Origin of the sequence: Salinivibrio proteolyticus, assembly GCF_001996165.1 — a bacterium.
In the GTDB taxonomy this organism is placed as follows: Bacteria; Pseudomonadota; Gammaproteobacteria; order Enterobacterales; family Vibrionaceae; genus Salinivibrio; species Salinivibrio proteolyticus.
The window spans coordinates 230,687-288,357 of record NZ_MUFP01000005.1; the positions used below are offsets into that span (position 1 = coordinate 230,687).

53 protein-coding genes and 3 tRNA genes (2 of these 56 running past the window's edge) are annotated in these 57,671 nt (G+C 48.5%); 22 read left to right on the top strand and 34 right to left on the bottom strand.

The features are described from left to right. Window positions 1-899 carry the 5' portion of a LysR family transcriptional regulator gene (locus tag BZJ19_RS05235; protein WP_077674845.1) on the bottom strand. The gene continues 4 nt to the left of window position 1, outside the view, so only the first 899 of its 903 coding nucleotides appear in the window; its start codon is at window positions 897-899; its stop codon lies beyond the left edge, outside the window. A 195-nt stretch (window positions 900-1,094) separates the two neighbouring features. On the opposite strand from BZJ19_RS05235, the gene BZJ19_RS05240 reads away from it, so the two are divergent. Both BZJ19_RS05240 and dld read left to right on the top strand, forming a co-directional pair. Then, complete coding sequence (locus tag BZJ19_RS05240; RefSeq protein WP_077674846.1) at window positions 1,095-2,786, top strand: L-lactate permease; 1,692 nt, start codon at window positions 1,095-1,097, stop codon at window positions 2,784-2,786. Window positions 2,787-2,895: 109 nt separating this feature from the next. Beyond that, on the top strand, window positions 2,896-4,686 hold the full coding sequence (gene dld / locus BZJ19_RS05245; RefSeq protein WP_077674847.1) for a D-lactate dehydrogenase: 1,791 nt from the start codon (window positions 2,896-2,898) through the stop codon (window positions 4,684-4,686). A gap of 39 nt (window positions 4,687-4,725) precedes the next feature. Here the strand turns inward: dld and BZJ19_RS05250 are convergent, their stop codons facing one another. From BZJ19_RS05250 to hrpA, 3 genes are all read right to left on the bottom strand, one after another. Further along, the gene (locus BZJ19_RS05250) at window positions 4,726-5,583 is read right to left on the bottom strand and encodes a DNA ligase (RefSeq protein ID WP_077674848.1); all 858 of its coding nucleotides are present in this window, start codon (window positions 5,581-5,583) and stop codon (window positions 4,726-4,728) included. 172 nt (window positions 5,584-5,755) lie between these two features. Continuing rightward, on the bottom strand, window positions 5,756-6,391 hold the full coding sequence (locus tag BZJ19_RS05255; RefSeq protein ID WP_077674849.1) for a murein L,D-transpeptidase catalytic domain family protein: 636 nt from the start codon (window positions 6,389-6,391) through the stop codon (window positions 5,756-5,758). A gap of 183 nt (window positions 6,392-6,574) precedes the next feature. Next, window positions 6,575-10,468 (bottom strand): ATP-dependent RNA helicase HrpA, encoded by a 3,894-nt coding sequence (gene hrpA / locus BZJ19_RS05260; protein ID WP_077674850.1) that lies wholly within the window; start codon window positions 10,466-10,468, stop codon window positions 6,575-6,577. Window positions 10,469-10,693: 225 nt separating this feature from the next. Here hrpA and BZJ19_RS05265 point away from each other — a divergent pair, with 225 nt between their 5' ends. Continuing rightward, complete coding sequence (locus BZJ19_RS05265; RefSeq protein ID WP_077674851.1) at window positions 10,694-11,146, top strand: tellurite resistance TerB family protein; 453 nt, start codon at window positions 10,694-10,696, stop codon at window positions 11,144-11,146. On the opposite strand, the gene btuD is transcribed toward BZJ19_RS05265, so the two are convergent. The 6 genes from btuD to pheS form a co-directional block, all read right to left on the bottom strand. Further along, complete coding sequence (btuD, locus tag BZJ19_RS05270) at window positions 11,130-11,918, bottom strand: vitamin B12 ABC transporter ATP-binding protein BtuD (protein ID WP_077674852.1); 789 nt, start codon at window positions 11,916-11,918, stop codon at window positions 11,130-11,132. The two genes, BZJ19_RS05265 and btuD, sit on opposite strands and share 17 nt — an antisense overlap. Beyond that, window positions 11,918-12,901 carry a vitamin B12 ABC transporter permease BtuC gene (btuC, locus tag BZJ19_RS05275; protein ID WP_077674853.1) on the bottom strand — a complete coding sequence of 328 codons (984 nt, stop codon included), beginning with the start codon at window positions 12,899-12,901 and terminating at the stop codon, window positions 11,918-11,920. Before btuC ends, btuD begins: the two co-directional genes overlap by 1 nt. Window positions 12,902-12,963: 62 nt before the next feature. Next, on the bottom strand, window positions 12,964-14,004 hold the full coding sequence (locus BZJ19_RS05280) for a succinylglutamate desuccinylase (RefSeq protein WP_077674854.1): 1,041 nt from the start codon (window positions 14,002-14,004) through the stop codon (window positions 12,964-12,966). Between the two features lie 174 nt (window positions 14,005-14,178). Further along, the gene (gene ihfA, locus BZJ19_RS05285) at window positions 14,179-14,475 is read right to left on the bottom strand and encodes an integration host factor subunit alpha (RefSeq protein WP_069587653.1); all 297 of its coding nucleotides are present in this window, start codon (window positions 14,473-14,475) and stop codon (window positions 14,179-14,181) included. 407 nt (window positions 14,476-14,882) lie between these two features. Beyond that, complete coding sequence (pheT, locus tag BZJ19_RS05290; protein ID WP_077674855.1) at window positions 14,883-17,285, bottom strand: phenylalanine--tRNA ligase subunit beta; 2,403 nt, start codon at window positions 17,283-17,285, stop codon at window positions 14,883-14,885. Window positions 17,286-17,304: 19 nt separating this feature from the next. Further along, window positions 17,305-18,288 carry a phenylalanine--tRNA ligase subunit alpha gene (gene pheS, locus BZJ19_RS05295; RefSeq protein ID WP_077479809.1) on the bottom strand — a complete coding sequence of 328 codons (984 nt, stop codon included), beginning with the start codon at window positions 18,286-18,288 and terminating at the stop codon, window positions 17,305-17,307. A gap of 373 nt (window positions 18,289-18,661) precedes the next feature. Between pheS and BZJ19_RS05300 the strand changes: the two genes are divergently transcribed. Further along, window positions 18,662-19,690: a lipoate--protein ligase gene (locus tag BZJ19_RS05300; RefSeq protein WP_077479808.1), complete on the top strand. Its 1,029-nt coding sequence runs from the start codon at window positions 18,662-18,664 to the stop codon at window positions 19,688-19,690. Window positions 19,691-20,044: 354 nt separating this feature from the next. Continuing rightward, window positions 20,045-21,433, top strand: a complete 1,389-nt coding sequence (locus BZJ19_RS05305) for a peptide MFS transporter (protein WP_069587649.1) — start codon at window positions 20,045-20,047, stop codon at window positions 21,431-21,433. Between the two features lie 111 nt (window positions 21,434-21,544). Here the strand turns inward: BZJ19_RS05305 and BZJ19_RS05310 are convergent, their stop codons facing one another. The 8 genes from BZJ19_RS05310 to thrS form a co-directional block, all read right to left on the bottom strand. Continuing rightward, window positions 21,545-22,348 carry a PhzF family phenazine biosynthesis protein gene (locus tag BZJ19_RS05310; RefSeq protein WP_077674856.1) on the bottom strand — a complete coding sequence of 268 codons (804 nt, stop codon included), beginning with the start codon at window positions 22,346-22,348 and terminating at the stop codon, window positions 21,545-21,547. After that, complete coding sequence (locus BZJ19_RS05315; protein ID WP_077641479.1) at window positions 22,345-22,635, bottom strand: hypothetical protein; 291 nt, start codon at window positions 22,633-22,635, stop codon at window positions 22,345-22,347. The genes BZJ19_RS05310 and BZJ19_RS05315 overlap by 4 nt, the downstream gene beginning before the upstream one ends. Further along, window positions 22,632-23,393 (bottom strand): phosphotransferase, encoded by a 762-nt coding sequence (locus BZJ19_RS05320; RefSeq protein ID WP_268794305.1) that lies wholly within the window; start codon window positions 23,391-23,393, stop codon window positions 22,632-22,634. The genes BZJ19_RS05315 and BZJ19_RS05320 overlap by 4 nt, the downstream gene beginning before the upstream one ends. A 245-nt stretch (window positions 23,394-23,638) precedes the next feature. Then, window positions 23,639-24,271 carry a class I SAM-dependent methyltransferase gene (locus tag BZJ19_RS05325; RefSeq protein WP_077674858.1) on the bottom strand — a complete coding sequence of 211 codons (633 nt, stop codon included), beginning with the start codon at window positions 24,269-24,271 and terminating at the stop codon, window positions 23,639-23,641. A 256-nt stretch (window positions 24,272-24,527) separates the two neighbouring features. Further along, window positions 24,528-24,881 (bottom strand): 50S ribosomal protein L20, encoded by a 354-nt coding sequence (gene rplT, locus BZJ19_RS05330; protein ID WP_069587639.1) that lies wholly within the window; start codon window positions 24,879-24,881, stop codon window positions 24,528-24,530. A 38-nt stretch (window positions 24,882-24,919) separates the two neighbouring features. Next, complete coding sequence (gene rpmI / locus BZJ19_RS05335) at window positions 24,920-25,114, bottom strand: 50S ribosomal protein L35 (protein ID WP_069587638.1); 195 nt, start codon at window positions 25,112-25,114, stop codon at window positions 24,920-24,922. Window positions 25,115-25,209: 95 nt separating this feature from the next. Beyond that, window positions 25,210-25,755 carry a translation initiation factor IF-3 gene (gene infC, locus BZJ19_RS05340; RefSeq protein WP_069587637.1) on the bottom strand — a complete coding sequence of 182 codons (546 nt, stop codon included), beginning with the start codon at window positions 25,753-25,755 and terminating at the stop codon, window positions 25,210-25,212. A 3-nt stretch (window positions 25,756-25,758) separates the two neighbouring features. Further along, complete coding sequence (thrS, locus tag BZJ19_RS05345) at window positions 25,759-27,687, bottom strand: threonine--tRNA ligase (RefSeq protein WP_077674859.1); 1,929 nt, start codon at window positions 27,685-27,687, stop codon at window positions 25,759-25,761. A gap of 252 nt (window positions 27,688-27,939) precedes the next feature. Here thrS and hutC point away from each other — a divergent pair, with 252 nt between their 5' ends. From hutC to BZJ19_RS05385, 8 genes are all read left to right on the top strand, one after another. Next, window positions 27,940-28,644: a histidine utilization repressor gene (hutC, locus tag BZJ19_RS05350; RefSeq protein ID WP_077674860.1), complete on the top strand. Its 705-nt coding sequence runs from the start codon at window positions 27,940-27,942 to the stop codon at window positions 28,642-28,644. A 62-nt stretch (window positions 28,645-28,706) separates the two neighbouring features. Then, window positions 28,707-29,489, top strand: a complete 783-nt coding sequence (locus BZJ19_RS05355) for a substrate-binding periplasmic protein (RefSeq protein WP_077674861.1) — start codon at window positions 28,707-28,709, stop codon at window positions 29,487-29,489. Between the two features lie 55 nt (window positions 29,490-29,544). Then, window positions 29,545-30,336 (top strand): substrate-binding periplasmic protein, encoded by a 792-nt coding sequence (locus BZJ19_RS05360; RefSeq protein ID WP_077674862.1) that lies wholly within the window; start codon window positions 29,545-29,547, stop codon window positions 30,334-30,336. A gap of 148 nt (window positions 30,337-30,484) precedes the next feature. Beyond that, window positions 30,485-31,708, top strand: coding sequence for an imidazolonepropionase (gene hutI, locus BZJ19_RS05365; RefSeq protein WP_077674863.1), 1,224 nt, complete (start codon window positions 30,485-30,487; stop codon window positions 31,706-31,708). Beyond that, a complete protein-coding gene (hutG, locus tag BZJ19_RS05370) occupies window positions 31,705-32,721 on the top strand; it encodes a formimidoylglutamase (protein ID WP_077674864.1) in 1,017 nt (338 codons plus the stop codon). The genes hutI and hutG overlap by 4 nt, the downstream gene beginning before the upstream one ends. 2 nt (window positions 32,722-32,723) lie before the next feature. After that, on the top strand, window positions 32,724-34,412 hold the full coding sequence (hutU, locus tag BZJ19_RS05375) for a urocanate hydratase (RefSeq protein WP_077674865.1): 1,689 nt from the start codon (window positions 32,724-32,726) through the stop codon (window positions 34,410-34,412). A gap of 10 nt (window positions 34,413-34,422) precedes the next feature. Next, window positions 34,423-35,961 (top strand): histidine ammonia-lyase, encoded by a 1,539-nt coding sequence (gene hutH, locus BZJ19_RS05380; protein ID WP_077674866.1) that lies wholly within the window; start codon window positions 34,423-34,425, stop codon window positions 35,959-35,961. Between the two features lie 199 nt (window positions 35,962-36,160). Then, complete coding sequence (locus BZJ19_RS05385) at window positions 36,161-37,033, top strand: fructosamine kinase family protein (protein WP_077674867.1); 873 nt, start codon at window positions 36,161-36,163, stop codon at window positions 37,031-37,033. 43 nt (window positions 37,034-37,076) lie between these two features. On the opposite strand, the gene srlR is transcribed toward BZJ19_RS05385, so the two are convergent. The 6 genes from srlR to srlA form a co-directional block, all read right to left on the bottom strand. Continuing rightward, window positions 37,077-37,844 carry a glucitol operon DNA-binding transcriptional repressor SrlR gene (gene srlR / locus BZJ19_RS05390; protein ID WP_077674868.1) on the bottom strand — a complete coding sequence of 256 codons (768 nt, stop codon included), beginning with the start codon at window positions 37,842-37,844 and terminating at the stop codon, window positions 37,077-37,079. 77 nt (window positions 37,845-37,921) lie between these two features. Continuing rightward, entirely contained in the window at window positions 37,922-38,281 is a 360-nt protein-coding gene (locus BZJ19_RS05395; protein ID WP_077674869.1) for a transcriptional regulator GutM, read from the bottom strand. A gap of 54 nt (window positions 38,282-38,335) precedes the next feature. Then, entirely contained in the window at window positions 38,336-39,115 is a 780-nt protein-coding gene (gene srlD, locus BZJ19_RS05400; RefSeq protein ID WP_077640346.1) for a sorbitol-6-phosphate dehydrogenase, read from the bottom strand. An 18-nt stretch (window positions 39,116-39,133) separates the two neighbouring features. After that, the gene (locus BZJ19_RS05405; RefSeq protein ID WP_077456115.1) at window positions 39,134-39,499 is read right to left on the bottom strand and encodes a PTS glucitol/sorbitol transporter subunit IIA; all 366 of its coding nucleotides are present in this window, start codon (window positions 39,497-39,499) and stop codon (window positions 39,134-39,136) included. 12 nt (window positions 39,500-39,511) lie between these two features. Next, the gene (srlE, locus tag BZJ19_RS05410; protein ID WP_077674870.1) at window positions 39,512-40,525 is read right to left on the bottom strand and encodes a PTS glucitol/sorbitol transporter subunit IIB; all 1,014 of its coding nucleotides are present in this window, start codon (window positions 40,523-40,525) and stop codon (window positions 39,512-39,514) included. Window positions 40,526-40,542: 17 nt separating this feature from the next. Further along, a complete protein-coding gene (srlA, locus tag BZJ19_RS05415) occupies window positions 40,543-41,094 on the bottom strand; it encodes a PTS glucitol/sorbitol transporter subunit IIC (RefSeq protein ID WP_077674871.1) in 552 nt (183 codons plus the stop codon). Between the two features lie 325 nt (window positions 41,095-41,419). Between srlA and BZJ19_RS05420 the strand changes: the two genes are divergently transcribed. The 4 genes from BZJ19_RS05420 (at window position 41,420) to BZJ19_RS05435 (ending at window position 45,077) form a co-directional block, all read left to right on the top strand. After that, complete coding sequence (locus BZJ19_RS05420; protein WP_077674872.1) at window positions 41,420-42,394, top strand: KpsF/GutQ family sugar-phosphate isomerase; 975 nt, start codon at window positions 41,420-41,422, stop codon at window positions 42,392-42,394. 100 nt (window positions 42,395-42,494) lie between these two features. Beyond that, window positions 42,495-43,139 carry a hexitol phosphatase HxpB gene (gene hxpB / locus BZJ19_RS05425; protein ID WP_077674873.1) on the top strand — a complete coding sequence of 215 codons (645 nt, stop codon included), beginning with the start codon at window positions 42,495-42,497 and terminating at the stop codon, window positions 43,137-43,139. A 188-nt stretch (window positions 43,140-43,327) separates the two neighbouring features. Continuing rightward, window positions 43,328-43,531, top strand: coding sequence for a CPXCG motif-containing cysteine-rich protein (locus tag BZJ19_RS05430; protein ID WP_069587628.1), 204 nt, complete (start codon window positions 43,328-43,330; stop codon window positions 43,529-43,531). A gap of 175 nt (window positions 43,532-43,706) precedes the next feature. Then, window positions 43,707-45,077: an MATE family efflux transporter gene (locus BZJ19_RS05435; protein ID WP_077674874.1), complete on the top strand. Its 1,371-nt coding sequence runs from the start codon at window positions 43,707-43,709 to the stop codon at window positions 45,075-45,077. 58 nt (window positions 45,078-45,135) lie between these two features. On the opposite strand, the gene BZJ19_RS05440 is transcribed toward BZJ19_RS05435, so the two are convergent. Genes BZJ19_RS05440 through BZJ19_RS05465 form a run of 6 tightly spaced genes read right to left on the bottom strand, consistent with a single transcriptional unit; the run spans window position 45,136 to window position 50,429 of the window. After that, window positions 45,136-45,795 (bottom strand): HAD family hydrolase, encoded by a 660-nt coding sequence (locus BZJ19_RS05440; protein WP_077674875.1) that lies wholly within the window; start codon window positions 45,793-45,795, stop codon window positions 45,136-45,138. Between the two features lie 2 nt (window positions 45,796-45,797). After that, window positions 45,798-46,817, bottom strand: a complete 1,020-nt coding sequence (locus tag BZJ19_RS05445) for an ABC transporter ATP-binding protein (protein ID WP_077674876.1) — start codon at window positions 46,815-46,817, stop codon at window positions 45,798-45,800. Beyond that, window positions 46,817-47,602, bottom strand: coding sequence for an ABC transporter permease (locus BZJ19_RS05450; RefSeq protein ID WP_077674877.1), 786 nt, complete (start codon window positions 47,600-47,602; stop codon window positions 46,817-46,819). The genes BZJ19_RS05445 and BZJ19_RS05450 overlap by 1 nt, the downstream gene beginning before the upstream one ends. 2 nt (window positions 47,603-47,604) lie before the next feature. Then, complete coding sequence (locus BZJ19_RS05455; protein ID WP_102136107.1) at window positions 47,605-48,513, bottom strand: ABC transporter permease; 909 nt, start codon at window positions 48,511-48,513, stop codon at window positions 47,605-47,607. Beyond that, window positions 48,510-49,331 carry an alkaline phosphatase family protein gene (locus BZJ19_RS05460; protein ID WP_077674878.1) on the bottom strand — a complete coding sequence of 274 codons (822 nt, stop codon included), beginning with the start codon at window positions 49,329-49,331 and terminating at the stop codon, window positions 48,510-48,512. The genes BZJ19_RS05455 and BZJ19_RS05460 overlap by 4 nt, the downstream gene beginning before the upstream one ends. A 12-nt stretch (window positions 49,332-49,343) precedes the next feature. Beyond that, the gene (locus BZJ19_RS05465; protein ID WP_077674879.1) at window positions 49,344-50,429 is read right to left on the bottom strand and encodes an ABC transporter substrate-binding protein; all 1,086 of its coding nucleotides are present in this window, start codon (window positions 50,427-50,429) and stop codon (window positions 49,344-49,346) included. Between the two features lie 211 nt (window positions 50,430-50,640). Between BZJ19_RS05465 and BZJ19_RS05470 the strand changes: the two genes are divergently transcribed. From BZJ19_RS05470 to BZJ19_RS05490, 5 genes are all read left to right on the top strand, one after another. Beyond that, window positions 50,641-51,381, top strand: coding sequence for a UTRA domain-containing protein (locus BZJ19_RS05470; protein ID WP_077674880.1), 741 nt, complete (start codon window positions 50,641-50,643; stop codon window positions 51,379-51,381). Window positions 51,382-51,531: 150 nt separating this feature from the next. After that, window positions 51,532-52,536 carry a DUF3080 domain-containing protein gene (locus tag BZJ19_RS05475; RefSeq protein WP_077674881.1) on the top strand — a complete coding sequence of 335 codons (1,005 nt, stop codon included), beginning with the start codon at window positions 51,532-51,534 and terminating at the stop codon, window positions 52,534-52,536. A gap of 159 nt (window positions 52,537-52,695) precedes the next feature. Then, window positions 52,696-52,772 (top strand) — tRNA-Val (locus BZJ19_RS05480). 23 nt (window positions 52,773-52,795) lie between these two features. Next, window positions 52,796-52,872 (top strand) — tRNA-Val (locus BZJ19_RS05485). 13 nt (window positions 52,873-52,885) lie between these two features. Then, window positions 52,886-52,962, top strand: a tRNA-Val gene (locus BZJ19_RS05490). A gap of 114 nt (window positions 52,963-53,076) precedes the next feature. On the opposite strand, the gene BZJ19_RS05495 is transcribed toward BZJ19_RS05490, so the two are convergent. The 4 genes from BZJ19_RS05495 to BZJ19_RS05510 form a co-directional block, all read right to left on the bottom strand. Further along, window positions 53,077-53,901, bottom strand: a complete 825-nt coding sequence (locus BZJ19_RS05495; protein WP_077674882.1) for a Cof-type HAD-IIB family hydrolase — start codon at window positions 53,899-53,901, stop codon at window positions 53,077-53,079. A 67-nt stretch (window positions 53,902-53,968) separates the two neighbouring features. After that, window positions 53,969-54,442: an NYN domain-containing protein gene (locus BZJ19_RS05500; RefSeq protein WP_077674883.1), complete on the bottom strand. Its 474-nt coding sequence runs from the start codon at window positions 54,440-54,442 to the stop codon at window positions 53,969-53,971. A 141-nt stretch (window positions 54,443-54,583) separates the two neighbouring features. Then, entirely contained in the window at window positions 54,584-56,332 is a 1,749-nt protein-coding gene (locus BZJ19_RS05505; RefSeq protein ID WP_077674884.1) for a formate--tetrahydrofolate ligase, read from the bottom strand. A 154-nt stretch (window positions 56,333-56,486) separates the two neighbouring features. Continuing rightward, window positions 56,487-57,671, bottom strand: partial view of a methyl-accepting chemotaxis protein gene (locus BZJ19_RS05510; protein ID WP_201249174.1) — the 3' portion only. The gene runs 489 nt beyond the window's last position; 1,185 of the gene's 1,674 nt are visible here — the last part of the coding sequence; its start codon lies beyond the right edge, outside the window; it ends in the stop codon at window positions 56,487-56,489.

A 57,671-nucleotide genomic window follows, 5' to 3' on the forward strand; every position in this document is an offset into this window, starting at 1 on the left:
AAACAATGCCGTATATCTAAATACTTTTGCCGAATATGCTCAATGAGTAAGCGGATTTTCTTTGGCGGCTGACGGGTAAATGGATATACGGCATAAATCCCCAATCGCTTGCCCACCTGGTCAGGAAACAAATCAATTAAGTCGCCTCGTGTAATATCCTGATAGACCAAACAACGCGGGACATACGCAATACCATGCCCTCCAAGCGCGCCTTTTCTCAATGCAATGGGGTTATCCGTCGAGATATTCCCCGACACTTTAATCATTTGGTTTTTGCCCTCACCTTTAAATTCCCAATCACTTGCCCCTGTGGTTTGATAGGCATATTGCAAACAGTTATGGGCTTTCAGATCATGAGGTTGCTGCGGACGACCATGACGTGTAATGTAGCCCGGTGCGGCACAAACCACCCATTGAGAGTCGAGAATATGCCGGGCAATCAAACTGGAGTCTTCGAGATAACCGGTACGGATCACCAAATCAAACCCTTCATCAATCAAATCAACAAAGCGGTTTTCTAACGACATATCAATGGTAAGCCCCGGGTATTGGCTACAAAATTCCGCGACTGCCTCCGCTAACAGTAACTCACCAGAAATCGTTGGTACCGAGATTTTGATATGGCCACTGATCGCCTCACCAAAGCCCGAGACTGCATCAAAGGCTTCATCAGCGGCTTGCTTCACAGTTTTTGCGCCTTGATAGAGTGTCCGCCCCGCATCCGTCAGTGTCAGCTTTCGGGTTGTTCGATACAACAACTGAACGCCTAGACTCTCCTCCAGCTTCTTAATCCGTTTACTAACGACTGAATTTGTAAGGGAATTTATTTCGGCAACTTTGCTGAAGGAACCATATTCAGCGACTTGAGCAAAAAGTACGAGATCGTCTGTTTTCGGCATATTATGTCAATTATGGAAGTAATCATTTTCATTATTTCCATATATCAAGAAAATGTAAACGAGTAATGTCACATCCAATTAACATCACGTCATCACGATGTCAGCAAAAAAACAACAGATGCGACAGCATAAAAATACGATGGCGTGCCTTGCTTTTACGTGAACTAACGGAAGAGACGTCTAAAAGGACAGACTATGACTGATACTCTCTACGCCCTTGTTGCGTTTTCCCCCATCGTGGTTGCTGCCATTTTGCTGGTGGGATTAAATTGGCCCGCCAAAAAGGCGATGCCAGTGGCATTTATCATGACAGTGTTAATCGCACTATTCCAGTGGCAAATGAGCCTTACTCGCGTCTCAGCCTCGATTTTACAAGGACTAATCATTACTGCCGCTGTACTCTGGATCGTCTTTGGCGCGATTTTGCTGCTCAATACATTGAAACATACCGGTGCGATTACCGTGATTCGCAATGGTTTTACCAACATTTCGGATGACAGGCGTATTCAAGCCATTATTATCGCTTGGTGTTTTGGCTCTTTCATTGAAGGTGCGTCAGGATTTGGGACCCCCGCGGCAATCGCTGCCCCTTTGTTGGTTGCGATCGGCTTTCCTGCGCTGGCCGCCGTTGTGATTGGTATGATGATCCAATCCACGCCTGTCTCTTTCGGAGCAGTGGGAACCCCTATCATTGTCGGCGTCAATAAAGGGCTTGATAGCCACACTATTGGGCAAAGATTACTGGCTAACGGCAGTGACTGGGCCAGCTATTTACAAGCTATCACCACACAAGTCGCACTCATCCATGCCATCATTGGCACCCTAATGCCACTATTGATGGCCATGATGTTGACCCGCTTTTTCGGCAAAAACAAAAGCTGGCGCGAAGGATTGGCCGTGGCGCCATTCGCCATTTTTGCGGGGTTAGCCTTTACCATTCCTTATGCCTTGACCGGGTGGTTACTCGGTCCTGAATTCCCCTCTCTACTTGGTGGATTAGTGGGTATTGTCCTAGTCACCACTGCGGCACGGAAAAACTTTCTTGTTCCCAAAAAGCACTGGGACTTTGATGATGCCTCTACGTGGCCAAGTCAATGGTTAGGCTCGCTTAAAATGGATCTTAAGGTTCAGGAAAAGCCCATGAACATGGCCATGGCTTGGGCGCCTTATTTACTCTTGGCACTGTGTTTGGTGATCAGCCGCGTCAGTCCAACGGTAAAATCACCACTAACAGATGTGAGCTTAAGTTTTAACGCGCTATTGGGAGAAACTGGCATTAACGCGGCAATTCAACCTTTGTATCTTCCTGGTGGGATCCTCGCATTCGTCGCCTTAGTTGCCACCTTACTTCACAGTAAACGCCTCCAGCCTCTATTCAAAGCAGCGAACGAGTCCAGTAAAACACTCATCGGTGCAGGCTTTGTGTTGGTGTTTACCATTCCTATGGTGCGTATATTTATTAACTCAGGTGTGAATGCCGCCGATTTGGTCAGTATGCCAGTGATGACAGCGCGGTTTGCTGCGCAACTGGTGGGTGGTGGTTTCCCTGCTCTTAGCGCCACCATTGGTGCATTAGGGGCCTTTATCGCCGGCTCAAATACCGTCTCGAATATGATGTTTAGTCAGTTTCAATTTGAAGTCGCACAAACACTGGGCGCATCAACCGTCACCGTGCTGGCACTTCAGGCCGTAGGTGCGGCAGCAGGTAATATGATTGCCATTCACAACGTCGTTGCCGCCTCCGCCACTGTGGGCTTATTGGGGCGCGAAGGCGCGACCTTACGTAAAACTGTGTTACCTACGATTTACTACCTGATTGCCGCTGGGGTAATTGGCATCATCGCGATACATGTGATTCAAGTTGCTGACATCCTGATGGCGGCGTAATCTGACGATGATAGGCCGAGCGCAGAACTCGGCCTGATTGACCTAACTCAAGCGGGCCAGCCAGGCTGACCCTCAGCCTTTTTGAATATATGGAAGGAAAGGAACGCTTATGAACACCCCATCACGTTTGTCCTCATCACAACAACAAGCATTTATACAAACGCTGACGGATATTGTCGGTCACAAGAACCTACTGACGGATGCAAGTCATACCCAGCACTATCGCACTGGGTTTCGCTCAGGAGGAGGCAGTGCGCTGGCGGTCATTTTCCCAACTTCATTAGTAATGCAATGGCGTGTCTTGCAAGCCTGTGTTGACGCCGACGTGGTGATCATTATGCAAGCCGCGAATACGGGCTTAACCGAAGGATCGACGCCGAAGGGCGATGACTATGACCGCGATGTGGTGATAATCAATACCACACGATTAGACGGCTTACAGCTGCTTGATCAGGGCAAGCAAGTGATCAGCTTTCCGGGGACCACACTTCATCACTTAGAGCAAACCTTACGGCCTCTTAACCTAGCCCCGCACTCTGTGATTGGCTCGTCGTGTATTGGCGCATCGATTGTCGGTGGTGTGGCCAATAATTCTGGTGGCGCGTTGGTTAAACGTGGCCCTGCCTATACAGAATATTCGCTCTTTGCGCAGTTAAACGAAGCCGGTGAGCTAGTCTTGGTCAATCATTTAGGGATTGCGCTTGGCGACGATCCGGAAACCATTCTCGCCCGTGTCGAACGCGGCGATTATCGTCCTGAAGACATTACCACGGATACGCGCAAAGCCTCCGCGCATGATTACGAGCAAATCCTCCGTGATGTCGACGCAGATAGCCCTGCACGGTATAACGCCGATAAACACCGTCTTCATGAAGTGAGTGGCTGTGCAGGAAAACTGGCAGTGTTTGCGGTCAGGCTAGATACCTATCCCATTCCAGAGCGTGAAAAGGTGTTCTATATCGGCACCAACAATCCTGATGTTTTGTACCAGTTACGTCGCCGTGTGCTCAGCGAGCTGTCACATCTTCCCGAAGTGGCAGAATACATGCATCGCGAGGCCTTTAATATTGCTGAACGATATGGCAAAGACGTGTTTTTAGCCATTGGCCGACTAGGGACGGACAGTATTCCTAAAATGTTTGCCTTAAAAGCCCAAATTACCGCGTGGCTGGATAAAGTGCCCTTGCTGCCCAATTCACTGCCGGATAAAGTCATGCAGTACGTTAGCCAGCTTTTTCCGCAGCATTTGCCTTCTCGTATGCTCGCGTTCCGTGACCGCTTTGAGCATCATTTGATTTTTAAAGCATCAGACGAAGGTATTGAGGAAAGCTCGCAGTTCTTGACGCAATTTTTTGCCGACCATGATGACAGCGACTTTTTTGTCTGTACCGAAGAGGAAGCCAAAAAAGCCATGCTTCACCGCTTTGCTGCTGCCGGCGCAGCGATTCGCTATCACACCATGCACAGCAATGATGTGGAAGATATTCTCGCGCTTGATATTGCATTGAAGCGCAATGAAAAACATTGGGTCGAGCAACTGCCTGATACCATTGAGTCACAGTTGGTCACCAAGCTCTATTACGGACACTTTTTCTGTCATGTCTTTCACCAAGACTACATTGTGAAAAAAGGTGCCGATGTACATGCAATTAAGGCGAAAATGCTTGCCCAGCTCAACGAACGCGGCGCGAAATACCCTGCCGAGCATAACGTGGGACATCTCTATGCCGCCGAGCCCGATTTAGCCCATTTCTACCATCAGCTCGACCCAACCAATAGTTTTAACCCGGGGATCGGAAAAACCAGCAAGAAAAAATACAGTGCAGACTGTCACTGCCTAGATCACCAGCTTCGTCATCGAGCAACTCAGGACACGTCACCCGCCACGCATGAGCATTAAACCGACCTGCAAACCCGCCAACCGTTGGGCGGGTTCTTTTTAAAGCATGGGTTTCTCGCGAATAAAACGCGCAAAGCGTGGGATGCCCTTTTCCGTTACACCATTGTGCCTAACCAAAATGGTACTTCCGATTTCAGGTGGTTCAGCCCGCTGTGCATCGCTAAAGCCTGATCCCACACGAAATTCAGTACCATCCGCAAGACGTACCACTAAGGACCCCATCAAGCCTTGTAACCGACCTTTTCCGGGCGTCATACCAATAACGGTGGCATCTTTCTCTTGGTAGGTTTTTAGCTTAACCAAGCTCTCTACGCGGTGTCCTAAGTACAGGCTATCGGGATGATGCAGCATCAACCCTTCCCCTCCCGATTCATTGATGGCAATAAGCTGGGCTTGGAGCGCGTCATTGTCAGTCACTGGCTTTTGCTTTACCAAGGCTAAGAATGGCGATGCGCTGTTGGCGACTATCTTTTTCAGTGCTGCATAGCGAGCAGAAAACGGGCCAGGTTGCTCCGGTAAATCAAACGCATAAAAACGAACGTTCTGCCACGCGTCAGGGTCTGGTTTATCGTCCAACACGGTACGCAATACGGTTTGAAACTCGCCTCTTCCGGCCCATAACTCACCATCTAAAGGCGTCGTTGGCAGCGTTCGAATCAATGCATCCGGTGCGTGAATGGGATTTCCTTGTCGAGTTAAGAATTGCGTGCCCGTCCAATAGGCGCGGATCCCATCCAGTTTTTCACTGGCCCAATAGCCACGATAGTCATGTTCGGCAATCTGCCCGTCAACACCATGCATCAACGCTGGCGCGGACGGTGCAGCATCCCCATCACTGCTAGAAAACAGGGTAAACGCGGAGAGTAAGCATAAAGTAACAGGATTTAGGCGTGCCATGCATTCCTCCTTAGTGGTTAAGGAGCATACGCTAGCGCGATAAAAGGCGTCTCAACATGCCTTTATTTTTTGTTGGTAGAGAATTTGCGTTCACGGTGAACAATGTGCAGGTGTTACATCGCCCACCGTGAAATGACTCGTGAAACCTCGTCCACTGCGCAATCAAGAACCATTAAGCTTGGCTGGCAAACGCATAAATAAAGGTGCCATTTTTTATTGCATCAATCACGCGCGCGGATAAGTAGCTAGGTAACGCCGGGCAGCCCCAGCTTCTACCTAATTGGCCGCTTTGTTTAATCACCTTAGGGTGAGCATAATCGGCACCGTGGATCACAATCGCTCTTGCGCGCGCATTATCGTTTAAGCCCTTCGAAAGCCCATCTAAACGCAGTGAGTAGCCATGTTTACCATGATAGGTTTCAGCCGCACGATAAACCCCTAATGATGTTTGCAAGGAATTAATCTGATTCGAGAAACGCTTTGCGTAAAGGGCGCCACTATTCTTGCCATGAGAGACATAAGAGCGAAATAGCACTTGGCGTTTTTTCACATTAATCACCCAARACCGCTTTTCTGACGACGGTTTGCCATAATCAATCAGCGTCATCACCGGTTTACTACTTTGGTTATGCTTAAAATGGCGATACGCATCAGAAAAGGCCTGATACGACACCTCACCAGCGAGGTTGAGAGACTGATATAAACCACTGACCTCATCTTTAAAACTGGCCCATACTGTGGTTGGCATGCTGAGCACTAACACATAAAAAACTACCCGATACCAAGGGGCCACACCTGCTTGTTTCATTTTTCTGCTCCTTACTTTGCCACTGCAAAACGAACGACCGAGCCGTTTGTTGTCCGTATTGGCAAAAACAAAAACCGTGCCATTTGACACGGTTTCTATTAACTATTGATATTTATATAAATTAATTATCGTTCACGATTTATCCATTCGCTGACGTCACACGGCGGCACGACCTTGCCGCGTTTAAATCGCCGCAATGGCGTTTTTAATCCGCTTGTCTGAAATCGGATAAGGCGTACCCAGTTGCTGCGCGAAGTAACTCACTCGAAGCTCTTCAATCATCCAGCGTATGGCTTTTACCTCATCAGGGAGAGTTTTGCCTTTCGGTAACTTATTCAGTAACGCCTTATAGTCATTCATCACAGATTCAATCTTGAGCATATGACTGCGATCTCGCGCTGGATCAATCGGCAGCTTCTCTAACCGACGCTCTATCGCTTTCATATAGCGTAAAATATCGGGCAGCCGCTGCCAGCCTGATTCGGTAGCAAAGCCCTTGTAAATCAGCCCTTCTAGCTGAGCTTTGATATCCGACATCGCAAACGCCATCGAAAGATCCACTTTGCCTTTCAGCTTTTTATTGATGCTAAAGGCATGGGTCAAAATCTGTTCGACCTGTTGAGCAATATCTACCACGGTATCGCCTAGCTCCGCACGCACCGTCTCTTTAAGGGCTTCAAATGCTTGCGCTTCCCAGGTTAACCCGCCGTGTTGCTCAATGAGCTTATCCACACCACAGGCGATACAGTCATCAATCAAATCCAAAACACGGCCATAAGGATTAAAATACAGACCGAGTTTCGACTTGTTGGGCAAATGGGTGTGCAGGTATTTTATCGGCGATGGCACATTGAGCAAGACCAATCGACGCTGCCCCGCTTGCATGGCTTTATGTTGTTGATCTTCAGTTTCGAAAAGACGGATAGCGACACTGTCTTTTTCATCAACTAAAGCCGGATACGCTTTGACTTCAAACCCGCTGCGCTTTTGCTGGTAGCGTTTCGGCAGTTCCCCAAATGTCCATTGGGTGAGTCCTTGCTGCTCAATGTCATCATCTGCCACGTCCGATAACGTCGCTTGCACCTTATCTTTCAGTGACAGTTTCAGAGCATGAAGATCTTCGCTTTCAGCCAAGGTGCGATTTTTATCATCCACGACGCGGAACTGAATGCGCAGATGCTCTGGCAGTTGCGCCAAATTCCAGCTGTCGCGCTCAATGGTGACACCGGACATCTGCTTTAAGGCTTTTTCCATGCTATCGAGCAAAGGCGCTTCCATGGGCGTCACTCGTTGTAAAACCGCATCCGCATAGTTTGGTGCCGGAACAAAGTTACGTCGTAACGGCTTGGGTAGCGATTTAATCAGCGCGACAATCAGCTCGTGACGTAGCCCGGGGACGTGCCAGTCAAAGCCTTCTTCTGATACCTGATTGAGAATCGGTAACGGGATATGCACCGTCACCCCATCATGGTCTTGGCCGGGTTCAAATTGGTAGCTCAGCTTGAGTTTTAGGTTGCCCTGATACCAAAAATTAGGGTAATCAAGTTCCGTGACATGACTGGCGTCGCCTTGCAGTAGCATGGCTTTTTCGAAGTTGAGCAGGTCGGGATTGTCTTCACGTGCCTTTTTCCACCAGGTATCAAAGTGACGCCCGCTGACCACACTATGATCGAGGCGCTGRTCGTAAAAGTCGAACAAGGTATCGTCGTCTGCCAAAATGTCGCGCCGGCGAGATTTGAGCTCGAGCTCCTCCACTTCCGCCAGCAGCTTTTGGTTTTGGCGGAAAAAGGCATGCTTGGTTTGCCAATCCCCCTCAACCAATGCCGAACGGATAAACAGCTCACGGCTAAGCACCGGGTCGATGGCGCCATAATTGACTTTACGGCTAGCCACAATTGGGATCCCGTATAGCGTGACCTTCTCGCTGGCCATTACAGCCGCTTGCTTGCGTGACCAATGTGGTTCACTGTAGCTGCGCTTAATCAAATGCTGCGCCAGTGGCTCTACCCATTCGGGTTGGATTCGCGCGACAATTCGCCCCCAGAGTTTCGAGGTTTCAACCAGCTCGGCAACCATCACCCATYTCGGCTGCTTTTTGAAAAGCCCAGAGCCCGGGAAAATATGGAATCGTGCGTTCCGCGCGCCTTGGTATTCATTCTTTTCTTGGTCTTTCAGGCCAATGTGACTTAATAGCCCAGCGAGCAGTGCCATGTGAATTGCCTGATAACTGGCAGGCTCTTGGTTGAATTGCGCATTCTGCTCTTTCATCACTTGGCTGATCTGATAGTGAACGTCTTGCCACTCTCGCACGCGCAGGTAATTGAGATAGTCTTTTTTGCACTGTTTACGGAACTGGTTATTCGACAGCGCTTTTTGCTGGTCTTTAACGTAATCCCAAAGATTTACATAGGCTAAAAAGTCCGACTCTTTATCGGCAAAACGACGATGCTTTTCATCCGCTTGTTGCTGCTTATCAGCCGGACGCTCACGTGGGTCTTGGATAGCCAAGGCCGCGGCAATCACCATCACCTCATGTAAGGCATCATGCTTGGGCGCCTCAATCACCATGCGTGCCAAACGCGGGTCAATCGGCAGTTTGGCCAAGGTTTTACCGATGGCGGTCAGTTTACGTTTGTCGGTGGCTTGGCCGGGCTTAATCGCCCCCAGCTCTTCGAGCAAACGGACACCATCTTTAATATGACGGCTATCAGGCGGCTGAACGAATGGGAAGGCTTGAATATCACCGAGCCCTATTGCCGTCATTTGCAGGATCACTGAGGCCAGATTTGTCCGCAGAATTTCTGGATCGGTAAATTCAGGACGGCCTAAAAAGTCCTCTTCGCTATACAAACGCACACAAATGCCTTCCGATACACGGCCACAGCGCCCTTTACGCTGGTTAGCACTGGCCTGTGAAATCGGCTCAATCGGCAGTCGCTGAACCTTAGTCCGGTAGCTATAGCGAGAAATCCGTGCCGTGCCGGGATCAATCACATACTTAATGCCCGGCACGGTTAGCGAGGTCTCGGCGACGTTGGTGGCCAGCACAACCCGGCGCCCCGAGTGGGATTGGAATACACGATTTTGCTCGCCAGCAGAAAGCCTTGCGTACAAGGGTAAAATCTCGGTATCGCGCAGTTGACGACGCTGAAGATGATCGGCGGTGTCGCGAATTTCACGCTCACCGTTCATAAAGATCAGGATATCACCCGGCCCTTCCTGACACAGCTCATCGACCGCATCGCTGATCGCTTCCAGCTGGTCACGATCGCTATCGTCCTCTTCCACCAATGGGCGGTAGCGCACTTCCACCGGATAAGTACGGCCAGACACCTCTATCATAGGCGCGTTATTAAAGTGCTTAGAAAAGCGCTCAGGATCGATGGTTGCCGAGGTAATGATGACTTTGAGATCAGGGCGCTTGGGCAATAACTCGCGCAAATAGCCGAGAATAAAATCGATGTTTAGGCTGCGCTCATGGGCTTCATCGATAATGATGCAGTCGTACTGATTCAGATACCGATCGTGCTGAATTTCGGCTAGCAAGATCCCGTCAGTCATCAGTTTGACTTGCGTCGACTCTGAGACTTTGTCGTTGAAGCGCACTTTATAACCCACGCTGCTGCCTAACTCGACGTCAAGCTCTTCAGCAATCCGTGAGGCGACCGAGCGTGCAGCCAAGCGACGTGGCTGAGTGTGACCTATGGTACCGGCGACGCCTAGCCCAAGCTCTATACAAATTTTGGGCAACTGAGTGGTTTTGCCTGAGCCCGTTTCCCCCGCAATGATCACTACTTGGTTATTCGCGATTGCTTCGGCAATGTCATCTTTCTTCTGACTGACTGGCAATGCTTCCGGATAGCGAACAGCAGGTGTATTGGCACGACGGGCGAGCAGGCGCTGCATACTCTGCGCCATTTCAGCGGCGATTTGATCGTAAACCGCCTGTTTGGCGTCGTCTTTTTTAATTTTTTGTGCGCCATGGATGCGCTTTTTAAAACGAAAACGGTCTTGCAGCATACAATCGTTTAACGCTGCAAACAGTGTCTCTGACGTGTTGTGATGACGTGAACTCAAGGCGATTCCTGCTTACTGCTTAATCTTTTAAGGCGTTTATCAGTGTCACAGCCGATAAATAAGGTTGATTGGAGACGCATCCTATCACAAAGTAAAAAGAAACAAAGCCGCGCCATCGACGCACAAACCGCCAATACGGTGTTGCTAAAGTAAACGTATTGCCCGTTCACTACGTACTCAATGTGTAAAGACGGCCAACAAACTCCGCAGTTTGGGAGAACAGCCATGCTAAAACAGCTTTTTAAAAAACTCGAATCCGCCCTCGCCGCTGACGCGACGCAACACAGTGACTCTGGACTATCGCTGCATCAAGCGATGGCCGGCTTATTGAGTGAGGTGGCGATGGCCGATCACGACATTGACGAGCGGGAGTTTGTGACTAAGCGCGATCGCATTTGCCAATTACTGAACCTCGAGCCATCACAAGCAGATACACTGTTGGCCGAGGCACAAGCCCACAGTAGACAAGCGACATCGCTATACGAATACACGGACAAGCTGCGTGATTTAGACCCACAAGCACGGATTGAACTGATTGAAGCCATGTGGTCGGTGGCGTATGCCGATGAAAATATCGACCCGCTCGAAGAAGCGGTGATCCGTAAAACCGCCGAGCTGCTTTATGTGGATCACGCGGAATTTATCAGGGCCAAGCTGAACGTCATCGAGGCGGATTAAGAGCGGCTTGCTCGCCAACTCGTACAATCACCGGGCCGTATGCGGTACTGACCTGCACTAAAGGGGTCGCAAATACGTCAGACAAGCGGGTGTCCGAGAGTACATCACGGGGTGCACCACTCGCCACCATCCGGCCTTGGTTGAGCAAAACCACGTTATCTGCATGCGTTAGGCTGCGGTTTAGGTCATGGTTTGCCATGACGACGCACAGTCCCTGCTTGGCGGCGTGAGTAATTTCTGCGTAAATCGCTTCTTGCTGAGCAACATCCAGCCCCGTCGCCGGCTCATCCAGCAATAACACAGAAGCTTGTGGGTTTAATTGCCTGTCAACTTGCAATAATACCCCAGCCAGCCTAACCCGTTGCCATTCGCCTCCCGACAAACTGTCAACACGACGATGAAGCTTGTCATCAATCGACAGCGATTGGCATACACGTCTGACCACCGCATCACGTGTAGACGCTTGGCCAAGCTGTAGACTGTCGATGACCAGATTGAGGTATTCATACACCGCCATCACGAAAGCAGGCTTTTGCTGTTGGATTAAGTAACCACGAAGATGCGCGAGATCTTGGCGGCGTAGGCCGGCGATAGCGGTATCTTGAATGCTCACCTGGCCATGTTCAGGCGTACCAAGCCCTGAAAGCAAATGTAATAAGGTGCTTTTGCCACTGCCGTTAGGGCCAATCAAATGCGTAACTTGCCCGGGCTGAAAGCGGATAGACAGAGGCAATAGACGCGGCGATAAGCTCAATTGATGTGCTGTTAACATTACACCGCCTTGACCAGCATCCAAATGAATAAAGGCGCACCAATCACGCTGGTCACTACCCCGACGGGGAGCTCTGCCGCATCAAGCAGTAATCGACCCAGCGTATCGGCACTGACCAGTAAAATCGCCCCAGCTAACGCCGACAAAGGCAACAAGTAGCGATTCCGACTGCCAAACCACAAACGCAAGTAGTGGGGCACCACAAGGCCAATAAAGCCAATCACGCCAGCTGCAGCTACCGATAACCCGACCAAGATGCTGATCAGCACAATCAATTGCCAACGCAATCGATGAGTATCTAGCCCCAATTGTTGCGCTTGTACATCACCAAGCATGAGTTGATCCAATTGCTGGCCAAAATGACACAATATCGCGATACACGGTGCAGTCAGCGCCAACCACGCGATATGGCTTAAGCGCATACCGGACAACGAACCCATCAGCCAATACATCAATTGGCGAAGGTTAAAATCGGAGCTGAAATAAAAGGCTAAGGTCACCACCGCCCCAGCAAGGATGCTCAAGGCTACGCCCACTAACAAGATGCGTGACGTCGCTAAGGCACGCCGAGCAAGTAACACCAATATCAGTGTAAAGAGGCTTGCACCGAGCATAGCCGCAACCGCCATCATGCCACCAGATGCCCATGCTGGCGCGAAAAAAAGCAACAACACGACCGCGACGCTGGCGCCGCCTGAGATCCCCAACACGCCGGGCTCGGCAAGCGGGTTACCGAGTAACACCTGTAAACTCGCTCCTGCGATGGCAAGTGACGCGCCAATGAGGATGGCCGCCATCACTCGCGGTAGACGCAGTTGTACCAGCAGCTGCGACTCTAATCCTGAGTGATTGCCAAACGGAGCGATCCAGATCTCCCCAACGCTCAGAGCAAATACGCCGACGACCAGTAACACACCACTAAATGCTAATAAAGCACGCCGCCATCTGGCTTGTTGGCGTGCAGTAAGTTCGGACACTCGCATGCGTCATCCATTATTTTGATTCTGTGACGCACTTTACAGACTGGCGAGAGGATTGAAAAGCGCTACGCGGTGGCTTTTTTTGGTACGTACACATAGAGAGGCTGACTCGCATCGGCTTCAAATGGTGTGGCCAGTAACCCAGCGCGATGACCCACTTGGACATTCGCGTTTGGGAAGATCACCACCTCACCGTCGTGTTCAGCATAAATCTCTTGCCCCTTGTCGGTCGCCAATAATGCGCCCTTTTCAAACGGTGTGAAGTTTWTGGCGGTGGAAGGAAACGTGAGTGCAAATTGCTCCGTGTGCTTGGTCAAGGTTCGGGTCACACGATAAAAGCGCATCGGCGCTAATTCAGTCGGCAACGTAGCGGCTTTTAACAAGCCCCGTAATGTGCGATCAAGTGGCTCGTACTCTCGCATATCATTTTCAAACAACGGCGCCACACGGCCCATTTCTAAGGTTGCAGCCAGCGCATTATGGTGGTTGGCACTATACCAACTAAAGGTCGGTGATGGTGATTGAGACAAGACAGTCGCATCCATTTTGGCGTCATTGAGTAATGCGGCCAATGGGCGCACGTCTTTCTCGGTCGGCGTGGTTGGGATCACGCCAAACATATAATGGTAGGACTCGCGAATGGCACTGTGTAAATCAAGATGCCAACGGGTCATGTTATCCGGTTGAGCCGCGAAGAAATCGCTCACCGCTTTTTGCAGCTGGTTGGCAAGGTAGTGCTCTTCGTTTTTTTCCTCATTCCAGCCTCCGAATAAGCGGTTAAGGTTATCTTCAATAAAACGAGTGTGTGCTTTAATCGCCTCAGCATGGCCAATGATCAGTAACAGTGGTACGTCTGGGGTAAATTGCCCTGCGAGCATATCCGAGAGCAGCTGATCAATCAGTTCAATCGGTGCAGTTTCGTCTCCATGGATCCCCGACGATAGCGCCACACAACGGGAAACGTTGGCCGCATCAGGTTGGATTGAGATAATACCGGGCGCACTGTGATTGAAGGTCAGCGATCCAACTCGCCATGAGTCTGGGGTAAAGGCGTGAGGTGCGGTCAATGCCGCATCAATAAAGGCACCAGGGCGTGCTGTCAGCATAATGCTTCCTTTTATTACAACTAGACAACAAAACGTTACAGCGACTTAACCGATAAACCCAGCGTTTTCCCTTCACAGTGTGATCATGTATAGACAAATTAAAAAGCCGCCAACCTTTCGGTCCGCGGCTTTTTATCCGTGGCATCGTCACCACTGGCACGAGTAACGCTCTGTTTATTTCTCTACCTTGGCGTTCTCAACCCGTGCTTTTAGTTTTTGGCCAGGTCGAAACGTCACAACGCGTCGCGCAGTGATTGGAATATCTTCCCCTGTTTTAGGGTTTCGACCGGGACGTTCATTCTTGTCTCGCAAGTCAAAATTACCAAAACCCGATAATTTCACTTGCTCGCCACTTTCGAGTGCTTTACGAACTTCTTCGAAAAACGCTTCGACTGTCTCCTTGGCGTCCCGTTTGCTAATCCCGATATTTTCAAACAGGTTCTCAGCCAAATCGGCTTTAGTGAGCGCCATAGGTTTTTCCCTCAAGAATTGTTGAACACATATGCAATACCGCAGTATCGACACCACCATTCTACACGTGGTCCACACGTCTTTAGCCCTTGTATTTTAGGGATATTTGAGGACCAACTCAAAACAAGTGTATGCCAACTGGCTGATTTGCGCCAACTTTTTTAAGTTGCAAAAGCAAGAACAGTGTCCAAAAATTTGACCTTTGTTACCAGCCACTTACCAAGCGTATTTTAGTCACGCTATTTGCATATATCCATTAGTGACTGATTTTAGGCAAATTTATCAATATCTGAGTGGATTTTATACAGATTTAGTGAATTTACTCAGCTTTTCAAACGGATAGATGTTAGATCAATTAGGCATAAAAAAAGCAGCGTTTCCGCTGCTTTTTTCTAATCAGAGTGGGATTAATCACGCAAAGTTACGCCCAGTTTTTCTGATAAATGGGCCACAACACCAGACACGGCATCGCTAATATCGGCTTCTTCCAACGTGCGCTCATCAGACTGAAGCGTAAGGGCAATCGCCAAGCTTTTCTTGCCTTCTTCCACCCCTTTGCCAGTGTAGAGGTCAAACAGTTTCGCCCCTTTCACCAACGCATTACCGCTTTCCAAGCAAGCAGCCACTACGTCACCAGACGCGAGTGCTTGGTCGGCAATCACCGCAATATCACGGCGGTTTGCTGGGAATTTAGAAAGGCCAGCGGCTTCTGGAATAAAGCGACTGTCAATGGCTTGCCACTCAATCTCAAACACCACGGTACGACCATTTAAGCCAAACTCACGCTCAAGCTCTGGGTGTAAGGTACCCATATAGCCAACGACCTTGCCATCCAATTCAATCGCAGCGGTTTGACCCGGGTGCATCGCTGGATGCTTGGCGGCGACAAAACGGAAGTCAGACAACTTACCGCTCAATTCAAGAACAGCTTCAAGATCGCCTTTCAAATCAAAGAAATCTGCCGTCGCCGTTGCCATATCCCAGTGCTCTTCACTACGAGGACCAGCAATCACACCCGCGAGCATACGCTCTTGACGAATATTTTCTTGACGAACAGCATCCGTCATATCGCCTTCTGGTGTGAAACGTAAACCAAACTCAAACAAACGCACGCGCGGTTGTTGACGTTTTTGGTTGTACGCCACTGTATTCAAAAGCCCTGGAAGCAGGCTCAAACGCATGGCTGACATGTCTGCAGAAATTGGGCTTGGTAGGATCAGCGGCTCAACCTCTGGCACAATCAACGCTTGCTGTTTTGGCTCGACAAAGCTGTAGGTAATTGCCTCGTGGAAGCCACGGTCAACCAACAAATCGCGTACACGTTTTATCGGCATCGCGGCTTCTTGATGCTCGCGCATAGTCAGTGCGGCTTTCGGTGCGCGCGTAGGAATGTTGTCGTATCCATAGATACGGCCCACTTCCTCAATCAAGTCTTGCTCAATGGCAATATCAAAACGCCAGCTTGGTGCTGTCGCCTGCCAACCTTCTTGCGTCTGCGAGACGCCACAGCCAAGACGGGTCAGAATGTCGGTAACGGTTGCATCGTCGATATGATGACCCAGCAGGCGATCGAGTTTCTCGCGGCGCAAAGTCACAGTGTCACGCTTAGGCAGATGCTCAGATGACTCACCCACCACAATTTCACCGGCTTCTCCGCCACAAATCGCGATCAATAGTTCAGTCGCACGCTCCATCGCAGCAGTTTGTAGTGCTGGATCAACGCCGCGCTCAAAGCGGTGTGACGAGTCAGTATGCAAACCATAGTTACGTGCACGGCCACGAATGGCTTCAGGTGCAAAGAATGCGGACTCCAATAAGATGTCTTGAGTTTCCGACGTCACACCTGAGTCTTGACCACCAAAAATTCCCGCCATCGCCAAGGCTTTTTGGTCATCGGCAATTACCAGTGTTTGCGCATTTAGCTTCGCTTCGTTGCCATCGAGTAAGGTCAGTGCTTCGCCTTCTTCTGCAAGACGCACGACGATGCCGCCTTCAATTTTGCTGAGGTCAAACGCGTGCATCGGCTGACCTTGTTCGAGCATCACATAGTTGGTGACATCGACTATAGGATCAATGGCACGAATGCCGCTGCGACGCAGTTTTTCTTGCATCCAAAGCGGCGTTTGTGCGCCAACATTGACATTGCGAACGACGCGGCCGAGGTAACGTGGACATGCCTGAGGTGCATCAATACGTACCGTGACTTTATCATCAATGCTAGGTGCCACTGGGGTAATGGTCGGCTCAACAACATCGGCGCGGTTGAGAACCCCCACTTCGCGAGCGAGGCCACGGAGGCTCAAGCAATCAGCGCGGTTAGGTGTTAAATCAACATCAATCGCAGCGTCATTGAGTGACAAGTACTCGCGAATATCGGTGCCAATTGGCGCATCGGTCGGCAGTTCAATAATGCCATCGGATTCCACATCGATACCCAGCTCGGTAAAAGAGCACAGCATTCCGAAAGATGGCTGACCACGCAGCTTCGCTTTTTTGATCTTAAAGTTTCCGGGAAGGACCGCACCAACGGTCGCTACTGCAACTTTTAAGCCTTGGCGACAGTTTGGTGCACCACAAACAATATCAAGTAGCTCATCACCGCCAACATTGATTTTGGTGACACGCAGTTTATCCGCATCCGGATGCTGACCACACTCAACCACTTCGCCAACCACTACGCCGGAAAAGTCACCGGCCACTGGCGCGATTTCGTCTACTTCCAAGCCAGCCATCGTGATTTGGTGGGCAAGCGCCTCGGTGTCGTTTGCTGGGCTCACCCACTCTCTCAGCCAAGATTCACTGAATTTCATTATTACCTTGCCCCACTGATTACTTAAATTGTTTCAAAAAGCGCAGATCGTTCTCGAAGAACGCACGAAGGTCATTCACGCCATAACGCAACATGGTTAAGCGCTCTACCCCGATACCGAAGGCAAAACCTTGGTACGTTTCTGGGTCGATGTTTACCGCGCGTAGGACATTCGGGTGAACCATGCCACAGCCTAAAATCTCAAGCCACTTGCCACCTTTACGGCGCACATCCACTTCTGCTGACGGCTCAGTAAACGGGAAGTAAGACGGACGGAAACGCACTTCTAAATCTTCTTCAAAGAAGTTACGCAAAAAGTCATTTAACACGCCTTTCAGGTCAGCGAAGTTAATGTCTTTATCAACCAATAAACCTTCCACTTGGTGGAACATGGGTGTATGGGTTTGGTCGTAATCATTTCGATAAACACGGCCCGGCGCGATAATGCGGAATGGTGGCTTACCCGCTTCCATAGTACGAATTTGTACACCCGAGGTATGGGTTCGCAACATCAGATCAGGGTTGAAGAAGAAAGTATCATGGTCTGTGCGTGCCGGATGGTCCGCAGCAATGTTCAACGCATCAAAGTTATGGAAGCCGTCTTCGACTTCTGGGCCAGCGGCAACAGAAAAGCCTAACTCACCAAAAAACTGTTCGATACGCTCAATAGTACGCGTTACAGGGTGAATACCACCGTTTTCAATACGACGGCCCGGCAAGCTGACATCAATGGTTTCGGCCGCAAGCTTCGCTTCCAACTCGGCGCGCTCAAGTGCATTCTTACGCTCAGCAATCGCTTGTTGTACGGTTTGCTTCGCTTGGTTGATCGTTTGACCTGCTTCACGACGCTCTTCCGGAGGCAATTTACCTAAAGCTTGTAATTGCGCGGTTAATTCACCTTTCTTACCCAGGAATTTCACCCGGACCTCATCCAGTGCAGCAACGGATGCGGCACTGGCGATCGCCGCTGTTGCGCTAGCAAGAATTTCTTCTAATTGTTGCATTGTTTCCTCGTCGACCCGTGGGGCTGTCCAACCAGATTAAAGAAGTGGCATACCAGTTGGAAATCGTGGTTTACCAATTGTCTGAGCAAACTGACAGAGCGCCGATTTGCACTACCATGCCAATTAACTGAGAGAACGGGTAATAAAAATGACCTTACATACTAATTAATGCCACGGCTAATGCCAAACCCTAAACCGCTTTTGTTGGATTTTTCCACACTGATTTGAGGAGAAAAAGTAAATTTGTCTGCTCTTTAAGCAGAGTTGTCAGTCTTAGCGACGCTCGGTGATGATTTTTATTGCTATTTGTTCCCGCTCGCCTCAGTGAGTTTGTTATTCTACTGCCCAGCTTTTTGACTGATTGGAGCCTTGCATGAACCCTAACTCTCTGCCGCTGCGCGTTTTTGTATCCACGTCCACTCACCCTTGGTTCAATCTTGCCGTGGAAGACACCATATTTCGCACCATGTCGGCCCAACAAAATGTGCTGTTCTTGTGGCGCAATGACAATACGGTGGTCATTGGACGCGGTCAGAATCCTTGGCGCGAATGTAATACGCGAAAGATGGAAGAGGACAAGGTAGTCTTAGCGCGTCGTCAAAGTGGCGGTGGCGCAGTGTTTCATGATCTCGGCAATACCAATTTCACCTTCATGGCAGGCAAACCCGGCTATGATAAATCCATTTCTACGCAAATTGTCCTTGATGCGCTCAAGTCGCTTGGCGTGAATGCCTCCGCCAGTGGACGCAACGATTTGGTTATGGACACCCCTGAAGGACAACGTAAAATTTCTGGCTCTGCGTATAAAGAAGCCAAAGATCGTGGTTTTCATCATGGCACATTGTTGATTAACGCCGATCTATCTCGATTGGGTGATTACCTCAACCCCGACCCCAAAAAACTGCAAGCCAAAGGCATTACGTCAGTCCGCGCTCGCGTCGCTAACATTGCGGAGTTTGTGCCATCGGTGGATCACGAAAAGGTCTGTGACGCCATCAAGCAAGCATTCTTCGCGCACTTTGGTCAGCACACTGAGATTGAATACATTTCTCCCCAAGCAAAACCCGACGTCGAAGGGTTTGATGCTATCTACGAGAAGCAATGCAGTTGGGAATGGAACTTTGGCCAAAGTCCGCAATTTATGCACACCTTTGACGAGCGATTTGATTGGGGTGGCGTTGAATTACACTTGGACGTCAAACACGGTGAGATTGTGGACTGTAAACTGTTTACCGATAGCCTGACGCCCGGTCCGTTAGAGTTACTGGCCAATCAAATGGTGGGGCAAGCGTATCACCACGAAAAGCTTTATCACTTTGTGATGAGCTGGGCTGATGCCGATCAGAGCCACCAAACTATGTACGAAGATATTGCACTGTGGCTACGTAGCGCGATTGTCTGATTTCTCCCCAAACGCACTCGCCATAGTGACATATGTCACATAAACACCCTTCTTTTGATCCCACTCAAAGATTTAAGAGGCTGCTACACCAACTATGATGGTGGCAGCCTTTTTTGAAACCATCAAAACACAATATTTCAATTGCCTGCTCGAAAGTTAATCAAATGACTCATGAGGAGATTGATTAATAGATTTTAATTTTGGTAAAAAACCATTACTCTAGATTTAAATATTTTGTTACAAATTACGCTTAAGGAGCTCACCTAACCACAACCTTCCCCCTTGGCGACGTACTGCACGCCAAATGATGAAATGCAGACCCAACAAAAACTTTAAGTGAATAATTAGATAGTTATGGAAAACCAAAAGAATATACTCGGCCACCCTCGTGGGCTATTTTTGCTTTTTGGCACTGAGCTTTGGGAGCGCTTTTCGTACTACGCGATGCGCGCTATTCTCGTCCTTTATTTGACCGATCAGACCATTAACGGTGGCTTAGGCTGGTCAACCAAAGATGCACTTGAGCTTTACGGCTACTACACAGGCTTGGTCTACATCACACCATTAATTGGTGGATGGTTTGCCGACAACTATATTGGTCAGCGACGTGCGGTGGTGTTCGGTGGTGCCTTAATGGCCATCGGTCAGTTCACCCTTGCATTTCCCGCTCACCAATATGGCTTGGATATCGTGCATACCTTATATGCCGGCCTCGCCTTACTGATCACTGGTTGTGGCCTGTTAAAGCCCAATATTTCAACCATGGTTGGCGACCTGTATAACGAAGGTGATCACCGCCGAGATGGTGCCTTTACCATCTTTTACATGGGGATCAATATTGGTTCACTGCTCGCCGGTTTTGTCTCTGGTACAGTGACGAGTGCTTACGGTTGGCAATACGGTTTCTTCGCGGCAGGCGTTGGTATGCTAATCAGTTTGGCAATCCAGCTTACAATGGCGAACTCATGGCTGGGCGAAATCGGTAAAGTACCCGCCGCACAACAAGCGCGAGACGCCAATAAGTCAACCACCAATGCCCCACTGACGAAAAAAGAAATCGATCGCCTCAAAGTAATTTTATTGATGGGCTTGTTCGTGATCATTTTTTGGGCTGGCTTCGAGCAAGCAGGTGGACTGATGAATATCTATACCCAACAATACACAGATCGTATGGTGGGTAGTTTTGAGATCCCTGCGGCTTGGTTCCAATCGCTTAATCCATTCTTCATCATCGTGTTTGCCCCAATTGTTGCATCACTATGGGTTCGCTTGGGCAGTAAAGAGCCAAGTTCACCCGTGAAGTTCGCAATGGCGCTATTTATGCTCGCGTTAGGATTTGTGTTCATGATTGGCGCCGTTTTAGAACAAGGTGGCGACACGGCGGTTAAAACCTCTATGTTCTGGCTGGTGGGCGCGTTCTTCTTCCATACTATGGGCGAGCTTTGTCTCTCTCCAATCGGCTTATCGCTAGTCACCAAGCTTGCACCACTACGTTTGGCCTCGCTAATGATGGGGGCATGGTTTGGCTTTAACGCCGTCGCTAACTATGTGGCAGGTATTATTGGCTCACATGTGGGCGATTACGGTGCCATGGCCATCTTCGGTGGCATTGCAGCAACAGCCGCGATTTCCGGCGTGATCTTATTGGCGCTATCCGGCACGCTAATTCGTTGGATGCACGGTGCTGAATCTGGTGCCACACCAAGTGAAGAAATCGAACAACAACAAGTACAAGTGGCGTAATACACCCACTTCACCACTGAAAAAGAGGCCATTTGGCCTCTTTTTTGTGGCTATTAACCGCGGAGGAATTTATTCTGCGCCTTGAAAATATACCGCGAGGAAAATAAATGACTACTTCTTACTTAAATCCAGCTTTCCGCTAAATACGGTTACTGCTTGGCCTTGTAGCAACACATGGTCTTCGCTAAGCTTCATCTTGATATACCCACCGCGTGCGGATGCTTGATAACCGATAAGCTGCTTTTTACTCAACGCTTGTGACCAATACACTGCCAACGCGCAATGCGCCGAACCCGTCACGGGATCTTCATTCACCCCCACCCAAGGGGCGAAGTAGCGAGAGACAATATCGACCGTATTATCAGAGCTTGCCGCAGTCACCACCACGCCACGTCCAGGGTGCGTATTTAGCGCAGCAAAATCCGGAGACAGCGCTTTTACATCGTCTTCAGAATCAACCACCAATAGCTCTTTTTCACCAAAGCAATAACTCGCGCGGATAATAGAGCCATGTAGACCTAAAGCTTCTAGCCGCGATGGGGTTGGCGTTACTTCTATCAGCTCAGGAACAGGAAATGCCATCGCTATCCCCTCACGTTGTACCGTCACCTCAAGAGGCCCAGACTGCGTATAAAAAGTGACATTGTCACTAATTTTGACGTCACCACGCTCGGCCAAAACATGTGCTGTGGCGAGTGTGCCATGACCGCAGAGTGCAACTTCAACTCTCGGTGTAAACCAGCGTAAGGACATGGTATCTAAGGCAAGAAATGCAGTTTCAGATACCGCCATTTCCTCGGCAATAGCCAACATGGTAGCTTCATCCAACATGGACGCCGAGATACACACCCCTGCCGGGTTTCCCTGAAACAATGACACACTAAAGGCATCAACCTGATACATATCCACAATCATGATTTCATTCCAAGCCGGCGACGCAGCGAATGATACATTTCCATGATAAAGGTCGTAAAGCCAACGGTAGGATCGTGCTGTATGTAATCCTCGATTGTATTGAGATTAATCTGGCGGAATTTTTCAATCGCAGTCTCCGCACAATCAGCAACAATCACATCTCCTTCGATGATCAACCCCTGCTCTAACAATGCTTCTTTTTCAGCAAGGTAGCTGGGGGATTCCTTGATCAAGTAAGTAAACTGGTCACAGTTGTTAGGCTGACAAAAAAAGACATATTGGTTCATCGTATATCCTTATCGTTTTTTAGGTGGTGAGCGACACGACACCACTGCTGAGAAAAAGGCAGAAAATCTTGATGAGGAATAAAGCGCTTTGCAGCAACATTATTATGTAAGTACACCTGCTCTAGCGGCCAAATATGGTGATCAGCATATATCCCCCAAGCTCTGGCTCCATCTATCAGTTCCTCGCCAGCCAATGGTAAATGCGACGTATAGCCGCCAATAAAGGCACTTGATAGCAGAGGATCCATTTGAAACATATATGCACATGCCCGTATCACATCATAGGCAGGTGGCATATTCTGCAATAAATCCCAATCAATCAGCCCTGACACTGCACTATGCCTATCGAAAAAGAGATTAGCCTGATGGTAGTCGCCGTGAATTAGTTGACGCTGAGTGGCTATTTTGTATTGGTGCACGCTGTTGTTATTCGCCAAGTACTCTTGCTGTTTTTCAGCACGGCGCATTGCCCAGTAGTTGTCATCGCTGGTAGGTGCATGACGAATTCGTTTAATGATCGTTTCTAGTTTGCGTAACCAAACCTCTTTTTCCCAACTAAGGGTAATCGACGGAAAGGCGCTACCATCATGATGAACAAGCGCGCTATGCACTAGTGCGAGCGCAAAACCCGCCGATTGAGCCTGAACTAACGAGAGTGTACTCACGGAGTTCCCATGAGCTGCAGGGTACAGAGCGTAAGATGCACCATTAAATTTGATTAACGTTAACGCTTTGTCCGTGAAGCAAGGAGCAATCACAAACGGCAGCTTGGGCCGCTAACGAGCGCTGAATCTGATGAGACTGTAAGATTTGCTCGTCAGTTAAGGTTTGATAACAGCGCAGAAAGTAGGTATGCCTAGCATGAATCTTGTACGTAACATTCACTGCCCCACATTCGACTTTTTCAATAGACAAGCACTGACCGATGCAAGGCCAATGCATTAACAGTCTATTTAAATCTTTAGCATTGATGAGTAGTACTCCGAGCTCCAAAAATCTGTCATTAACGGCGCGCTTTCACTGCTTCTGCATACAACGCTTTTACTCCATGTCCTAGAACTTCGATTTGAATACCCTCAAACATCGCCGCATCAAGATATTGCAGTGTTCTTTTCGGCGTGAGTTTTATCGCACCTGCAGGCTTGTTACCGTACATTTTGATATAACGATACATAAGCCCAATCTGCTGGAATAAACTCATGCTGTATTGGGTCATACTCATCACAATCAGGCGACCACCCGGTTTTAATACTCGCTTTGCTTCAAGTAATGCTGCATGTCGACAGGGAATGATGTGCAAGAGGTTGGCCATCAAAACTGTATCAAACTGATCATCTGAATATGGCAACTGTGTACAATTAGCCACATCTGTGTGGACATTTGCATGACCTTGAAAACGCTGCTTTGTAGTTTCGACCATTTTCTCTGATAAATCAGTAGCTAGGATCGATATAGCATTATGGAGAAGGCTGCTCGTATACGTACCATTTCCACAACCAAGCTCAAGCACTACCCCGAGGTTCTCTAACTCAGCAAGTCTCGATTTCACTGTGTCTATAATGACCTGCCCAACAACATAAGTATTTCTCTGCTCGAAGCTATCAGAAAATGCTTCCCACTTATTTACAGTTATCATGCTATTACCCTTCTAACTAAGGCCGGAGGCAGATGAAGATTTAATAGCTCAACAAAGCATCAGTGAAACTGTGCCTACTTAAAGTGCAAAGGCATTATGCATCTTATTATCTACGCAATATAACACGATATTTTAGTTAGATAGTGTAATGCAGTACTCACTTTTATATGCACACAGTAAAATTATCTAGACATTCAGAAATAACAAAAAAGGAGAGCCGAAGCTCTCCTTTCTCAGCAATTCTTTACTGTAAAAATTACAGTGAAGCTTTCGCTTTTTCTACCAGCACAGAGAATGCTGCTTTGTCATATACCGCGATATCGGCAAGGATCTTACGATCGATTTCGATAGATGCCTTTTTAAGACCGTTAATCAGACGGCTGTATGACATACCGTTTTGGCGAGCCGCAGCGTTGATACGTGCGATCCACAGTTGACGGAATTGGCGTTTCTTCTGGCGACGGTCACGGTAAGCATATTGACCAGCTTTCGTTACCGCCTGAAAAGCTACGCGGTATACGCGTGAACGCGCACCATAGTAGCCTTTCGCTTGCTTCATTACACTCTTGTGACGTGCACGAGCTTGTACACCACGTTTTACGCGAGCCATTGTGTCTCTCCTAAACTAAATAAACTAAAACTAAAAACTTATGCGTATGGCAGCATGCGAGCTACTTGCGCGGTTTCGCACGCTGGTAGGATCGCGTTTGGACGCAGCTGACGCTTGTTCTTAGTAGTACGCTTAGTCAGGATGTGACGTTTGGTTGCGCGCTTGTACTTGAAGCCACCAGCAGTTTTCTTGAAACGCTTAGCAGCACCTTTGTTGGATTTCATCTTAGACATGATGAATAACTCCGCATTGTGTTAATAACATAGCAATTTGGCGAACAAAACGGCCGCACCTTTCGGCGCAGCCGATCGTTACTTGGAAGCCAAAATTACTTCTTCTTAGGGGCAAGAACCATGATCATTTGACGGCCTTCGATGCGTGAAGGGAAGCTTTCTACTGAAGCGATTTCAGCAGTGTCTTCCTTCAAGCGGTTCAGCACGTCAACACCGATGCTTTGGTGCGCCATTTCGCGACCACGGAATCGGATAGTAACCTTGACCTTGTTACCCTCTTCAATGAAGCGAACCAGGTTGCGTAGTTTTACCTGATAGTCGCCTACATCTGTACCAGGACGGAATTTAACTTCCTTAACCTGAATAGTCTTTTGTTTTTTCTTCTGCTCTTTCGCAGCTTTACTCTTCTCGTAAAGGAATTTGCCGTAATCCATAATACGACAAACCGGCGGCTCAGCGTTCGGACTGATCTCGACCAAATCTAAGCTTTCAGCTTCCGCTTTCGCAAGCGCTTCATCAAAGGGTACGATACCGAGTTGTTCGCCGCTGTCATCAGACAATCGAACTTCTTTGACACCACGAATTTCGTTGTTTAGACGATGAGCGTTCTTCTTTGCCGGGGCTTTTCTTGCGCCTTTAATACCTTATTCCTCCACAATATTGAGTGTTCGATCTTGCACTTCTTGCTTCAATTGAGCTAAGAAATCGTCAATCTTGAATTTACCCAAATCTTTACCTTTACGGGTCCGTACTGCGATTTCACCAGCTTCCATTTCTTGGTCACCACAAACCAGCATATACGGAACACGCTTCAGAGTGTGTTCGCGGATTTTAAAGCCAATCTTCTCGTTTCTCAAGTCCGCAGATGCTCTAAATCCAGCTTTTTGCAGTTTTTTCGCAATCTCTTGCACATAATCAGCTTGGTTATCCGTGATATTCATCACAACCGCTTGCTGTGGTGCGAGCCATGCAGGGAAGTGTCCTGCGTATTCTTCGATAAGAATACCGATGAAACGTTCCAATGAGCCCAAGATAGCGCGGTGGATCATCACTGGCGTATGACGTTCGTTATCTTCGCCAACATAGGTGGCACTCAAACGCTCTGGTAAGGCAAAATCGAGTTGCACCGTACCACACTGCCACGCGCGATCGAGGCAGTCATGCAAAGTAAACTCAATTTTCGGACCATAGAACGCGCCCTCACCTTCTTGAACTTCAAATGGAATATCCATTGAAGTCAGCGCTTGGTTTAACGCCTCTTCGGCACGATCCCACATTTCTTCTGAGCCAACACGCATTTCAGGACGTGTAGACAGTTTGACTTCAATGTTCTCAAAGCCAAATGTTTTGTAGGTATCGTAAACCATTTCGATACACGCACTTACCTCTTGCTGAACCTGCTCAGGCGTACAGAAGATGTGGGCATCGTCTTGGGTAAAGCCACGCACACGCATGAGACCGTGCAGTGCACCTGATGGCTCATTTCGGTGGCAGCTACCAAATTCCGCCATACGCAATGGCAGATCGCGATATGACTTCAGGCCTTGGTTAAAGATCTGCACGTGACCTGGGCAGTTCATCGGCTTAAGTGCATATTCACGGTTTTCAGAGTTAGTGGTAAACATGTAGTCAGCATACTTGTCCCAGTGACCAGAACGCTCCCACAAGATACGGTCCATGATTAATGGGCCTTTAACTTCCTGATAATCATACTCAGTCAGTTTGTCGCGAATAAATTGCTCAAGCTCACGGAAGATCGTCCAGCCATTGTGATGCCAGAATACCATCCCGGGCGCTTCTTGCTGCATATGGTACAGGTCAAGTTGCTTACCCAGTTTACGGTGATCGCGCTTCGCGGCTTCTTCGAGACGCACTAGGTGTGCTTTAAGTTGCTTTTTATCCGAAAATGCTGTGCCGTAAATACGCTGCAGCATTTTGTTGTCGCTGTTACCACGCCAGTACGCGCCCGCTACATTCAAAATTTTGAAGTTCTGACAGAAGCTCATATTCGGCACGTGTGGGCCACGACACATATCAATGTATTCTTCGTGGTGGTACAAGCCCGGACGGTCGTCGCGTGATACATTCTCATCCAAGATTTCCATTTTGTATGACTCACCGCGCGCTTCAAATGTATCGCGAGCTTCTTGCCAGCTGACGTTTTTCTTAACGACTTGATATTTGGTTTTCGCCAGCTCTTTCATGCGTTTTTCAATCGCATCGAGGTCGTCTTGAGTCAACGAACGTTCAAGATCGATATCGTAATAGAAGCCATTGTCGATGGTTGGACCAATCGCCATTTTGGTTTCTGGGAAAAGCTGCTTAATTGCGTGACCTAACAAGTGAGCACATGAGTGACGGATAATTTCTAAACCGTCTTCATCTTTCGCGGTAATGATTTCTAGCTGTGCGTCAGTTTCAATAAGGTCGCAAGCGTCAACACGCACGCCATCTACACGACCGGCAATACACGCTTTGGCAAGGCCTGGGCCAATATCACTGRCAACATCAAAAGTAGAAACGGGGTGGTCAAAAGCACGCTGACTGCCGTCAGGGAGGGTAATTACAGGCATTGATAACAATCCTTCTCAGTGGTGCCACACACCAAGTGGCACATGAATGTATTTCACGGTTTGAGAATAACCGCGCAGAGTAAGTAAGCGTCGATTATGAAGATACCGCTTTTGTGATGCAAGTCATCCCCTAAATTAATTCCCTTTTCTTTTCGTCCTTATCACCCCATTTGCGCCTGCCAGTCACTTGATTTTGTTATAAACTTCATCGATGCTCATTTGTATACACAATAAACAATGAAAGGATCACGCATGGCCAAAGCGCCCCGCTTTCAGCAAATCAAAGACTACATCGTAAATAAGATTGAGCAGCAAGTGTGGCCTGTGGGCGCGCGTATTCCTACTGAGCATGAGCTCTGCGCGCAGTTTAATGTAAGTCGCATGACAGTGAATAAAGCGGTACGCGATTTGGTAAACGAAGGCCGGCTTGAGCGTACACCGCGACTAGGCACATTTGTTACGCAACCCAAAGCAGAATCGCCGCTAATGGATATCCGCAACATTGCTGATGAAGTAACGGCGCGAGGCCAAACCTATCGTAGTGATATTCGCACCCTAAAACGGATATCGGCCTCCGCAGATGTTGCGATGCGCTTGGGTGTCATGCTTGGCACGGACGTCTTTTTTAGCGAGATAGTGCACTACGCCGATAATGTCCCTCTACAGCTTGAGCAACGCTGGGTTAATCCGGCACTTGCACCGGATTACCTGCATCAAGACTTTGGTCAACACACGCCCAACGAGTACCTGTCGCTAGTGTGTCCGGTAAATACCATTGAGCATACAGTAGAAGCGATCATTGCCTCGGATTCGGTCCGCCAAGCGCTAGCGATGAAAGCCGACGAACCGTGCTTGCTCCTGCACCGAAGAACATGGAGCCAACAAACGTTGGTCAGTGCGGCACTACTCTACCATCCCGGCACCCGTTACAAGCTGACTTCACGCACCGATCGATAAAAGCGGATACATGTGTGTCCTAGGCTATAGTTACTGAGAAGTCACTGTTGGGATGAAATTAGATGAGCATTCGTTTGATTCGCCGGTGGGTTTTGACAATCGCATGCGCGCTAATTGTCAGTACTTTTCCTGCTACAGCATCCGAGCCTACCATTCGCCTAACTAACGGGGAATTTGCTCCACTGATGTCGGCGCGAGCCAAACAWGGTGGGCTGGTAAGCCATATTGTTTCCGAAGCCTTAGCAAGCAGTGGCTATCAAGTTGAGTATGGATTTTTCCCTTGGAAGCGCGCTTATGTCATGGCAAAGAATGGACGGTGGGACGGATCGGTTGGATGGGGTTATACCGACGAGAGAGCTGAAGATTTTGTTTATTCAGACGCAATCTTTCCCGCCCGTGAGTACTTTTTCTATCGAGAGGGCTTTTTATTTGATTGGCAAGAAGATAGCGATCTTCAAGGCATCAAAATTGGCGTAAATCGAGGATATTTGAGCCAAAACGTTCTTCAAAATATGCGAGAACGCGGCTTAAACATTAATTACCTAACAACAACGACAGAATTACAAAACTTACGTGCATTGCTCGGAGGTCGAGTTGATGTTGTCGTTTGTAACGATCTCGTCGCTAAACGCTTGCTCAACCAACATTTTTCGCTTCAAGAGCGTGACATTATCGTACAACATCCTCGTCCTTTTACCGAAAGTCCATTGCACGTCATTGTGAGCAACAATATTGAGCACACTGAAGAAGTTATCTTGGCTATTAATCGCGGTCTGGGGGCCTTACGCGAATCCGGCCGTTACCAAGCATTGCTCGATGAATTCGAAGCCGGTGGGTATGAATAGCAGCATTGCTGATCGTCTATACTGATGCTAAATATCTTCTGCGCAAGGACAGAGAATGGGCACAGATAGGTTAGTTCGTTTTTACTGCGTGGTTACCTCGCTTGCGTTGATTGCCTTTGTCTTCCCTACTCCCGTATCGGCATCCAAGCCTACCATTCGTCTAACTAACGGGGAATTTGCTCCACTGATGTCGGCGCGAGTCAAACATGGTGGATTGGTAAGCCATATTGTTACCGAAGCTTTAGCAAACAGTGGCTACGAGGTTGAATATGGCTTTTTCCCTTGGAAGCGTGCTTTTGTGATGGCAAAGAATGGACGATGGGACGGATCAGTGGCTTGGGGCTATACTGCCGAGCGAGCTAATGACTTTGCTTACTCTGATCCTATCTACCCTGAACGTATTTACCTTTACTATCGCCAGCACTTTGTGTTTGATTGGCAGGATGATACTGATTTACAAGGCGTAAAATTAGGCGTTAACCGAGGTTATCTTGATGAATATATGCTTCAACAAATGCAAAAACGAGGCCTAGATATTAATTACCAAACAACAACGACAGAATTACAAAACTTCCGTGCATTACTTGGAGGTCGGGTTGATGTCGTTATTAGTAACGGTCTCGTTGCCGAACGTTTGCTTAAAGAGCACTTAACGCCGCAAGAACAAGATAAGATTTTACAACATCCACGCCCCTTTCGTGTCACGCCTTTACACGTGCTAATCAGTAAAAACATTGACCACACCGATGAATATACTTCCGCCATTAACCGCGGCCTGCAAATGTTGCATAACTCTGGTCGCTATGATGAACTCATCGCTGATTTTAACAGCGGTGCTTACGATTAACCTGCTCTCTCCTTCTTGCTAGCCAATCTCTAAATTCCCACAGAAACGATCGAACTGATCACAAAACCTTTACATCCCCTCTTGTGCCCAACCTCTTATTTGTCTATACATTTGTATAGACATTTAAAGAGGTAGTAAGGCATCACCGATGAGAAWGGTATATACCCACGCCAAATTAGTGACTATGGCCACCGATGTTTATGCATCTGACGGTTACAGCTGCCAAGAGAACCAAGCTATCGCAGTTGAAGACGGTAAGATTGTCGCCTTAGGGCACGACGCTGAAGCGTTGGATTGGCTCACCCAATCACTAAATGGCAAGTTAGTGACGCCGGGATTCATCGATAGCCATACCCATTTAGTTTATGCCGGTAACCGTGCCGGCGAGTTTGAACAGCGGTTGAACGGTGTGCCATATCAAACCATTGCAGCCCAAGGTGGTGGCATTCTGTCGACAGTAAAAGCGACACGAGCAGCCAGTGAAGCAACCTTATTGGAACTGGCTCTACCGCGCGCCAATGCTTTGATACGTGACGGCGTCACAACAATGGAAATCAAATCCGGTTATGGGCTCACGCTGGAAGACGAGCTCAAAATGCTACGTGTCGCGAAATCGATAGACCAACACTTGCCGGTCAATGTATCAACGACGCTATTGGCCGCACATGCACTGCCACCTGAATACCGTAATGATGCAGATAGCTACATTGATTTTGTCTGCGAGACGATGATTCCGGCTGCGGCAGAGCAACAACTGGCAGATGCTGTTGATGTGTTCTGCGAGAGTATCGCGTTCAGTGTCGAGCAAGCAGAGCGTGTTTTCGCCGCCGCCAACGCTCATGGCTTAAAAATAAAAGCCCACACCGAACAACTTAGCGACCTAGGTGGCAGTGTCGCTGCAGCCAAAGCAGGCGCTTTATCCGTGGATCATATTGAGTATCTGTCAGAGGCCGATGTACAAGTCCTCGCTGAATACGACACCGTCGCGACGCTGCTACCCGGTGCGTTTTACTTTTTGCGTGAAACACAGCAGCCTCCTATTGCCGCTCTTCGTGAAAGCCGGGTCCCTATGGCACTTGCCACCGACTTTAACCCCGGCACCTCACCGTTTGCATCACTCACGTTGATGATGAATATGGCATCAACCTTATTTGGCTTAACCCCCAAGGAAAACTTATACGGCGTCACACGCCATGCCGCGCAAGCATTGGGTTTAGCACACAAAGGACAAATTGCCGTCGGGTTCGATGCCGACTTAGCCGTATGGGACTGTGAAACGCCAGCCGAGCTCAGCTACATGGTCGCTACCGCCCCACTACTCGGCCGTATCGTCAATGGTGATTGGTATGATGAGCAAGGAGTCCGAGGATGAAACATATACCTGCCGATATGTCGCTATGGCAAGGACGTACCGATCCTGAAGATGGCGAGCGCGGGCTACGTTTGCATCAACGTATTCAAGCACTGARTGACGAGAGTTCGCGTGCGGGGACTGTCTTATTTGGCTTTGCGTGTGATGAAGGTGTCGCGCGCAATAAAGGCCGTCAAGGCGCGGCGCTGGCACCGGATGCTATCCGTCAATCACTCGCAAACCTCGCTTGGCATCAATGTCCGCCATTATTTGATGGTGGCACTATCGCCTGTGACGATGGTGATCTTGTCTTAGCACAGCAAAGCCTAAGCGCACAGATTGCGAATGTCCTTCCCCACCACAATGTACTGACATTGGGTGGCGGGCATGAAACGGCGTGGGCAAGCTTTCAAGGCTTATCCAGTTATTTGTCGCGCCAATCGTCTGAAAACGGCCAGCGCGCCCCTAAAATTGGCATTATCAATTTTGATGCGCACTTTGACCTGCGTACGCCCCAAGGGCTGAGTCAGGAAGGTAGCTCAGGGACGCCCTTTGCACAAATTGCACAGTTTTGCCAACAACGAGACTGGCCATTCCATTATGCTTGCTTAGGCGTCAGCCGCACCAGCAATACCCAAGCCTTATTTGATAAAGCAGAGCAGCTTAATTGCTGGGTCGAAGAAGACACCCAGATGCATACTGACGCACTGCCGGCACTCAAAACCAAGCTCACCCAATTTATCCAAGGGTGTGATTATCTCTACCTCACTCTCGACATGGATGTATTCCCAGCCGCAAGTGCTCCCGGCGTTAGTGCGCCTGCCGCTTATGGTGTGCCCGTTCATGTCATCGAGCCTTTGCTCCAACACATCTTTACCGATGCCCACCAGCAGGCCATCCGTATTCCTGTGTGTGACATCACCGAAGTGAACCCAAACTATGACCGCGACCAACAAACCAGCCGCCTTGCCGCACGCATGGCATGGTCAATGTTGCATGCATCGCCGAACCGTATCGACAATCAAGGAGAGTAACCATGACGGATCCACGTTTTGACTCACGGACCATCCAAGCACCAACAGGAACGAAACTAAACGCTAAAAGTTGGCTGACCGAAGCGCCTTTACGCATGCTGATGAATAACTTACATCCAGATGTCGCCGAGCATCCGCATGGACTGGTGGTTTACGGAGGTATTGGCCGAGCCGCACGCAACTGGCAATGCTATGACAAGATTGTCGAGGTGCTAAAACGCCTTGAAGATAACCAAACCTTACTCGTGCAATCCGGTAAACCCGTTGGAGTCTTTACCACTCATAAAGATGCACCTCGTGTTCTGATTGCCAACTCAAACTTGGTGCCTCATTGGGCAAATTGGGAACACTTTAACGAGCTCGATAAGCAAGGCCTGATGATGTACGGCCAAATGACTGCAGGAAGCTGGATCTACATTGGCTCGCAGGGCATTGTGCAAGGCACTTACGAAACCTTTGTTGCGGTTGCTAAAAAGCACTTTGGCGGCGAAGCCAAGGGACGTTGGATCTTGACGGGGGGTCTGGGTGGCATGGGTGGCGCTCAGCCACTTGCTGCAACCATGGCGGGTTTTTCGATGATTGCGGTTGAGTGTGACGAAAGCCGTATTGATTATCGCCTGCGCACCGGTTACGTCGATCGCAAAGCAACGTCACTCGAAGAAGCGCTTGGGATAATTGAAGACGCCAAACAGTCCGGTAAGCCCGTCTCTGTCGGTCTATTAGCCAATGCTGCCGATATCTTCCCTGAACTGGTAGCACGAAACATCACGCCTGATGTAGTTACCGATCAAACGTCAGCGCACGACCCTCTGAACGGCTACTTGCCGCAAGGCTGGACGATGGAGCAAGCCATCGCACAACGAAAAGACAACGAAGCTGAGGTCGTTAAAGCGGCAAAAGCATCGATGGCCGTGCAAGTTAAAGCCATGCTTGAACTCCAATCTCGCGGCGCGGCGACTCTAGATTACGGCAACAATATTCGTCAAATGGCATTAGAAGTGGGCGTTGAAAATGCGTTTGATTTTCCGGGCTTTGTCCCTGCGTATATTCGTCCTCTGTTCTGTGAAGGTATTGGGCCATTCCGCTGGGCAGCATTATCCGGCGATCCGGAAGATATCTATAAAACTGACCAAAAAGTAAAAGAGCTGATCCCCGATGATCCGCACCTACACAACTGGCTCGATATGGCAAAAGAGCGTATTCAATTCCAAGGGTTACCTGCGCGCATTTGTTGGGTTGGCCTTAAAGATCGGGCGCGCTTGGCGTTAGCTTTCAATGAGATGGTAAAAAATGGTGAACTCAAAGCGCCGATCGTGATTGGTCGCGACCATCTGGATTCTGGCTCGGTTGCCAGCCCTAACCGTGAAACCGAGGGCATGATGGATGGCTCTGATGCTGTCTCTGATTGGCCTTTGCTCAACGCGCTACTTAATACCGCATCAGGCGCGACCTGGGTGTCACTTCACCACGGTGGTGGCGTCGGCATGGGCTTCTCGCAACATTCAGGCGTCGTGATTGTCTGTGATGGTACCGATGACGCCCATGCACGTATTGGTCGTGTGCTCCATAACGACCCTGCAACCGGAGTGATGCGCCACGCTGACGCGGGGTATGACATAGCGATTAATTGTGCCAAAGAACAGAACCTAGATTTACCGCTGCTGGATATTCCTAACCAGCCGCTGCGCTAAGGAGAGCAAAATGACCACATTGACGTTACAACCGGGCGAGCTCACGCTTGCCCAGCTACGCCAAGTGAGCCGTGAACCGGTAAAGATTGCATTTGCAGATGGCATTGAAGCCACCATGAAAGCAAGCACAGACACAGTTGCTGAGGTCCTTGACCAAGGACGTGTGGTTTATGGCATCAACACGGGGTTTGGCTTACTTGCCAATACCCGTATCGAACTTGATGATTTGGAAACACTGCAGCGCTCCATCGTATTATCTCACGCAGCTGGCATTGGCGAGTTTATGGATGATGCCACAGTACGATTGATGATCGTGCTCAAAATTGCCAGTCTGGCGCGTGGCTATTCGGGTATTCGCTTTAGCGTCGTCGAAGCGTTGGCAGCACTGATTAATCACGAAGTGTATCCCTGTATTCCCAAGAAAGGCTCTGTTGGCGCTTCAGGCGATCTCGCGCCTTTGGCGCATATGAGTACTGTTTTATTGGGTGAAGGCCAAGCACGCTACAAAGGCGAAGTGATCTCAGGTGGAGCCGCACTCAAAATTGCCGGACTGTCACCGATCACGCTTGGGCCTAAAGAGGGCCTTGCACTACTTAACGGTACGCAAGCATCCACGGCATTTGCACTAGAAGGCTTGTTTGAAGCCGAAGATTTGTATGCCGCCGCCACTGTGTGTGGCGCCCTATCCGTCGAAGCGGCGTTGGGAAGTCGCCGGCCGTTTGATCCTCGCATTCATGCTGTGCGTGGACACCAAACACAAATGGATGCGGCCGCTGCCTATCGTCATCTACTGGGTGAAACCAGTGAAATTGGCGATAGCCACCAAAACTGTGAAAAAGTGCAAGACCCATACTCGCTGCGCTGTCAGCCGCAAGTAATGGGCGCATGTTTACAGCAAATTCGCCACGCTGCGGACGTATTGACCACCGAAGCGAATGCAGTGTCTGATRATCCTTTGGTTTTCCCAGAAGATGGCGACATCCTCTCTGGAGGCAACTTCCATGCTGAGCCGGTGGCGATGGCAGCGGATAACCTCGCGTTAGCCATTGCCGAGATTGGCAGCTTATCTGAGCGTCGTATGGCCCTGCTCATCGATAGTAACCTCAGCAAGCTGCCTGCATTTTTGGTTAACAATGGTGGCGTTAACTCGGGCTTTATGATCGCGCAAGTCACCGCCGCCGCGCTCGCCAGCGAAAACAAAACCTTAGCGCACCCAGCCTCGATTGACAGCTTGCCCACATCGGCCAACCAAGAAGATCATGTATCTATGGCTACTTTTGCCGCCCGTCGCCTCAAAGACATGAGCAGTAATACACGTGGGATCCTTGCCGTCGAGTTGCTTTCTGCTTGCCAAGGTATCGACTTCCGAGCACCGCTAAAAAGCTCGGAGAAATTGGAGCAAGCGAAGGCGGAGCTACGTGGCGTCGTGCCTTTTTATGACAAGGACCGTTACTTTGCCCCTGACATTGAAAAGGCAAATGCACTCCTCCAAACAGGCACCTATAATCGTCTAATGCCTGCTGGCGCGTTGCCAAGTTTGCATCAATGATTTGCGCGTTATCTACATAATCTAACCATTAGTGAAACGGCCCTGTCCTAACGAATCGTGTTAACACACGCATAACTAAGGATTTGGGTCGTTTTTTATCTAAAGTGTCGCTATCTCCACAGATATTGGGCGAAATCATAGGCTAATATATAACCAATCGCTGTTACTTCCCCCTGACCTCGATGTAACGGAGTCGCTTATGTGGCATGCACTGTCGGTTCACCTTTCAGATCAACTCAATATTGATTTTGAAATCACAGAAAAAACGCCGGTTTCTGGCGGTGATATTCACGACGCTTATTGTGTCAGTGACGATAAAGCACAGCGGTTCTTCGTTAAAATTAATGAACGCGAGTGCCTACCCGTTTTTGAGGCCGAAGCAGAAGCACTGCGACAACTGGCTATCAGTGAACAAATACAAGTGCCACAGGTCCATTATGTTGGCCCAGTGAAAGATCAAGCGGCATTAGTATTAAGTTACCTCCCGATTAAACCTCTCGATGACACCCAAGCCTATTTATTGGGCCAACACCTTGCTCGCCATCACCGTTGGGGTGAACAGGTTGAGTATGGTTTTGATGATGATAACTACATCGGCATGACGGAGCAGCGTAATTGCTGGCACCGCAAATGGTGTCAGTTTTTTGCTGAGCAACGGATTGGCTGGCAGTTGCAACTTGCTGCCGAAAAAGGCCTCCATTTCGGCGATATAGAAGCCATCATTCAAGGCGTAAAACTCGCTTTGGCGGGCCACTCTCCCAAGCCATCTCTGCTACATGGTGATTTATGGCATGGTAATACCGGATTATCGGTGAACGGCCCAGTCGTGTTCGACCCTGCCAGTTACTGGGGCGATCGTGAAACCGATATCGCACTGACGGAGCTGTTCGGCGGCTTCCCAGAAAGTTTCTACAATGGTTATCACGCCGAATGGCCGTTAGATGAAGGCTACCAACAGCGTAAAGACATTTATAACCTTTATCATATACTCAACCACGTAAACCTATTCGGCGGCCCTTATTTAACGAAAACAGAGCAGTTGCTAGATAAGCTATTTTTAGGAAGCCAATAGGTTGAGGTTTACAGTATACGTTACTTTCCTTTAGGTAACTTAACTAGACAATGCGTACGTCTATGCCCTGCTGTGTCAACGTTTTAACATGCTCTGGATCGATGCCAGAATCCGTGATCAGCACGTCTATTTGGCTAATCGGTACAACCACATTAGGGCTACGTCGACCAAACTTACTCGAATCAGTAACAACAATGATGGTCCCTGCTGCCTGACACATAGCCTGGCTCACTTGGTAAGCTTCATTATATGTCGTGGTACCTTGAGTAAGATCGAAGCCATCAGCGCCAATAAATAATTTATCAAACGAGAATTTCTGAAATGCCTGCTCTGCGAGAGCACCGTGGAACGAGGCTGATTTGTGCCGATATGTTCCTCCTGGCATCAAAACAGTATGCGGCGACTCAAGTTCAGCGATAGCGTTCACAATATGAATGCTATTTGTCATGATCGTGAGTTCTAAAACATGTTGAAGATGGCTTACCATTTGTAGTGTGGWGCTACCACAGTCAAGGATAATAGACTCCCCATCCTGAACCAGTCCCGACGCAGTCTGCGCAATAAGAGACTTATGCTCAAGGTTTAAGGTTTGCTTGATATCCATCGGCCAATCCTCATTGCTGTGAGGAAATGTTGCAGCTTCAGCCGCGCCATAGCGGCGAATCACCAAGCCGTCTTCTTCCAACGATCGGAGATCACTCCTAATTGTTGCGCCCGAGGTGTCAAACGTAGACGCGAGTTGATTGACTGACGTTTTACCATTAGCCTTGAGAAATTCTAGCAATCTCTCTCTTCTTTTATCCAAATTCATTACATCATCCACCTTTTGATATACTTACTACTGTAAACACATAGCTTTCAGAATGAAAGATGTAAAAATCGAATCATCTAAGGATTTTCGCAATTTGCGACACTTATCGCCTCTTGAAGCGGCGAGCTTAGTTGCGATAACACGTTGTTTGATAGAGGAAGAGACTGGCCGATAAGACACGGTTTACGCTTTGGGCGAGAGAAAATTGAAACGCCACTCATGTAAGCAAAATCGACAATCTTTTCATCGTCGCCTGTCACGAGAATAACGACCGTTCTAGGCTTCCATCGACTTTTCGTCCGTCCGATTCTAACACTTCCTTTTCGAGACAATTCCCTTAATATTTGGTTAAACGCTCTTACTTGAAAATAGCCAAAACTAATTTGAAGCCCCCATGCGACTATCGCCACATAAATCATCGACCAAGTAGTATCCATAACGCTCCTTAAAGTAAAGGGGCCTTCCACCCCTTTACTTTTAAAATCACCAAATTAAAACATAACTTGTCCACCAGTTATGTTAATGGATTGCCCCGTGCAATAGGAAGCTTCATCACTGGCATAGAATTTAAGCACATTTAGAACATCTTGATAATCACAACCGGATTTCAAAGGCACTTTATCGATATATATCTGTTCGACATCCGCCTCATCAACATTCAGCTTTTTGGCATATTGTGGAATAAGTGACTGAAACATTGGACTTTTAAGTAAATTACCCAACATTAAAGAGTGAACAGTGACACCGTGTTCAGCTAAGTCAAGTGCTAAAGACTGGGTAAGTCCAACTCCACCAAATTTGGCAGCAGAGTATCCACTATTGTGCTTAGACCCTACCTTTCCTGACTTGGAGTTGATTTGTATAATACGTCCACCACGGCCTTCTCTTATCATTATCTTAGAGACTTCTCTTGCGCACAAGAAATACCCAGTCAAATTAACATTGATTGATAGTTGCCAGTCTGAAAACTCAAAACTATCAATCTTAGATGCGGTTGCCACACCAGCATTATATACTAATAGATCAATGCGACCGACAAGGGAGTCAACTCGCTCGACCATTTCTTTAACGCTAGATTCATTGGTCGCATCAACACCGATGCCAAAGGCAGTTTCGTCGCCATACTCTTGGTTAATTTCCTTGCTAACGCTAATGGCGTTCTTTTCATTTAAGTCAGCAACGATTACACGGTAACCATCATCGGCTAATCCTCGGCTAATAAACTCACCCAATGTTTGGCCACCACCGACAACTAATGCTACTTTACTCATAAATACCTCTAGACAACTCTAGTTAATATAAAATGTAATTTCATCGCCACATACGATATTATCAGGTCGATTACCTTCGACATGTACACAACCTGGAAACTCTGCAGAATGTTCACCATCAAAGCGAATCGTTATATGACCTAACTCACTTAAGTTTTTATTCACAACATCTCCCACTGCTGTGATAGAAAATGAGCGATCTGAAATTTTTAATGTATTACCTGGTTTAATCTCACCTTTCAATTGATCATGACAATGAATAAAGCAATAGTCTTTTACTTCCTCGGGAGCAATGTTAGAAAATAGAATCATCATATTCTCTTCTAACGCGTCGCTAGCAAACTCGCCGAGACTTTCTATTCTTACTTGATATAAAGCTGACATACGCTCCTCCTACTATTGATAAATAAACATCGAGGCAAACCAAGCAATCAATACAGTTGGCGCACCAGTTAGGAAGCGTGAATAAAGAACCGACGGCACACCGATCTCCACTGTCTTTTGGTCAGCTTCAGCAAGCCCTAACCCCACAGGGATAAAATCACAAGCGGCTTGCGAGTTAATCGCAAATAATGCGGGTAATGCCAAGTGAGGCGGAATGGTTCCCATGCCAATCTGAGTACCTACTAATACGCCAATGACTTGCGCAATAACGGCGCCAGGACCCAAGAAAGGTGAAAGCAAAGGAAAAGAGCAGATCAATGCTAACGTCACTAGTCCCAAAGGGTTTTGTGCAAGTGGTGTCAGTCCATGGGCAACTAAGTCGCCGAAACCTGATGCCATAATGACGCCAATAAGCATCGCGACAAACGCCATAAAAGGAAGGATTGTCTGGATAATGGTATCAATGGTTTCCCGCCCCGCTTGGAAGAATGTCGACATCACACCTCCCATCGCCAAGCCTACCCGTGCTAAAAGGCCATCACTTTGCTGACTCAATTTTTTATTAGTATCAATAGAGGCTCCTCCTGTGCTTGATACTTTTTCTTCTACATTATCAACGTGATTACTTGCTTTATCTTTAGCAACAGATTCATCCCCTACTGCACTGACAACTTTTATTCCCGAAGGAGTCACACCCGAAACATAAATATCTTCAGTAATATGCTGGGCTAGCGGACCACTTTTTCCCGTAGAATGAATATTAACGGTAGGTATTCTTTTTTTAGGATAAAGGCCACACCTCAGTGTGCCGCCACAATCAATTACCGCAACGCCAATCTCTTCTTCTGGCACACTTGTTTTAAAGCCATCTACAAGCTCATAACCAGTCACCTCTGATATTTTATGTGCAATCTCAGGACAAGATCCGCCAGTGATATACAGAACCTTTTTTCCCTCTTGAACAGGGAGCTTCAATGGGCCACCCCAACCACTACTGCCTTTTTCTATCACCAGTAATTTAGACATTTTTATTCCCCTTTTCATTATTGGATAATATGCACATTTCTATCGAGTTGTACGCCTTGTTGACGTTCAATAAAGTAGGTAGTGAGATCAGTTACCCAACCACGGAAGAAATTAGTGAACATACCCACTAATAAATAGCTCACAGCTAAAGGCCCAAGCGGTAATCCTAGTGTTGTGWTACCACCTGCCACACCCAGATAGACGAACAGCTCTCCGGGGTTAACATGAGGAAATAATCCATTCATTGAATGACAACTATAAGAAGCCGCCGCATAGTAGGAAGGTTTATAACGCTCTGGTAAAAATCGGCCAAGACTTAATGTCATTGGATTACAAAAAATAAAAGTACCAATGACAGGTAACACTACATAACGTGTAATTGGATTTCCTGCACATCTTTGGGCTAGCCACTCAACTCTTTCTTGCCCAACAAACCGAATTAATGCGTTCATTGCTACAAGTAGAGAAATGAGCAGAGGAAGTATCCCTGTGACCATCCCTAAAAAAACCTCTCCCCCCTTTTCAAACAGCCCGATAAACCATTCCGCACCATGAATTATCCACTCCATAAACAACCTCTTTCATTATGACTTTGTGTTTAACCACACTCATATTTTCATTTTGAAAGATAATTTAAAAGAAAAAAGTGGATAAGCCGTGACCAACCTCACGATGTTTTTTATTATGAAAAGCTGAAGTTGGATTTCAGCACCAAATAAAAGTGAAAGTCAGTTTTATTTCACATCAATTGGTGACATAAATCACATAAATGTCTATTTTAGCACCAGTTACAGCTATGAACTCGCTATTATCTGCTCATTGAGACGTTTAGAACATTTCAAAAAGAGCTTTTACAATAAAAACCTAGGCATATATTAGGAGAAGTGTATCAGTATGATCTATACAGAAAAAGAGGTGGTTGAAATAGGTAAAAACTATATAAAACAAGAGATTAATCAAGCCAAGAGGTTGTATTCCTCTATAGGAATCTCTTTTGTTGCAACAATCACATCGCTTTTAGAGTGCAAAGGAAAGGTCATAGTCTCAGGCGTAGGAAAATCGGGCCATGTTGGCAAAAAAATTGCGGCAACATTAGCGTCTACAGGTACACCAGCCTTCTTTATTCATCCAACAGAGGCGCTTCATGGTGATCTGGGCATGATTGGGCAAGAGGATGTCGTCATCATGATCTCGAACTCGGGCAACAGTCATGAGCTACAAAAAATACAAACGCTGATGGAAATGAAAAAGATTACAACTATCGCGGTAACGGGTAATCTCAATAGTCCGTTAGCGCGTAGCTGTGATATAGCGCTTAATATCAACACAAACCAAGAAGCCTGCCCACTAGGACTTGCTCCCACTTCTAGCACGACGAACACGTTACTGTTAGGGGATTCATTGGCACTCACTGTGATGACACTACGCCAGTTTGATAAACACGATTTTGCCCTATCTCATCCTGCAGGTGCATTAGGAAGCCGATTGATTACACGCATTGAACACTTAATAGAAGAAAAACATCAGCAAGCATTTTGCCTTCCCGACACTGAGTTACAGGACGCAATAACTATCATGTGTCAAACAGGACTAGGCCTCATCACGATAATAGATAATAGTAAACACGTTTTAGGTGTGTTTACCGATGGAGATTTAAGAAGAGCTTTTGCAAAGGGTTGTTGCCACACGGTCAAAATGCACACTTTAGTTCAGTCTCATCCTATCCTCATCTCTGCTTCTAGCCTTTGTACTGAAGCATTAGCGCTAATGCTTCGCCATGGCGTGACAGCGATACCCGCGATCGATGACAATTCTTGCTTTACTGGCGTTATCAATCAACATACCATTCATCGCGCAGGTATTTGTTGATAAGTCTTCTAAACACTTAGTACCACTTTATGTTCTACATCGGTGCTTATGCGTCGAATAAGTTCCTCACATTGATTATTCCCTTAAAACGAGGTTGGCAATGTTATCTGCCGCGATATTTGATATGGATGGTTTATTAGTCGATTCCGAACCATTCTGGCAACGCGTTCAAACCGAAGAGCTAGGAAAGCTAGGAGTTTCCATTAGTTTGCAAGACACCCGTGACACCACTGGTGTTCGAATCGATGAAATTGTTAAACACTATGCACGCACACAACCTTGGCAAGGCCCTTCAAATGCCGAGGTTAGAGAGCGTATCGTCGCGCGTGTGGTCGAATTGGTTCAGCAAGAAAAACCCATGATGCCGGGCGTGAAAGAGGCATTGGCCATTTGTCGCCAAGCCGGCCTTAAAATCGGGCTTGCGTCTTCGTCACCCCTGTCGCTCATTCACCCAACGCTAGATGCATTAGGGTTAAGTGATCAGTTTTCTATTATTGAATCCGCCGGTGATTTAAAGCACGGAAAGCCCCACCCAGAAGTCTACCTAAATGCCGCGCAAGCACTAGACGTTGAGCCTGAGCAATGTATCGCCTTCGAGGACTCGTTCACTGGCCTACTCGCCGCCAAAGCGGCCTCGATGAAAACCATTGTCGTACCGGCCGCCCATGAATGGAACGATCCACGCTTTGTCATTGCGGATCACAAACTTGAGAGTCTTAGCAACTTTACCCCAGAGATGCTGTAGTACCGATATCGTTCATTGGCGTTTCCATAAGGCGGCATTGGCCGCCTGTTTTATCTCTACCATTTTGCCAACTTCCTCAGCGTCTCGATACAGTTTGCCCAAGGAGGGCCGCGCCTCGTCATCTCTTCTATACTTCTAGTGAAAGCCGTATGGGGAAAGAAAGTGACGTCCCATCATGAGGAGGAACAATGAAAGACATCACTGACCGGATCGTGAGCTGCCCGCATTGTGGGCATCGTTTTGATATTACGCTTGATTTAAGCGGCGGAAACCAAGAGTTCTATGAAGATTGCCCAAATTGCTGCAATGCCATTCACTACAATATGCAGATTGATGAATTGCATAAAACGGTCAACTTATTTGTCGATGCAGACGACGAGCAAATCTTTTAACTGATAAGACACTCTCGGGCCAATCCAGCGCGACACACACTCAGCGTTATCCCGTCTGTCAGAAATACAGGCGCCGTGCCGAGTTTTGCTTTCTCTTTCACCGCTCTAGCACGTATAATCTCCCTCGTATTATCTGTTCCCTCCTTCCCTTTTAGACAACCGTGTTGAGGCAGTCGTGCAGCAGTATCGTGATGAAGCGAGCGCTATAGTTAGGCTCAGTATTCCAGTGTTTATCGCGCAAATCGCGCAAACGTCGATGGGCTTTGTCGACACCGTCATGGCCGGTGGCTATAGCGCGACCGACATGGCCGCGGTCGCCGTAGCATCAAGTGTGTGGATGCCAGCTATCTTGTTTGGTATTGGTCTGTTGATGGCCATGGTCCCAATGATTGCTCAGCTTAATGGCGCAAGCAAAGACGATCAGATCCCTTATCAGTTTCAGCAAGGCCTCTATATGGCCCTATTACTGAGTGTCCCTATTTGTTTGGTTTTGTATAAAGCCGGCGTCATTATCAACCTGATGGATGTCGAAGCTGCATTAACCGATAAAACAATCGGTTACTTGCACGCGGTTATTTGGGCGGTTCCTGCCTTTTTGGTGTTCCAAGCGATTCGTAACCTTTGCGAGGGTATGTCAATGACCATTCCCGCGATGGTCATTGGTTTTATCGGCCTTGCCGCCAACATTCCGTTAAACTGGATGTTTGTGTATGGCAAACTCGGTGCGCCTGAGCTTGGCGGTATCGGCTGTGGGGTAGCAACCGCCATGGTATATTGGCTGATGGCCGTATTGATGTGGCTTTATGTGGTATTCAGTAAAAAACTTAGCACCTTGCAGCTGTTTGTTTCGCTTTATGCGCCCGTGCTTAAAGAACAAGTCCGCTTGTTCCGTCTCGGTTTCCCTGTTGCCGCATCACTGTTTTTTGAAGTGACCTTGTTTGCAGCCATTGCGATTTTGATTGCTCCACTAGGGCCGATTACCGTGGCAGCTCACCAAGTTGCGATTAACTTTTCGACCATGATTTTTATGCTACCGATGAGCCTCAGTGCAGCGGTCAGTATTCGCGTGGGTCATTTGCTGGGCAAACGCACCACGGTAGGTGCAGGCAATTCGGCTAAAATTGGTATTTGGCTTGGCGTAAGCACCGCGTGTATTACTGCCATCCTTACCGTTTGGCTCCGCGACCCCATCATCGCGCTCTACTCGGACAATGTGGAAGTGGCGACACTGGCCTCATCATTGATGTTATTGGCAGCGGTTTATCAAATCACCGACTCTATTCAAGTGGTTGCTGCGGGTGCGCTGCGTGGTTATAAAGATATGCGCGCTATCTTCCAACGAACACTGGTTTCTTACTGGTTGTTTGGTTTGCCACTCGGCTACGTATTAGGTATGACAGATTGGCTGGTACCGGCGATGGGTGCTCACGGCTTTTGGGTTGGGATCATTATTGGTATTTCCACCGCGGCGCTCTTGCTCGGTCTGCGATTATTTTGGATGCGTAAACAATCGTCTGAGTTTCAACTTGCCATGTCAGAGCGCTAATTCTCTCGCCCTGCTGAGGCTTTCTTTCAGCAGGGCAACCAGTTCTCCCGCTTTTAATTTATCTCCAACTTAAAATCGTCCAATTGGGCTGGTCGGCTTGGGCGCGTAATCGCGAACATGGATTGACCAAGTAGACATAATCAGCGTACTGGCATAAAGGTAAGTCGTTGATCGAGTCCGTGAAAAAGTGAATCGCTGAATAGTCGGTTGACTGTGCATTTAGCCATGCCTCTAAACGTGCCACCTTCCCTTCTCGATAGCTTGGTACGCCGGCAATGGTAGCAGTATAGCGATTGTGCGCTGTCACTAAATCAATCCCCAAGGCGTCCGGGATCCCAAGGTGGCACCCCACTGCCTCAACAAGAAACGTGACGCTCGCTGAAATAATCACCCTATCGATGCCATCACGGTCTAACTGCGCCAGCAATGCTTTCGACTGGGCAAACTGCTTAGGTAAAATTTTGGTGTGCAAACACTCTTCTACCAACGCATGGACCTGTTCGACAGATAAGTCCGCCAGGGGCGCCATCGCAAATTGAAGGTAGCTCGCCATATTAAGCTTTCCTTGCGCATAAAGCTGCATTAAACGCTGATCTTCCTTTAAAAAATCGGCTTGCGTCACCACGCCTTTTTCTACCAAAAACGCGTTAAACAACATGGCACAGTCACCATTAATCAGGGTATCGTCCATATCAAAGACGTATAAAGGTGATGACATGGTTAGGGCCTTACCGGTTGGAGTTCATTGAGGTTAAAAAGCAGCTCGAGCTGACTACCATTTGCCAACAAACGCTCAGACGAGCGATTGAGTAAATCCACTGTGAGCTGGCAGTCATCGACCGCCACTTGATAGCGAATCACATTGCCAAGCAGTTGATGGTTATGGATCCGGCCTACCCGTGGCGCAGAAATATGTGAGCCGTATTTGCGTCCCGGCTCTTTGATATAAATAGACTCAGGGCGAATCGCCACTTTCCACTCGGTATCCAGATTAAACAGCTGTTTCGCTTTCTTGGCCTCTACCAAGTTGTAATGGCCCATAAAGCCGGCGACAAACTCATTGGCCGGCTGGGTATAGATTGCTTCCGGCGTGCCCGCTTGCACGATTTCACCTTTGTCCATCAAGAAAATACGATCTGACATGATCATCGCTTCTTCTTGGTCATGGGTAACAAAGATCGTGGTCAAATCCATCTCTTTCTGAATGTCACGGATTTGTTGGCGAAGGTGTTTGCGAATTTTAGCATCCAGTGCCGAGAGTGGCTCATCCAGCAACAAAATTCGCGGTTTCACCACCAAGGCGCGAGCAAGGGCAACACGTTGACGCTGTCCGCCAGATAATTGGTGTGGATAGTGTTTTTCTTTCCCCGTCAGATCAACCAGCGCAACAACCTTAGCCACTTCACGTTGGATGTCAGCCGCGCTCCATCGCTTCATTTTCAATCCAAAAGCAATATTGGCATCAACCGTCATATTGGGGAACAAGGCGTATGACTGAAACACCATGCCAATCCCTCGCTGCTGAGGTGTTTGGTGAGTAATATTTTCACCATTTACCCATATCTCACCATCATCAACGGGGTTCAAGCCAGCCAGGCTGCGTAGCAAGGTTGATTTACCGCAACCACTCGGCCCCAACAAGGTAATAAATTCACCTTGCTCAATCGTGAACTCAATGTCTTCAAAGACAGTATTGTCGCCAAAGCGTTTCGTCAGGTTATTGGCACGAACGTAACTCATTATTTCACCCCTCGGCTAAAACGACTTGCGAGCCAAGTCAGTAAGAAAATAAACAGGAAGTAGGTCATGACCAAGGCGGAGGTAAAGTGGCCACTGGTTTGACGCATGTTGTAGAGATAGATTTGCAGTGTCTCGTAACGCGTTCCCACCAAAATATTGGCGAAAACAAACTCGCCGAGCAGAAACGAAAACGACAAGAACAGCGACGCCATGAGGCCTTTTTTTACATTCGGTAGTACGATCAGTAAAAACGCTTGGCGGGTACTCGCGCCGAGTAAATAAGCAGCATCCATCAGATCATGCAGGTGAATTGCCTCGAAGCTATTGGCTATCGCACGGTACATAAAAGGCAACGCAATGGTGAAGTAGGTGCCAATCAAAATCCAAGGGGTGCCAATCAGTGCAATCTCGCTGTCGGCATAAAGCTGAAGTAATCCCACTGAAGACACTACAGGTGGCACGGCAAAGGGCAGCAAGATCAGCACATTCATTAGCTTGTCGAGGGCTGGAAAGTAGTAAAACACCACAAAGATTGCCGGTAAAATCAACACCACGCTGAGCGCCAACGCGGCGATACAAATAAACAGCGAGCGACCAAATGCCTCTAAAAAACGCGGATCGGTCACCAGCTTTAGGTACCAATCAAACGTAAATCCATCGGGTAACACTGTGGCGCCCCAACGCGATGAGAATGAATAGATTAAGGTCGCCAAGATCGGAACTAGCATCACGCCAACAATGCCGTAAACCACGGTTTTGTGGTATCGGGTATTCATCGTATCCATCGCTATTTTCTCCCCTTTTTGCCCGCGTAGCTTTTTGCAATAAGCCATTGGTTAACGACCGTAATAAACGCCAGTAACACCATCAAAATGACAGAAATCGCCGCAGCCAGATTGGGCTCAAGGAATAAATCGCCCGATACCAAACTGGCAATGCGCACGGTGACAAGGTTGTAATTCCCTGACGTTAGCGCATAAACACTGGCATACGCGCCGATAGCATTGGCGATGAGGATAATAAAGGTGCCAAATAACGCGGGAGAGAGAACAGGCAAGGCCACCCGAGTCCAGTATTGCGATGTGCGAGCTCCCAACAGTGCGGCGGCGGCTTGCCAGTCATCACTCAACGCATCAAACGCGGGATAGAGAAGCAACACCGCAAGTGGAATTTGAAAATAAATATAGATCGCCAATAACCCCCACTTGCCGTAAAGGTCAAACTCGCCCAGTACACCGTATTGCTTGAGGAGCAAGGTAATGGCGCCATTAGTGCCCAAAATAATGATAAAGGCAAACGCCAATGGCACGCCGGCAAAGTTGCTGCTCATATTGGTAAAGGCAATCACACCATCACGAAGTTTGGAATCGACTCGACGCAGCGAAGACACTAACAGCGTTGCGATGGCCAACCCCACCACACTCGACCAAAACGCTAACCACAAGCTATTGCCAAACGCCTGAAGCATAAACGCTGAGTCGATGATTTCGACATAGTTATCGACGCTTAATGTGTCATCGTAAATAAAGCTATTAATGAACACCCAGACCATGGGCGCAATTTGAAACAGATAAAAAAAGCAGCCAAAAGGGACTAACCACAGCGCGGGTTTCAAACGTTTAAGTCGAATCACCCAAGCTTTCTTGGTTTGGGTCGGTGTATGGGTGTGTGTGGGAGTAAGAGAACTGTCCATCATGCTAACAATTCCTGAGTAAAAGGTTTGTGGTGGTATAGCTGCAATAGCTGGCACACAGTGCCGCACAGTTCGATTTGTTTCACCTGACAGGCTTGATGGCTAAAACGCTCACCGATAACAAACAAAGGCACATCTCGCTCTTCTGCCAACGTACCACCGTGCGACCTGTCATTATTCATCCCGTGGTCGCTGGTGATCAGCACTTGATAACCGTCGCCTACCCAAGCTTCGATGTAATTTGAGAGCAAACTATCGATATGCCGAGCACCATTACGATATTGATGTGAGTCCAAGCCGTGTTTGTGCCCGAGGTCATCCATATTCATGGGATGAATGAGCAAAAAGTCGGGCCCGAAAGTACGACGTAAATACTCTGCGTCCAACAACAAGGCTTCATCTGGATAATGATCCCAATGGTAGAAACAGCCATGTTGAATATTGAGTGACACATCATGCGTAAAACGATCTCTGACCGGCTCAAAAGGCGCACGATTATAGAGCTCGCTGATCCAATGATACGCCGCAGCCGCGGTTACCTTGCCTTGTGCGCTCGCCAAGCTAAAAATCGAATCATGCTTGGATAAACGCACAATCGCATTGTTGACGATGCCACTTTCTATCGGGCGGATCCCGGTTAAGATGCACTCATACAAAGGGCGAGACATGGATGGCAATTCACTTTGCAGCTGATAAAGCGTGGTGCGCAGCGCTGATTGGGAATGAGGTTGTTCTACAAGACCGTTCAGATAGCCCATGCAATCACGGGCTACCTGATAATTCAGTCCGTCGAGAACAACAAGGATCACCTTATTATTCATACTAACCGACTTCTATTGCTGATGGATAAGCACACTTTCTTGCCATTGACGAGGTAGACGTCGCGCTGACTTTTCCCATGCAGAGAAGTTCGTCACTGGGCGCACATTGCTGTATTGGTCATTGGCGATCAATTTGTCTTGAATCGACTGAGGTAAGGTGACATTGGTACGAATCGGACGAGCATATCCCTCGGCAAGATTAATTTGCCCTTGGTCACTAAAAATGTACTCACGCGCCAACTTCGCCGCGTTGGGGTTTTTCGCGTACTTATTGATAATGGTGGTGTAACCAGAAATCACGGAGCCATCTTGAGGAATATTTACTGTGAAACGCTCACGATCAATTTTGTCGCGGTAATTTAGCGCGTTGAAGTCCCACATAATAGCCACTTCGATTTCACCTTTTTCCAAGTTCGCAATGCTTGGGTTAGTGAACGATAAGCGTCCCTGCTTGGCCAGTTTTGCAAAGAAATCGATCGCAGGTTTTAGGTTGGATTCATCACCGCCATTGGCAAATGAAGCCGCTAAGACAGCATTGTTTGCCTGAGACGCAACGCCGACATCGCCAACTGTGATCTTGTAGTCCCCTTCAAGTAAGTCCTGCCACGATGTTGGTGCATCTTTCACCAAGTTATTGTTGGCGATAAACGCTATCGTGCCGGTATAAGCCAACGCCCAGTGACCCTCTTTGTCTTTCGCCCAGTCAGGAATATCATCCCAAGTACTCGGCTTATAGGGCTGGGTGACGCCCTTTTTCACCGCTACACGCGCAAATGCAAAGCCGACATCACCAATATCCGCGGTGGCGTTTTTCTTTTCAGCTTCAAATTTGGCAATTTCTTGCGCTGAGCTCATGTCAGTGTCTTGGTGGGTTAACCCATAATTTGCCTTTAAATCCGCCCACGTGTCTTTCCAGTTCGCCCAACTGTCGGGCATACCTACGCTGTAAACTGCACCTTCTTGCTGGGCAGCCTTGGTCAAAGATTCAAGATTAGTCTCTTTCGCGACGGTAGGGAACGCCAGTGTTGCGGCGATCAGTGCTGCTGGCACCATACGCTTCGCCGGTAAAGCAACGGAACGACTTAGCAAAGTTTTCATTGTCTCTATCCTTCTGGACTAGGTCAGTAAGTTCGTTTTGCATGCTAGGGCGCAAATGTGACGATTAGGCATCAATAGATTGACATTTCTGCTTACATTTCATGTCACTTTTATTGCAGACACCCTGTGTCCAAGCGACTGATAGCTGTCATATTTTTGTTAACTCTATGACTTATCTTGCGGGGATACTCTTTACTGGACTAGATCACTAATGAGCGTGACGACAACTCGCCAATACGGCACGCAACTGACATATATCAAGCAGAACTTGCGAGAGCAGATCCAAGCAGGTGTGATACATCAAGGACAAAAACTTCCTTCAGAACGCGAACTCAGTGAGCTCTACGGCACCACGCGTATTACGGTCAAAGACGCCTTGGTTTCACTGGAGACTGAAGGGCTCATTTATCGCGAAGAACGGCGAGGTTGGTATGTATCGCCCGAGCGAATTGTCTATAACCCTTTATCTCGGACCCACTTCCACCAAATGATCCGCGAACAAGATCGCACCGCGGATACTCGATTACTCAGAGTGCGCAACGAAGTCGCATCTGGCGAATATGCTCGTGCACTGGACACAGGCTCTATGTTGCCCATTCATATCATTGAGCGGTTACGTTATATCGATGGTCGAGCGGTACTGTTTGTCGAGAATGTGCTTAAAGCCGCTTTGTTTGAAGATATCTTGACTGAGGATTTAACCCAGTCACTTACGGGTATTTACCGAAACAAATACCACTATGAAACGAAACGTTCACGGTTTGAAGTCATCCCCACCTCAGCCCCCGCTCACGTTGCCAAAGCATTGAACCTTGCCAATGGGCAACCCATCCTCAAAATCTGCCGAATCAACTACAAACAAGATGGTGAGCTGATGGATTGCGAATTTGAATATTGGCGACCCGACGCGGTGGTGATCCGTATCGACAGTGTCGACCCCACTGTTCGATAGTCGGCCTTGTCGGTTCTAGAGCGATGTAACGGGAATAAAACCATCCTACTGACATCAACTCAGTAAGTTGCGTAAACTATGAGGCAAGGCGATCGGGTTGCGGGTCGCCTTCGTATCGACTGGCATCGACGCTAAAGGAATCACCGTGTTATGCGCTTACTCGCTCCCCTTCTGATTGTTCTATCGATGAGCTTACTGACCGCTTGTGAGCCAGCCGATCCAGCTAAAGCCATGATGGCCGACTACCAACAACGCCTAGGAAATGTGTTGGATGCAGATCCCTCTCCCCTTAGCCTACCGGCACTGCCTTCTTTGCCTCGTAAACGGGAGCTGGTACAACCCATCGCCGATCTCCGTTTAGGGTTACTCGATGCCTATGAACTGCGCCAATGCGGGCTGTTTAATTTAATTGCCGAGCGTAATTCCTCACTGGGAAAAGTCGCCGACCGTTTTCGTCAGCTTGATTACGAACTCAGTTTCATCCGTGTCGCTAAGCAATGCCTGCCACAGGTGAAAGATGACAGCATCCGAACCGCGCTCAACGACGCTATAGTAAGCAAAACCCAGCAACTACCCACCGTTATCTGGAATACGGTGATTGATAGCAGCGCCTGGCAAGCACAGTGGTCATTGCCGATTCTCACCTTGCCGGTTGAACTTCCCGCGCATAGCAATGCAGTCAGCGCCATGACACAATTCGGCAACTTGGTCCAACAGCCATCATCGAGTCATGAAAGCATTCTTGAGTGGCAAGAAAGCATTGAAAAACAACCTATTTTAGGTGCATTATTCGTCAGTTTGACAGCGCATACGGATTGGCTTAATCAAACCAGTCAGTTGATTGCCGACAATCAATCTAAAGTGCTGTGTGGTGAAAATTTTGATACCACCCGCCTCGAGCGACTAAAAACCGTGTTTTACAAATATTATGTTGGTGAAGTGCAACCTTATTTGGCGCGCGTCGACGGCTTGTATCGTGATGTGTCACCAACATTAAACCAACTTGCCTCCTTAGAAACGCCTCCACCTTTTTCTGCGTATAAATCCGCCTACTGGCAAGGCGAGGCATACACGGCATACAAACAAGCCATTCGTCATCATGCCGATGTGTGGCAACAGCTGTTCCAACGCTGTAATGTGACTTTAGGCGGGTAAGTACCCGCCTGTCACACTAGGATCATGAAGAAAAATGGCGAAAAACCATCAATTTGACCACCAAATCGCCAAACAGTCGTTTCTGCGCAAAAATATGCGCTTAAGCGCTTGCGTGACACAGATGAACTCGCTACTATTCACCCCGCTTTCAAGCACTGTGCGTCCGTAGCTCAGCTGGTTAGAGTATCGCCTTGACATGGCGGGGGTCGGTGGTTCGAGTCCACTCGGACGCACCACTTTGCTTGAAACACTAAATTATGCGTCTGTAACTCAGTTGGTTAGAGTGTCACCTTGACATGGTGGAAGTCGGTGGTTCGAGTCCACTCAGACGCACCACATTTTGAAATTCGCGTCCGTAGCTCAGTTGGTTAGAGTACCGCCTTGACATGGCGGGGGTCGGCAGTTCGAGTCTGCCCGGACGCACCATTTCCAGAGAGCCTGCTTAAAAGCAGGCTTTTTTGTTTTACGTAAAGACCGCTACTCGTTCCTTAAAGCGAGGCAGGCACAAACACCCACCCCATTTGTTCATGCTTGTTCGTTTTACGCTACGGCGCTATCCGCTGCTAACACAAACTTTTCAATCGCTTTGGCCACACCGTGCTCATCATTGCTCTCGGTAATGTAATCCGCGATTTGCTTGGTTGCTTCCATGGCATTCGCCATCGCAATACCAAGGCCTGCGTATTCCAACATTGCGTGATCGTTTTCAGCATCGCCCATGCAAATCACTTCATCGGGTTGAATGCCTAGGTGCGCTACAATGGCGGCTACCCCCGCCCCTTTATCGCTTGCAGGGTTTAAAAACTCGAGGAAGAAAGGCGCACTTTGCACTACCGTAAATTCCTCGCGTAGAGTGGATGGTAACGCGCTGATCACTTCGTTTAACTTGCTTGGCTCTGCCACCATCAATACTTTGATAATCGGATGATCATCGCTTAGGGTCTCGAAATCCATCACGGTAATATCTAGGCCGTTGATCTTGCCCTCAATCTCGGTATATGGATTCTGCGCTGGTGTAATCAAACCGTGCTCAGTACTAAACGCATGCACGAAGGCACCCAGTGCCTCAGCATGCTGAGCCAGCGCTTTGGCGGCTTTTCCGTCAAGCCCTTTTTGCAAGATAACGTCATCAGTACCTAGGTTTTTTACCATTGAGCCGTTGTAGTACAGCACAAAGTCTTTATCCGACCCGATTCCCAGTTCGTCTAGCTTAGGCTGCATGCCCTCAAGCGGCCGACCAGACGCCAATACCACAGTCACGCCTTTCTCACGCGCGCGGGCAATGGCTTGTTTATTCTCAGCAGATATTGCTTTCTCGCTGTTTAACAAGGTGCCGTCCATATCTAGGGCGATTAATTTGTACATCGTTTACTCACTTCAACATCAAAATAAAATCAGAAACTGTCCCAGAACTGCAAAATAAACGCCGTGCCTACAACAACATATCGTCTTCAATCGCAATAAAGCGATCGACACTGTTCACCAAGGAATTGGCCGTTAGGGAAGGCACACCAAGCACTATCGCTTCAGTGTGATAGCGCGCGCGGATTTTGTTCATCAGCAAGTCAAAATCCCCGTCACCGGATAACAGCACCACGGTATCAACCTCGGGCGCGGCTTCCATCACATCAATGGCAATCCCCACATCCCAATCGCCTTTGGTACTGCCATCGGCGCGTTGAATATAAGGTTTAAGCTTGACGGTAAAGCCAATGTGGCGAAGGGCATCTTGAAATTTGATTTGCTGATCGTCATCGCGGCGAATGGCATAGGCATACGCGGTTACCACCTCACCCATATCATTGAGGGTTTGCCATAACTGGCGATAGTTAAACTGACGCCCGTAGGCTTGGCGTGTGGTGTAGTAGATATTTTGAACGTCGACAAAAACCGCGATTTTTTTCAAGTCAGGCTCACAGTCGGTGGGAGAATTGAAGCCAGAGAGGATACCACATCACACGACCGTGAAGATAATCACAAGCATGGCCGCATCTAGCAAAAACAAAAAAGCCGCTGACAACAGCGGCTCTCACGAGGGTTAATATCATTAACTCAACCCAATAATATTACCTTCATCATCGAGGTCGAGGTTCATAAACGCCGGTTTTTCCGGTAGGCCGGGCATAGTCATCACGTTGCCGCATAAGGCATAGACAAACCCGGCACCCGCGCATAATTTCAACTCGCGGATCGGTACATCAAAGCCTTTGGGAGCACCTTTTATCGCACCATCGGTTGAAATAGACAGCGGCGTTTTCGCCAAACAGACTGCCAAACCGTCATACCCTTGCGCTTTAAATTGTTGCAGTTGCTGTTTCGCGGTCTCACTTAACGTCACGCTTCCCGCGCCATAACCAACTTCCGCAACCGCCATCAACTTTTCTTCCAAGCTTTGCTGGGCATGATACAAGGGCGAGAATGATGCGTTGGTTTCACATTGCGCGACCACTTGTTCCGCCAGTTTACGCGTACCCTCGCCACCTTGGGCAAAGCCTTCACTGATCGCTACTCTTACTTTGTTGGGCAGCGCTTCAATCATCGCCTTGAGTGTCGCTAGCTCAGCATCACTGTCTTGTGGAAAACGATTGATTGCCACTACCGCCGGCACACCATATTGAGTCACGTTATTGATATGCCATTTGAGGTTTTCAAACCCTGCTATCAATGCCTCATTATCATCCGCAAAGAGCGCGTCGGGCATAGGCTGACCAGGCTGTAAGTTGTAATAACCAGAGTTGGCTTTTAAGCCGCGCAATGTCGCCACAATCACCGCACAGTCTGGCGCTTTACCGGATGCTTGCGCTTTGATGTTGCAGGCTTTTTCAAACCCCATGTCTGAACCAAAGCCGCCTTCAGTGACGGTATAATCGCCTAGCTTAAGCGCAATGTTATCGGCGATAATCGACGAATTGCCATGAGCAATATTGGCAAACGGACCAGCGTGAATCAGTGTAGGCACGCCTTCTAGGGTTTGCATCAAGGTGGGTTCAATCGCTTCTTTCATACTGACCGCCATCGCGCCAGCCACTTGCAAATCTTCGGTGGTGATCGGCTCACCGGTATGGCTATAAGCCAATACTATGCGGCCGATGCGCTGACGCAGATCGCGAAGATCGCTCGCCAACGCCAGAATCGCCATTAGCTCAGAGGCAGCCGAGATATCAAACCCGCCCTCACGCTCGTAGCCGTTGATGGTTTTACCCGGCTCGTTTTTACCCACAGTCACCATACGCAAGGCGCGATCGTTATGATCCATCACCCGCTTCCACACCACGCGACTTGGGTCAATCTTTAACGCTTTTAAGCCACTGCGCGCCTCAAAATCGTCATAGCCTCGACGTTGCTCGTGATAAATTCGCGCATCAATGGCCGCAGCAGCCAAGTTGTGCGCCGCGGTCACCGCATGAATATCTCCCGTCAGGTGGAGGTTGAGCTCCTCCATCGGAGCCACTTGCGAATAACCACCGCCAGCTGCGCCACCTTTCACACCAAATACGGGCCCCATCGAAGGCTGACGAATACAGGCCGTTACAGAATGATTCAGCTTAGCCAAGCCTTGCGCCAGACCAATGGTGGTGACGGTTTTGCCTTCACCCAAGGGCGTGGGAGTGATGGCGGTGACCAGGACTAACTTTCCGGTTGGGTTGGGCGCAAGACGCTTTAAGCAATCGAGAGAGATTTTGGCTTTATAGCTACCTTGCGTTTTAAACTCTGAGTCAAGGAGGCCAACTTGCTTGGCTATGGTGGAAATGGGGGCGAGTGTGGTGTTACGACAAATCTCGACATCAGGCAGCATGAAACCCTCTCAATAGCGCACAATATGTTCAAAGCAAACGTTTGCGTGAGCATAATACCGCTAAAATAGCTATTGTAAAGCGAAAGGACGCTTGCGGTAAGCGTCCTTTATGACTTTTTATCCCGTGTGCCGAGAATAGTGATCATGCTATTGCTTAGGCGACTTTAAATTGCCCGACCAAGGTATCAAGATCTTGACCAAGCGAGCTCAGCTCTTCCGCCGCGTGTGACGATGCCTCACTTGAGGTCAACAAGCTAGCGACAATGTCGCGAATCGATACCAGATTACGATGAATATCTTCCGTGACCGTGGTTTGCTCTGACGCCGCGCTAGCAATTTGCGAGGTCATATCGTTTACTTGCGAGAACGCCGCGCTCACCGAGGTGATTCGCTCGCCAATTTGCGCTGAAATCGTTGCCATGCTTTGGCACTCTTGATCGCTGTCGGCAATGGTTTTCACGGCACTATCCACATGCACATGCAGACCATCAAGCATGTCACGGATCTCATGAGTGCTGGTTTGGGTACGACTGGCCAAGGTGCGCACTTCATCGGCCACCACCGCAAAGCCTCTCCCCTGCTCGCCTGCACGGGCGGCTTCAATCGCCGCATTTAGCGCCAGCAGATTGGTTTGCTCCGCAATTTCACCAATCACAGACAGTACTGAGGTAATTTTATCCGACTGAGCTTTAAGCTGATCCACCTGCCCGCTCGACTCGCTCATTTTCGCCACCAGCCGCTCAACCGACGCGATAGATTCATGCACTTGGGTTTGCGCGTTTTGCGCATCTTGGGTGGCAGACGTAGCCGCATCGGCAACCTGCGTGGTGTTTTGTGCCACTTCTTGCGCAGCAGAGCTCATCTCTGTCACCGCGGTCACCACTTGCTCGGTTTCGTTATCGTGAGTTTGTAAGTGCTGGGCCACCGTTGCGGTCTGCCGCGCCATATCGCAGGCAGTGCTATTCACTTGCGCGGTGACCTGAGCGACTCGCTGAATGGTTTGCTGCAGCTTTTCTACAAAGCGGTTAAACGCATAACCAAGTTGCGCTATCTCATCATGGCCATGCACGTGCAAGCGCTGAGTAAGATCACCCTCACCACTGGCAATATCATTAAGCTTATCGAGCATGTCTTTCACCGGTTCACTAATACGCTGCGCAAACCAGCTCACTAGCAACACTGTGATAACCACCGTGCCCGACCCAAGCAAGGTTAAACGCCAGATCTGAGCATCCAATGCTTGCTCTGCTTCACTGCGATAGACGGCTACCTTTTGCTCGATATCATCGATGTAGGCACCGGTACCCAGCAACCATCGTCCGTTATTGATCATCACCGC

What these genes read in the sequence shown, in the direction of transcription:
- hxpB (WP_077674873.1), top strand. Translation starts at nt 42,495, where the DNA reads ATGTTATCTGCCGCGATATTTGATATGGATGGTTTATTAGTCGATTCC.
- BZJ19_RS05470 (WP_077674880.1), top strand. Translation starts at nt 50,641, where the DNA reads ATGAGCGTGACGACAACTCGCCAATACGGCACGCAACTGACATATATC.
- BZJ19_RS05325 (WP_077674858.1), bottom strand. Translation starts at nt 24,271, where the DNA reads ATGATAACTGTAAATAAGTGGGAAGCATTTTCTGATAGCTTCGAGCAG.
- BZJ19_RS05460 (WP_077674878.1), bottom strand. Translation starts at nt 49,331, where the DNA reads ATGAATAATAAGGTGATCCTTGTTGTTCTCGACGGACTGAATTATCAG.
- srlE (WP_077674870.1), bottom strand. Translation starts at nt 40,525, where the DNA reads ATGTCTAAATTACTGGTGATAGAAAAAGGCAGTAGTGGTTGGGGTGGC.
- BZJ19_RS05250 (WP_077674848.1), bottom strand. Translation starts at nt 5,583, where the DNA reads ATGGCACGCCTAAATCCTGTTACTTTATGCTTACTCTCCGCGTTTACC.
- ihfA (WP_069587653.1), bottom strand. Translation starts at nt 14,475, where the DNA reads ATGGCGCTCACTAAAGCCGATTTGGCTGAGAACCTGTTTGAAAATATC.
- BZJ19_RS05405 (WP_077456115.1), bottom strand. Translation starts at nt 39,499, where the DNA reads ATGTCAGCTTTATATCAAGTAAGAATAGAAAGTCTCGGCGAGTTTGCT.
- BZJ19_RS05420 (WP_077674872.1), top strand. Translation starts at nt 41,420, where the DNA reads ATGATCTATACAGAAAAAGAGGTGGTTGAAATAGGTAAAAACTATATA.
- BZJ19_RS05440 (WP_077674875.1), bottom strand. Translation starts at nt 45,795, where the DNA reads ATGTCATCACCTTTATACGTCTTTGATATGGACGATACCCTGATTAAT.
- hutC (WP_077674860.1), top strand. Translation starts at nt 27,940, where the DNA reads ATGGCCAAAGCGCCCCGCTTTCAGCAAATCAAAGACTACATCGTAAAT.
- rplT (WP_069587639.1), bottom strand. Translation starts at nt 24,881, where the DNA reads ATGGCTCGCGTAAAACGTGGTGTACAAGCTCGTGCACGTCACAAGAGT.
- BZJ19_RS05310 (WP_077674856.1), bottom strand. Translation starts at nt 22,348, where the DNA reads ATGATTGTGGATATGTATCAGGTTGATGCCTTTAGTGTGTCATTGTTT.
- BZJ19_RS05450 (WP_077674877.1), bottom strand. Translation starts at nt 47,602, where the DNA reads ATGGATACGATGAATACCCGATACCACAAAACCGTGGTTTACGGCATT.
- BZJ19_RS05475 (WP_077674881.1), top strand. Translation starts at nt 51,532, where the DNA reads ATGCGCTTACTCGCTCCCCTTCTGATTGTTCTATCGATGAGCTTACTG.
- btuD (WP_077674852.1), bottom strand. Translation starts at nt 11,918, where the DNA reads ATGTTAACAGCACATCAATTGAGCTTATCGCCGCGTCTATTGCCTCTG.
- BZJ19_RS05465 (WP_077674879.1), bottom strand. Translation starts at nt 50,429, where the DNA reads ATGAAAACTTTGCTAAGTCGTTCCGTTGCTTTACCGGCGAAGCGTATG.
- BZJ19_RS05305 (WP_069587649.1), top strand. Translation starts at nt 20,045, where the DNA reads ATGGAAAACCAAAAGAATATACTCGGCCACCCTCGTGGGCTATTTTTG.
- BZJ19_RS05495 (WP_077674882.1), bottom strand. Translation starts at nt 53,901, where the DNA reads ATGTACAAATTAATCGCCCTAGATATGGACGGCACCTTGTTAAACAGC.
- BZJ19_RS05430 (WP_069587628.1), top strand. Translation starts at nt 43,328, where the DNA reads ATGAAAGACATCACTGACCGGATCGTGAGCTGCCCGCATTGTGGGCAT.
- dld (WP_077674847.1), top strand. Translation starts at nt 2,896, where the DNA reads ATGAACACCCCATCACGTTTGTCCTCATCACAACAACAAGCATTTATA.
- BZJ19_RS05265 (WP_077674851.1), top strand. Translation starts at nt 10,694, where the DNA reads ATGCTAAAACAGCTTTTTAAAAAACTCGAATCCGCCCTCGCCGCTGAC.
- BZJ19_RS05300 (WP_077479808.1), top strand. Translation starts at nt 18,662, where the DNA reads ATGAACCCTAACTCTCTGCCGCTGCGCGTTTTTGTATCCACGTCCACT.
- BZJ19_RS05315 (WP_077641479.1), bottom strand. Translation starts at nt 22,635, where the DNA reads ATGAACCAATATGTCTTTTTTTGTCAGCCTAACAACTGTGACCAGTTT.
- srlD (WP_077640346.1), bottom strand. Translation starts at nt 39,115, where the DNA reads ATGAGTAAAGTAGCATTAGTTGTCGGTGGTGGCCAAACATTGGGTGAG.
- BZJ19_RS05455 (WP_102136107.1), bottom strand. Translation starts at nt 48,513, where the DNA reads ATGATGGACAGTTCTCTTACTCCCACACACACCCATACACCGACCCAA.
- pheS (WP_077479809.1), bottom strand. Translation starts at nt 18,288, where the DNA reads ATGCAACAATTAGAAGAAATTCTTGCTAGCGCAACAGCGGCGATCGCC.
- BZJ19_RS05385 (WP_077674867.1), top strand. Translation starts at nt 36,161, where the DNA reads ATGTGGCATGCACTGTCGGTTCACCTTTCAGATCAACTCAATATTGAT.
- BZJ19_RS05395 (WP_077674869.1), bottom strand. Translation starts at nt 38,281, where the DNA reads ATGGATACTACTTGGTCGATGATTTATGTGGCGATAGTCGCATGGGGG.
- rpmI (WP_069587638.1), bottom strand. Translation starts at nt 25,114, where the DNA reads ATGTCTAAGATGAAATCCAACAAAGGTGCTGCTAAGCGTTTCAAGAAA.
- BZJ19_RS05505 (WP_077674884.1), bottom strand. Translation starts at nt 56,332, where the DNA reads ATGCTGCCTGATGTCGAGATTTGTCGTAACACCACACTCGCCCCCATT.
- pheT (WP_077674855.1), bottom strand. Translation starts at nt 17,285, where the DNA reads ATGAAATTCAGTGAATCTTGGCTGAGAGAGTGGGTGAGCCCAGCAAAC.
- BZJ19_RS05360 (WP_077674862.1), top strand. Translation starts at nt 29,545, where the DNA reads ATGGGCACAGATAGGTTAGTTCGTTTTTACTGCGTGGTTACCTCGCTT.
- BZJ19_RS05445 (WP_077674876.1), bottom strand. Translation starts at nt 46,817, where the DNA reads ATGAGTTACGTTCGTGCCAATAACCTGACGAAACGCTTTGGCGACAAT.
- hutU (WP_077674865.1), top strand. Translation starts at nt 32,724, where the DNA reads ATGACGGATCCACGTTTTGACTCACGGACCATCCAAGCACCAACAGGA.
- BZJ19_RS05240 (WP_077674846.1), top strand. Translation starts at nt 1,095, where the DNA reads ATGACTGATACTCTCTACGCCCTTGTTGCGTTTTCCCCCATCGTGGTT.
- btuC (WP_077674853.1), bottom strand. Translation starts at nt 12,901, where the DNA reads ATGCGAGTGTCCGAACTTACTGCACGCCAACAAGCCAGATGGCGGCGT.